45 protein-coding genes and 1 tRNA gene (1 of these 46 running past the window's edge) are annotated in these 57,671 nt (G+C 35.6%); 27 read left to right on the forward strand and 19 right to left on the reverse strand.

Annotated features, from left to right (window positions below; translation table 11 throughout):
- Nucleotides 1–463: ATP-binding protein (locus EGI24_RS04690; protein ID WP_255047190.1), on the forward strand; the 463-nt coding region annotated here is incomplete at its 5' end.
- Between the two features lie 196 nt (nt 464–659).
- Here EGI24_RS04690 and EGI24_RS04695 read toward each other — a convergent pair.
- The 3 genes from EGI24_RS04695 to EGI24_RS04705 are packed head-to-tail and all read right to left on the reverse strand — an operon-like array spanning nt 660 to nt 1,585.
- A complete protein-coding gene (locus tag EGI24_RS04695; RefSeq protein ID WP_255047191.1) occupies nt 660–950 on the reverse strand; it encodes a hypothetical protein in 291 nt (96 codons plus the stop codon).
- 4 nt (nt 951–954) lie between these two features.
- Nucleotides 955–1,296 (reverse strand): 2-hydroxyacyl-CoA dehydratase family protein, encoded by a 342-nt coding sequence (locus tag EGI24_RS04700; RefSeq protein ID WP_255047192.1) that lies wholly within the window; start codon nt 1,294–1,296, stop codon nt 955–957.
- A 1-nt stretch (nt 1,297) separates the two neighbouring features.
- Nucleotides 1,298–1,585, reverse strand: a complete 288-nt coding sequence (locus EGI24_RS04705; protein ID WP_255047193.1) for a helix-turn-helix domain-containing protein — start codon at nt 1,583–1,585, stop codon at nt 1,298–1,300.
- Nucleotides 1,586–2,075: 490 nt separating this feature from the next.
- On the opposite strand from EGI24_RS04705, the gene EGI24_RS04710 reads away from it, so the two are divergent.
- The 9 genes from EGI24_RS04710 (at nt 2,076) to EGI24_RS04750 (ending at nt 14,385) form a co-directional block, all read left to right on the forward strand.
- On the forward strand, nt 2,076–4,817 hold the full coding sequence (locus EGI24_RS04710; RefSeq protein ID WP_255047194.1) for a DNA methyltransferase: 2,742 nt from the start codon (nt 2,076–2,078) through the stop codon (nt 4,815–4,817).
- Between the two features lie 54 nt (nt 4,818–4,871).
- Entirely contained in the window at nt 4,872–6,722 is a 1,851-nt protein-coding gene (locus tag EGI24_RS04715) for an SIR2 family protein (protein ID WP_255047195.1), read from the forward strand.
- 142 nt (nt 6,723–6,864) lie between these two features.
- Entirely contained in the window at nt 6,865–8,058 is a 1,194-nt protein-coding gene (locus tag EGI24_RS04720; protein ID WP_255047196.1) for a hypothetical protein, read from the forward strand.
- Nucleotides 8,051–10,333 (forward strand): hypothetical protein, encoded by a 2,283-nt coding sequence (locus EGI24_RS04725; protein ID WP_255047197.1) that lies wholly within the window; start codon nt 8,051–8,053, stop codon nt 10,331–10,333. The genes EGI24_RS04720 and EGI24_RS04725 overlap by 8 nt, the downstream gene beginning before the upstream one ends.
- A gap of 97 nt (nt 10,334–10,430) precedes the next feature.
- Nucleotides 10,431–11,099, forward strand: a complete 669-nt coding sequence (locus tag EGI24_RS04730) for a DUF3800 domain-containing protein (RefSeq protein WP_255047198.1) — start codon at nt 10,431–10,433, stop codon at nt 11,097–11,099.
- Between the two features lies 1 nt (nt 11,100).
- Nucleotides 11,101–11,607, forward strand: a complete 507-nt coding sequence (locus EGI24_RS04735) for a hypothetical protein (protein WP_255047199.1) — start codon at nt 11,101–11,103, stop codon at nt 11,605–11,607.
- A 256-nt stretch (nt 11,608–11,863) separates the two neighbouring features.
- Nucleotides 11,864–12,736, forward strand: coding sequence for a hypothetical protein (locus EGI24_RS04740; RefSeq protein WP_255047200.1), 873 nt, complete (start codon nt 11,864–11,866; stop codon nt 12,734–12,736).
- Nucleotides 12,737–12,744: 8 nt separating this feature from the next.
- Entirely contained in the window at nt 12,745–13,659 is a 915-nt protein-coding gene (locus tag EGI24_RS04745; protein WP_255047201.1) for a DUF4268 domain-containing protein, read from the forward strand.
- A 3-nt stretch (nt 13,660–13,662) separates the two neighbouring features.
- Nucleotides 13,663–14,385, forward strand: a complete 723-nt coding sequence (locus tag EGI24_RS04750) for a hypothetical protein (protein ID WP_255047202.1) — start codon at nt 13,663–13,665, stop codon at nt 14,383–14,385.
- Between the two features lie 229 nt (nt 14,386–14,614).
- Here the strand turns inward: EGI24_RS04750 and EGI24_RS04755 are convergent.
- From EGI24_RS04755 to EGI24_RS04765, 3 genes are all read right to left on the reverse strand, one after another.
- Nucleotides 14,615–14,686 (reverse strand) — tRNA-Arg (locus tag EGI24_RS04755).
- Nucleotides 14,687–14,965: 279 nt separating this feature from the next.
- The gene (locus EGI24_RS04760; protein ID WP_255047203.1) at nt 14,966–16,294 is read right to left on the reverse strand and encodes a T9SS C-terminal target domain-containing protein; all 1,329 of its coding nucleotides are present in this window, start codon (nt 16,292–16,294) and stop codon (nt 14,966–14,968) included.
- 33 nt (nt 16,295–16,327) lie between these two features.
- On the reverse strand, nt 16,328–19,081 hold the full coding sequence (locus EGI24_RS04765; RefSeq protein ID WP_255047204.1) for a TonB-dependent receptor: 2,754 nt from the start codon (nt 19,079–19,081) through the stop codon (nt 16,328–16,330).
- A 407-nt stretch (nt 19,082–19,488) separates the two neighbouring features.
- Here EGI24_RS04765 and recQ point away from each other — a divergent pair, with 407 nt between their 5' ends.
- Nucleotides 19,489–21,627: a DNA helicase RecQ gene (gene recQ / locus EGI24_RS04770; protein ID WP_255047205.1), complete on the forward strand. Its 2,139-nt coding sequence runs from the start codon at nt 19,489–19,491 to the stop codon at nt 21,625–21,627.
- A 105-nt stretch (nt 21,628–21,732) separates the two neighbouring features.
- Here the strand turns inward: recQ and EGI24_RS04775 are convergent, their stop codons facing one another.
- The 8 genes from EGI24_RS04775 to EGI24_RS04810 form a co-directional block, all read right to left on the reverse strand.
- On the reverse strand, nt 21,733–22,377 hold the full coding sequence (locus EGI24_RS04775; protein WP_255047206.1) for a hypothetical protein: 645 nt from the start codon (nt 22,375–22,377) through the stop codon (nt 21,733–21,735).
- 5 nt (nt 22,378–22,382) lie between these two features.
- The gene (locus EGI24_RS04780) at nt 22,383–22,862 is read right to left on the reverse strand and encodes an RNA polymerase sigma factor (RefSeq protein WP_255047208.1); all 480 of its coding nucleotides are present in this window, start codon (nt 22,860–22,862) and stop codon (nt 22,383–22,385) included.
- Between the two features lie 188 nt (nt 22,863–23,050).
- Nucleotides 23,051–23,809, reverse strand: a complete 759-nt coding sequence (locus EGI24_RS04785) for an oxygenase MpaB family protein (protein WP_255047209.1) — start codon at nt 23,807–23,809, stop codon at nt 23,051–23,053.
- A 5-nt stretch (nt 23,810–23,814) separates the two neighbouring features.
- The gene (locus EGI24_RS04790; RefSeq protein WP_255047210.1) at nt 23,815–24,216 is read right to left on the reverse strand and encodes a DUF2809 domain-containing protein; all 402 of its coding nucleotides are present in this window, start codon (nt 24,214–24,216) and stop codon (nt 23,815–23,817) included.
- A 1-nt stretch (nt 24,217) separates the two neighbouring features.
- Nucleotides 24,218–25,615: a DUF4173 domain-containing protein gene (locus EGI24_RS04795; protein WP_255047211.1), complete on the reverse strand. Its 1,398-nt coding sequence runs from the start codon at nt 25,613–25,615 to the stop codon at nt 24,218–24,220.
- 142 nt (nt 25,616–25,757) lie between these two features.
- Nucleotides 25,758–26,990, reverse strand: coding sequence for an RNA polymerase sigma factor (locus tag EGI24_RS04800; RefSeq protein ID WP_255047212.1), 1,233 nt, complete (start codon nt 26,988–26,990; stop codon nt 25,758–25,760).
- A 29-nt stretch (nt 26,991–27,019) separates the two neighbouring features.
- On the reverse strand, nt 27,020–27,373 hold the full coding sequence (locus EGI24_RS04805) for a YciI family protein (RefSeq protein ID WP_255047213.1): 354 nt from the start codon (nt 27,371–27,373) through the stop codon (nt 27,020–27,022).
- Nucleotides 27,374–27,647: 274 nt separating this feature from the next.
- Complete coding sequence (locus EGI24_RS04810) at nt 27,648–28,208, reverse strand: PepSY domain-containing protein (protein WP_255047215.1); 561 nt, start codon at nt 28,206–28,208, stop codon at nt 27,648–27,650.
- 148 nt (nt 28,209–28,356) lie between these two features.
- On the opposite strand from EGI24_RS04810, the gene EGI24_RS04815 reads away from it, so the two are divergent.
- From EGI24_RS04815 to EGI24_RS04825, 3 genes are all read left to right on the forward strand, one after another.
- Nucleotides 28,357–30,279, forward strand: a complete 1,923-nt coding sequence (locus EGI24_RS04815) for an SGNH/GDSL hydrolase family protein (protein ID WP_255047216.1) — start codon at nt 28,357–28,359, stop codon at nt 30,277–30,279.
- 223 nt (nt 30,280–30,502) lie between these two features.
- The gene (locus tag EGI24_RS04820; protein ID WP_255047217.1) at nt 30,503–31,951 is read left to right on the forward strand and encodes an MBOAT family protein; all 1,449 of its coding nucleotides are present in this window, start codon (nt 30,503–30,505) and stop codon (nt 31,949–31,951) included.
- Between the two features lie 2 nt (nt 31,952–31,953).
- Nucleotides 31,954–32,961 carry a hypothetical protein gene (locus tag EGI24_RS04825; protein ID WP_255047218.1) on the forward strand — a complete coding sequence of 336 codons (1,008 nt, stop codon included), beginning with the start codon at nt 31,954–31,956 and terminating at the stop codon, nt 32,959–32,961.
- Nucleotides 32,962–33,035: 74 nt separating this feature from the next.
- Here the strand turns inward: EGI24_RS04825 and EGI24_RS04830 are convergent, their stop codons facing one another.
- The gene (locus EGI24_RS04830) at nt 33,036–36,305 is read right to left on the reverse strand and encodes a glycosyl hydrolase (protein WP_255047219.1); all 3,270 of its coding nucleotides are present in this window, start codon (nt 36,303–36,305) and stop codon (nt 33,036–33,038) included.
- Between the two features lie 189 nt (nt 36,306–36,494).
- On the opposite strand from EGI24_RS04830, the gene tnpA reads away from it, so the two are divergent.
- Nucleotides 36,495–36,932, forward strand: coding sequence for an IS200/IS605 family transposase (gene tnpA, locus EGI24_RS04835; RefSeq protein WP_255047220.1), 438 nt, complete (start codon nt 36,495–36,497; stop codon nt 36,930–36,932).
- 453 nt (nt 36,933–37,385) lie between these two features.
- On the opposite strand, the gene EGI24_RS04840 is transcribed toward tnpA, so the two are convergent.
- Nucleotides 37,386–40,622, reverse strand: coding sequence for a VPS10 domain-containing protein (locus EGI24_RS04840; protein ID WP_255047221.1), 3,237 nt, complete (start codon nt 40,620–40,622; stop codon nt 37,386–37,388).
- A gap of 130 nt (nt 40,623–40,752) precedes the next feature.
- Nucleotides 40,753–42,048: a M20/M25/M40 family metallo-hydrolase gene (locus EGI24_RS04845; protein ID WP_255047222.1), complete on the reverse strand. Its 1,296-nt coding sequence runs from the start codon at nt 42,046–42,048 to the stop codon at nt 40,753–40,755.
- A 245-nt stretch (nt 42,049–42,293) separates the two neighbouring features.
- On the opposite strand from EGI24_RS04845, the gene EGI24_RS04850 reads away from it, so the two are divergent.
- Nucleotides 42,294–44,459: a TonB-dependent siderophore receptor gene (locus tag EGI24_RS04850; RefSeq protein ID WP_255047224.1), complete on the forward strand. Its 2,166-nt coding sequence runs from the start codon at nt 42,294–42,296 to the stop codon at nt 44,457–44,459.
- A gap of 52 nt (nt 44,460–44,511) precedes the next feature.
- On the opposite strand, the gene EGI24_RS04855 is transcribed toward EGI24_RS04850, so the two are convergent.
- Nucleotides 44,512–45,669, reverse strand: a complete 1,158-nt coding sequence (locus EGI24_RS04855) for an LLM class flavin-dependent oxidoreductase (protein ID WP_255047225.1) — start codon at nt 45,667–45,669, stop codon at nt 44,512–44,514.
- A 188-nt stretch (nt 45,670–45,857) separates the two neighbouring features.
- Here EGI24_RS04855 and EGI24_RS04860 point away from each other — a divergent pair, with 188 nt between their 5' ends.
- The 3 genes from EGI24_RS04860 to EGI24_RS04870 all read left to right on the forward strand — a co-directional run bounded on the left by EGI24_RS04860 (nt 45,858) and on the right by EGI24_RS04870 (nt 48,728).
- On the forward strand, nt 45,858–46,106 hold the full coding sequence (locus EGI24_RS04860) for a hypothetical protein (RefSeq protein WP_255047226.1): 249 nt from the start codon (nt 45,858–45,860) through the stop codon (nt 46,104–46,106).
- Between the two features lie 66 nt (nt 46,107–46,172).
- Nucleotides 46,173–47,966, forward strand: coding sequence for an SLC5 family protein (locus EGI24_RS04865; protein ID WP_255047227.1), 1,794 nt, complete (start codon nt 46,173–46,175; stop codon nt 47,964–47,966).
- Between the two features lie 39 nt (nt 47,967–48,005).
- Nucleotides 48,006–48,728 carry an SDR family oxidoreductase gene (locus EGI24_RS04870; protein WP_255047228.1) on the forward strand — a complete coding sequence of 241 codons (723 nt, stop codon included), beginning with the start codon at nt 48,006–48,008 and terminating at the stop codon, nt 48,726–48,728.
- Nucleotides 48,729–48,772: 44 nt separating this feature from the next.
- On the opposite strand, the gene EGI24_RS04875 is transcribed toward EGI24_RS04870, so the two are convergent.
- Nucleotides 48,773–51,418 (reverse strand): c-type cytochrome, encoded by a 2,646-nt coding sequence (locus EGI24_RS04875; RefSeq protein ID WP_255047229.1) that lies wholly within the window; start codon nt 51,416–51,418, stop codon nt 48,773–48,775.
- 414 nt (nt 51,419–51,832) lie between these two features.
- Here EGI24_RS04875 and EGI24_RS04880 point away from each other — a divergent pair, with 414 nt between their 5' ends.
- The 8 genes from EGI24_RS04880 to EGI24_RS04915 form a co-directional block, all read left to right on the forward strand.
- Nucleotides 51,833–52,795 carry a S9 family peptidase gene (locus EGI24_RS04880; protein WP_255047230.1) on the forward strand — a complete coding sequence of 321 codons (963 nt, stop codon included), beginning with the start codon at nt 51,833–51,835 and terminating at the stop codon, nt 52,793–52,795.
- Nucleotides 52,796–53,391: 596 nt separating this feature from the next.
- Nucleotides 53,392–54,135 carry an ankyrin repeat domain-containing protein gene (locus tag EGI24_RS04885; RefSeq protein WP_255047232.1) on the forward strand — a complete coding sequence of 248 codons (744 nt, stop codon included), beginning with the start codon at nt 53,392–53,394 and terminating at the stop codon, nt 54,133–54,135.
- Nucleotides 54,136–54,408: 273 nt separating this feature from the next.
- The gene (locus EGI24_RS04890; protein ID WP_255047233.1) at nt 54,409–55,266 is read left to right on the forward strand and encodes an alpha/beta fold hydrolase; all 858 of its coding nucleotides are present in this window, start codon (nt 54,409–54,411) and stop codon (nt 55,264–55,266) included.
- A 104-nt stretch (nt 55,267–55,370) separates the two neighbouring features.
- Entirely contained in the window at nt 55,371–55,589 is a 219-nt protein-coding gene (locus tag EGI24_RS04895; protein WP_255047234.1) for a DUF4287 domain-containing protein, read from the forward strand.
- Nucleotides 55,590–55,606: 17 nt separating this feature from the next.
- Nucleotides 55,607–55,963, forward strand: coding sequence for a VOC family protein (locus tag EGI24_RS04900; RefSeq protein ID WP_255047235.1), 357 nt, complete (start codon nt 55,607–55,609; stop codon nt 55,961–55,963).
- Between the two features lie 174 nt (nt 55,964–56,137).
- A complete protein-coding gene (locus EGI24_RS04905) occupies nt 56,138–56,674 on the forward strand; it encodes a DUF2975 domain-containing protein (protein WP_255047236.1) in 537 nt (178 codons plus the stop codon).
- Between the two features lie 3 nt (nt 56,675–56,677).
- A complete protein-coding gene (locus EGI24_RS04910; RefSeq protein ID WP_255047237.1) occupies nt 56,678–56,881 on the forward strand; it encodes a helix-turn-helix transcriptional regulator in 204 nt (67 codons plus the stop codon).
- A 90-nt stretch (nt 56,882–56,971) separates the two neighbouring features.
- Nucleotides 56,972–57,671: the 5' portion of an ATP-binding protein gene (locus EGI24_RS04915; protein WP_255047238.1), read on the forward strand. It continues 380 nt past the right edge of the window; only the first 700 of its 1,080 coding nucleotides appear in the window; it begins with the start codon at nt 56,972–56,974; its stop codon lies beyond the right edge, outside the window.

The raw sequence follows: 57,671 nt of genomic DNA on the forward strand, positions 1-57,671 counted from the left end.
TGGATTCATAGACCGTGGCGAAAACATCATCATAACTGGAGCCACAGGATGTGGAAAAAGTTACATTGCTTCAGCAATCGGCCACCAAGCATGTTTATTAAATAAAAAAGTCGCTTACTTCTCTCTCCCAAAACTTCTTGGAAAAATAAAAACAGACAAAATAGATGGGGCTTTCAGAAAAGAAACAGAGCGGATAGAATCAAAACACCTCCTGATTTTGGACGATTGGGGATTAACACCATTAGACACTCAGTCTAGACTAGCCTTGCTACAAATAATTGAAGATAGACATAATAAATACGCCACAATTATCACATCTCAATTGCCTGTGTCAGCTTGGCATCAATACATCAATGACAACACCATTGCAGATGCCATTCTCGATAGAATAATACATCAAGCCCATAGAATAGACCTAAAGGGTGAATCACTGAGAAAAAACATCAAAAATCAAAACAATTAAATATCTTTGAATCAAAATCAAATCAAGACCAAACAACTCAACTCAACTGGCTCACTTTGAACCGGAATGGCTGGCTCACTTTCACTGGAATATGCAACTGGTTATTTTATCATTATTTATATAATCAAAATAGCCTTCATTTTGATTATCAAATTCTCAAAATGAAGGCTATTATTTAACTAATACACTATCTTATTTACTTCACAGGTGTATCGTCAATGACTAACGCTTCTTGTTCATCTTCGGGTGGCATAGGGAAGTCTATTTTCTTCATTATTTTAGAAAATAATGCCTTTATCCTTATCCAATTTTGAAAAACAATAAATCCGAGAAGTATAGATAAGATTATTTTTAACAATAACAGGCTGTTATCTTTTTTTACTATATGATTTTCTAAATCATTGTTGGGTAAACTATACAAGATCCTATTATTATTGGACGCATTGCTATTATACCAATCGCCGAAATTCTGATATTCTATTTTCATAGTTTTACTTTTTTAAAATTGAATAATATTTATTGTCATTGCTAGGTCTAAACTGATATTCACCAAACATATAATACCCTTCTTTGGATACAGAAGTGAAATATTTCATGTTGATATTTGTGGCTCTTAAAAGATCAATTGGTATTGGAGTAGATTGGAAAATTTCGAAGATTTTTTTTAAGACCAATCTGTTTTTTTTAACTTCTCCTATGATTTCCTTTAAAGCTTCATTCTTTTTTTGAAAAACCTCATTGTTATGTGATGTTTTACAAAAGGTAGAGCAATATTTTTTATTTTTCCTGCCTTCAAAACTATTTTGGCAGACAGGACATGTACTAACTTTCATACTATAAAAGTTTTTTGCTTTTAATGTACTTATCCAAATCTTCCCTAAGGAAAATTACTCGTTTTTTGGATAGCTGGTAACTTTGTATTACTCCATCCTTTCTTAGGCTAGAAAAGGTAGGCTTAGAAATTTTGAGATACTTTGCTGCTTGCTCAAAATTTAATCTTTCTGGTTGAGAACTTTCAGCTATAGGATTAGCTGTGATTGGCGGCTGCTGTGCTTTTAGGAGTTCTCTGACCAGTTCAGAAAACTCATTTACGCTCAGCGTAAATAAAGGGTTTTTGTTCATTTGTGTGGTGAATTTAATATGTAATAAGGCCTATTCCTTATCCGCAACAAATGTATATTTACTTTTTGTTGAAGTCAATACCGCTATATCTATAACGCACCATTATTGTAATTTTTTTTTGTAGGTGATAGTTTATTTGGCAGGATATCTATCTAAATCGGCAGATTTTTTTATTAAATAAGCTACTTCTTTAGTTTAGAAATCGAATGGGAATCGCTTCAAAAAGCTCATTTATTCGCTTAAAAAGACTTTTTATTCGAATAAAATGTCTTTAAAATGTTTTGAAATGTGTTTGTTCCGAATTAGTAAGTTGATGGTGCTAAAGAACAGTTGAAAAAGCGAACCGAGTTTCATGTTTCTTTTTAGATACTCGAGTATTGCCTCTTTATTAACATTTCCAATTCTCAACATCATTCCGTAAATTGCATTAAACTATTATCTAAAGCCACCCAACGACTTTCGATAATCTCAAACCCCTATTAAACACCCCATGGCACTAAGCTGGAACGAAATAAAAGACCGAGCGTTACACTTTTCAAAAGAGTGGGCAGACACCTCCAATGAAGACGCAGATGCAAAACCATTTCTTGATGCTTTCTTCGAGGTATTTGGGGTTCCTCGTAAAAAAATCGGAACATTTGAACATAAAGTAAAGAAAATCAACGATGCTGATGGGTATATAGATTTGCTTTGGAAAGGCACCATTCTCATAGAAATGAAAAGCAGGGGTAAAAACCTTGATAGAGCCTTTGAGCAAGCTAAAGATTACGCCCTCGGTCTCAAAGCCCATGAGTTACCCAAATACATTTTGGTAAGCGATTTTTACAACTTTAGACTATACGACACGGAGGAAAAAACCACCAGCACATTCCAACTTCCTGATTTTGTAAACCATGTTCAGCTATTTGGCTTTATAAGTGGGTACCAAAAGAAAACCTATAAGGAGCAAGACCCAGCCAACATCAAAGCGGCCGAGCTAATGGGAAAACTCCACGACAGGCTAGAAGAAATAGGCTATACCGGCCATTCCTTAGAGGTGTACTTGGTCAGGATTTTATTCTGTTTATTCGCTGAGGATACCACCATATTTGACAAACAGCAATTTCAGGATTTTATAGAACAACGTACCGCCGTGGATGGGAGCGACCTTGCCGCACGCATTCAAGAACTATTTCAGGTACTCAACACCCCAAAGGAAAGGCGATTCAAAAACCTCGATGAGCAGCTGGCCGATTTTCCTTATGTCAATGGAAAGCTATTCGAAGAAATATTGCCAACAGCCAGTTTTGACACCAAAATGCGACAAGCATTATTAGACTGTTGCTATATTGACTGGAGCCTGATATCCCCTGCAATATTCGGTTCAATGTTTCAAAGTGTCATGAATCCCAAAGAACGCCGTAATTTGGGTGCCCACTATACCAGCGAAACCAACATTCTCAAACTAATAAAACCTTTGTTTTTGGATGAACTCTGGTCAGAGTTTCACAATATAAAAGACAACAAAAACAAACTGCCAGAATTTCATAAAAAACTAAGCACACTAAAATTTCTAGATCCTGCTTGTGGTTGCGGTAACTTTCTGGTTATCACTTACCGAGAATTACGCCTACTCGAGCTCGAGATATTGAGGGCTCAATACAAAAACCAATTGGCGACCAGTATTGAACAGATCATCTGGCTTGATGTTGACCAAGTCTATGGCATTGAGTACGAAGAATTTCCAGCACGAATAGCAGAAGTGGCCATGTGGCTCATGGATCACCAGATGAACATGCAAATAAGCCAAGAGTTTGGCCAGTATTTTGTGCGTTTACCTTTGAAGAAATCGGCCAAAATCGTCCATGGAAACGCCTTGCAGACTGACTGGGAAGATGTGGTTGAAAAAAAAGATCTAAACTTTATTTTAGGTAATCCACCATTCATAGGGTACGCTTGGCAAAGCCAAAATCAAAAAAATGATATGGCTTCTGTTTTTTCCGATATTAAAGGAAGTGGCGTTTTGGATTATGTATCAGCATGGTATTTAAAGTCTGCAAAATATATTCAAGAAACTAAAATTAAAGTAGCATTTGTATCTACAAATTCTATTTCGCAAGGAGAGCAACCTGCAATATTATGGCAAACATTAATTTCCGTATATAATATTTTTATCCATTTTGCCCATCGCACGTTTTCATGGAGCAATGAGGCAAAAGGAAACGCAGCAGTTCATGTGGTAATAATTGGGTTTGCTAATTTTGATATAAATAAGAAATTACTCTTCGAATATGAAAATATTAAGGGAGAACCACATGAAATAATAGTTTCAAATATAAACCCTTATTTAGTCGCTGCAAAAAATGTTTTCATCCAAAAAAGAACAGTTCCAATTTGTAATGTTCCAGGAATAAACAGAGGCAGTGATGCAATTGATGATGGTAATTTATTATTAAGTAAGGAAGAGAAAGACTTATTGTGCAAGGAATCCCCAGAAGTGGAAAAATACGTTCATCCTTTTTTAATGGGGAGAGAGTTTTTGAACAACATTCCTAGGTATTGCCTTTGGTTTAAAAATGCAGAATTGAGCACATTGAGGAATTCTCCAAAACTATATGAAAGAATTAATAAAGTTAAAGAGTTTCGGCAAAAAAGCCAAAGAATTCAAACATTAAAAGCTGCCCAGTTTCCTTCTTTATTTGGAGAAGAAAGACAGCCAGATTCTGATTATTTAGCTATTCCAAAGGTTTCCTCGGAAAATAGGGTTTATATTCCAATTGGATTTTGTGATAAAAATATAATTTGCGGGGATAAACTTTTCTATTTGCCTAACGCAAATAGTTTCCATTTTGGTATAATTACATCTAAAATGCATATGGTATGGGTCAAAAACACTTGTGGGAGAATGAAAAGTGACTATAGCTATTCCAACACAATTGTTTACAACAACTTCCCATGGCCAGAGAATCCTGCAGAAAACCAAGTCAAAAACATTGAAGAAAAGGCTCAGAAAGTTTTGGATGTTCGGTTGGCATTCCCTAATAGTTCATTGGCTGACCTTTACGACCCATTAACCATGCCGCCAGCCTTGGTAAAAGCACATATCGACCTAGACAAAGCGGTAGACCAAGCCTACCGCTCACAGCCATTCACCAGCGAAGCCAAAAGAATGGAGTTCCTCTTCGAACTCTACGAAAAATACACCGCCGATTTGTTCACCAAAGAGAAGAAAAAGAAGAAATCACAAATTTAACTATTCCATCGTCCCAATAAATAGTGAATGATTATTATGATAAATAATTGATGTATGAACAAAATAAAACAAAAGTTATTTGATTTAATCTGTAAAGAGGAAGTTCTACTTTTTGTTGGAGCAGGAATGTCTATGTATGCTGGTTTTCCATCCGGTGCAGAATTGGCGAAGAAATTTTTTGATGAACTTCCAGAAGAATATAAAGCGAAAATTGATTTTACAAAGGATTTGCCAAAACTTACTGATGACATATCCAATTTAGAAAAATTAAAAAAAGATTTCTTACTTAACATTCTAGTACGAGAGTTTCTCCGAGAACCTATAAGTACAAGCATTCACAATTTACTGGCGGGAATGCCTCAATTCAAAACCTTAATCACGACCAATTATGACGACTTAATAGAGAGAACTAACAATAGTATTCAAGTAGTAAGAAAAAGTACAGATTATCCAAAGGTCAACCAAAAGAACCAAATACTCTTTAAAATACATGGCGATTTGGTAGAAAAAGAAAAAATTATTCTTACAAGGACGGATTATATAAATTTTTTTTCTGACTCTCTGGAGGACTCTATATTTTGGAATGCAGTTAAAGAGAGAATGTCAGCGAATCATATTTTATTCATTGGCTATTCTATTGAAGATCCCAACGTGGATACAATAATTAAGAAAATAATAAATCAGTTAGGTCACAGTAGAAAAGATATGTTTTTTATTGCTCCTTCAATTTCTGAACCTAGACGAGGATTCCTTAAAAAAAATGGAATTAAATACTTAAACGGGAAAAGTGAGTTGTTTTTTCCTGAATTGTTCCTTTACCTCAAAGACAATTTCTTCCCAAATGTACCAAGAGGGTTAGTTTCTACTGATACAGCAATCAAATTTGCAAAAAACAATGATTTAAGAATAAATATATGTGCTTCAAATGATAGAATTAATATTATTAGTCAACCAGGGACAAAATCAGAACTTAAACTTAAGTTAAATATTCCTAAAATTGAAAACTATAAACTTACAGACCTAATTAATGGAAAAAGTTACGCCGATTTGGTGATTGATAGTGCTTGGATTAAAGAATTAAGTGTCTATCAAAAAGATTTCAAAATTAAAGAATTTGATAATTTTTCGAACATAATTGTAAAAAAAACACCGTTTTTGGTAGGTCCAGTAGATATTCATTTTTCGGATGGCTTTATCGAACAAAATATTAATTTTGAAATTTATGGAGCCAAACCTTCTGAAAATTCAATATTGTTAAAATTGAATAATAAAGACTTTGAAATTGATATAAGACTTGAAATTGATATTGAAAAAGACAAATCAAATATAGAAGTAACATTCAAACCTAAGGAAGTTCTTTCTAATACCAATTCTGGGATTAAGTTTTATGAAATAACAAATAAATTATTTTCGAAAGATCGATACAAGATTTACAAGGAGAATAGTATTATATATGAAAATGTATTAAATTTTTATGACAAAAAAGAAGATAAAAATCAATTGTTTGAATACTTAAAAAAACTAAAAAAAATAGAGAACCATTTTGGTATCAGATTTTTTGATTTAAGGCTTCAAGAAATGAATGATGATTTAGTAGAAGGTATAATATCTTACATTGATAAAACAGAATTAAAAAGAATTAATCTCTCAATTGATCTACCAATTGATTCCATAATTGATAAAGAATTGCTCAGGCAAGTTGATGTAAAACCGTTAAGGGTAGTAGAATCTGAAAGAATGACTATAACTTTACACAATTTAGAGATAGAGATAGGTCAACCCAATTATTTTATTAACGACGTTTACATTAAAAATTTTACAGAGGTACAAAATGGAACTGCTCAAATTGTTGAGTTTCGTAGTAGAACAGAAAGTGCAATATTAATGTATTTAGACGAGGAATAATAATGAGATTGGTTATTACCGATGCTCATGAATGGGCCAGTAAAAGAAGCAGAAGAATACATACAAAAAGCAAACAAACTATCATCTATGGCCGCCGAGCCAGAGGTGGGATATGGGGAATGAAGAAATAAAAAAAGATTTGATGAAAAATGACATATTAAAAATACCAAATAAGGTTTCGTCGAATGGCTTAACTAAGTTATATAATATACTTGAAGTTAGAAAAGGTGATTCTCTTTTGGATTTAGAATTACCATTAAAAAATTTGGATTCTGACTTCAGTTTATTGTTTTCATTTATTCAACTCGTTTCGACGTGGCTTCGTAAGTCATATTCAGGCAATTTGATTTTGCCAGTTTCTAGTGTTGAAGAAGCAATTGCATATTTAAATGAAAATGAATTTGTATACCCCTCAATTACCCTATGTTGGAATAAAGAGATTAAAACATTAACAGGGGAAAATGTTAGGCTTCAATTAAAAAATCCAAGTAAGGAATATTTTACTAAGATGGATTTTTATAAATTGAAAGGATCCTCTGTACCTATTTATTGTTTTGATCACGATAAAGTTAGTAGAGGAAAGTCCCGAGTATTTTACAATAACGCCTTAGAACTTTATGATGAAGGTGCGATGGGTTTTAATCTCTTTAATGCATATGAGAAAGTAAGTATTCATAATTTATCTTTTTTGAGGGAGAATCTTAAAGGAATAATAGATGATTTTAACGCTATCATACATGAGGCGTTTATGAATACAGATGAGCATGCTGTAACTAATGAAAAAGGACACTATCTCTACCCAAATATTCGTGCAGTGTTGCTTAAGTTTCAAAAAAAGACGATAGCAGGATTTAAAGAAAACCACAAAGGCTTTAATGGTTTATTAGAATACTTCGATTCTAATTTTAATCTTAATACCCAGAATGAGTTATTTTTAATAGAGATATCAGTATTGGACAGTGGACCAGGCTTATATAAAAGATATACTAGGAATTCTGAATATCCAGATGATTTAAATGAAGAAATCAATATTATAAAAGATTGTCTCTATAGGAATAATACCTCCGAAATTGGTGGCAGACGCTCAGTCAAGGGAATGGGACTTGATCGTATTCTGAGAGTTATAGATAAGAAAGGATTTGTTCGCATAAGGACTGGAAGGGCTGACGTTTTCAGGAATATGAGAAAATTTGAATATGAACATCATGAAACAGCACAAGATATTCAATTATATGATTCTATAAAAAATTCTAATAAATCATTCAGTACCAATGCGTGTGCTGAAGGAACTCTAATCTCAATTTTTTATCCACTTGAACTGAAAAGATATGAATAATAATTATTTTACTTTTCAATATAAAGACGACAGCTCATGTGGCAATCTTGGAGTTATAACGGTTGTTTTTATTCATCAACAATCAATTACTAATTTCAATGCCTTTTCCCAAGAAATTGATGTTTTCTTCCAAGAACATGCTCTGTCTGATAAAATAGTTGTGATTTTTGGAAAATATTTAGAACAAAAATCAAAGGATTTTATTATTAAAACTCCAGAGGAAGCTTTCAAAAGAGTACCCGGAAGGTCAAAAGATTTCTTTGACAAAAACCTCTTAGTTTATTCTTTTGATGCAGAAGGGTCGATGGTGTGTGTTAAAGGTAAGACACCCAAAAACGAAAAGGAATTTCACAAATTTCTGTTGCGAAGTGGTTCCACTATCCTATTTAAAAACAACGGAGGACTAGTTGAGTCAACACCCGACCATCATTTTGTTTTTCCATCTGGCAAGCATTGCTCCAGATTTCTTAGAACAGGAAATGTTTTAATTAATCATCCAGAAATTTTCTATTTATCTTTTCAATTATTGCCTAAACTAAAGGAAACTAGTTACATTTATTGTGATACGGCTTCAATCAATGCATTACCGTATACCTTATTTGAGTTGAAAAGAAGATTTGGACAAGATTTTGTTTGTCCGTTAGTCTATAGTTTTAAATCATATGATTTATTTGAAGATAAAACATCAAGTTTCCCGCCTGATAGTTTAATTCTAATTTCATCTTCTACTTCAGGTGGAATTATTGTTAGGATGCTGGAGAAAGAACTTGTTTCGAAATCCCAAATTTGTCTTTTATATTTTTTAGGAAGTAATTCTGATTATAGAGCTCATGCAGAACAAATAATATGTAATCTAACCAAAGAACTAAATTTTGATATTGGTTTAGACGTATTAGATTCATTCAAAAAGAATGAACTTTGTAAATTTTGTGATGAAAACTCTAGGCCAATACCTATTAAAGGAGATGTCTTTTTAACGGTTCAACCACAGGTTAATTTACTGTCTCTCAAAACAATTCCTGAATATGCACCAAAAGCTTTTCCTTATTTTATTGAAAAATTCCGAGGCTTCGGGTCGTCAGAAAATACAATTTTAAAAGTGTATTATAAAGATGATACTAATGGAAAAGAGAATTATGAAATTTATATAGATTACGCAAAACTTATAGAGAATATAGAGAGATTTGGTACTTACAAGAAATCCCTAGATAAATGTATCGATAAATGTATACCTGCAAATTCGAAAGTTATCTTAACCCTTCCTGATGTAGGTTCAAGACACCTTGCAGATTATATACTTACACAGACGAGTGGGGGCATTAATCCCAAAGTTATTAAATTCGAAGACAATTGGGTAGATGAGCTCAATGGCATAAATGGAACAATAGTAATTGTAGCATCCTGCATTTCCTCAGGAAAAAAAATGCTCCAGATAAGTAGATTACTCAGAAAATTTCCTAATTTATGTATAGTTTATTTTATCGGAATTTTCAGACCGCCTAATGAAAATTATTCTAAAACATTATCAAGTAATCTTTCAAAAGGGAGTACTCCAAGTGATTCAAGTCCTGTAATTGCCGTTGAAACAATAAAATGTAGTAATAAGAAAAAGAATACTCCTTGGGCACGAGAAAAGGATTATATAGATAAAGTTATTACTGAAATTGATGAAGAATCAGATGCTGAACTTGATAATTATCTTAATCAAAGAAGGAATACATTACTTAATGCTAAAATAGCTGGAGGGCTGTCTAATGATATATTTCTGAAAACCCTTAATGGAAAAGACTTATTATTAAATAAAAATTTTGCCTTTTGGGAATTTGACTATGAAGAAAAAGAGGTTGCTCAATCCGAGTTATATTTTCAAATTTCTGCAATTTTAAATAAACTTTTCAACAAAGAAGTTACAGATCATCCTAGCCTGAATCAAACAAATTATGTTAGAAATCTTTTAAGCCCAGGTAACTTTAGTAGGTTTAATGATGGTATAATCCAAGCAGCACTTCTTAGAGCAGGAGACTCCTCAGTATTTTCTTATGATTTAGATAAATCCTCAAGCCAAGAAATGAAAGAGCAACTTCTAAGCATGTTAGAAAAATTACAAACCGACGACAGTGAAGCTTTACCTGAATTCATGTTAGCTATTGGTCTTAAAAAGTTGAAATTATTCGACGAAGATTTGATTGAATTTTTAAATAAAGCCATTGGGTGTGAGAATAAAATTATTTCTAGATTGGCGGAATATATCTTAGCAGAGAATTCTAAAAATTAATTTATATGGAATTAAACAGCAAACAAAAAGTTGATTTAGAAGGAATTTGGAGATACGAATCCTCTCAAATTATTAAAATGATTTAATAAGCATAATAATGAATAAAACATTTAACATATATTGTGACGAAAGCTGTCATTTAGAGAATGACCATAAAAACTATATGTTTTTGGGTAAGATTAGTAGTGCCTATAATCAGGTAAAGCACCACACGGAGCAAATTAGGGAACTAAAGAAAAAACACAATTTCTTTGGTGAAATAAAGTGGACCAATGTATCCAAGTCCAAAATTCATTTCTATATTGATTTGGTAGAATATTTTTTCTACACGGATTTGCATTTTAGAGCAATAGGAATAGATAAAACAAAAATCAAACATCAAGAGTTTGGCCAAACACACGATGATTTTTATTACAAAATGTATTACTATCTATTGAATCATAATGTTCAGTCATTGTACAATTATAATGTTTATCTTGACATCAAAGACACTTTGAGTGCATATAAAGTAAACAAATTGAAAGAAATTTTGAACTCTAAATATGGCGTATTCAGGAACATTCAAAATATAAGATCACATGAAAGCATATTAATGCAACTTACTGATTTTATGATGGGTGCAATTTCATATTTGCACAACAATATAGAAAAAAGCAACTCGGCAAAGGTAAAAATTATAGAAAAAATAAAATCTAACAGTAATGTAGATTTGTTGAATACAAATTATTCTGACAAACTTAATTTGTTTTTTATTGAACTAAAATAAAATGCCAACCAATTTACTAAAAACATACAATCAATTGCTAGAGTTCTTGGCTCTTGAAGAAGGCAAACGAAAAGACTCACTGCTTCGGGTTTTTAATCGAGACTTTAATGTTGAAAATCCAATTTTATTTAAATCCAAATGTGTTTATCCCACACCAAAAGAAGGACAAGATAAATTGGCTATACTTTTTACACATTTGACAACTGTTATACAAGATAAAAAAGAGAGAAATAGGATTTTTGATATTAAACGTTCTGAAAGACTTCATTGGGTCAGATATCATTTAAATGAAACAAAACAAGATGAAATGTTGGTATTCTCGGTAAAAGAGCCAGAAGGTAACAGAACCTACATTTATGATAAAAAGGAAAACTATGTGGTTATTCTTGAACCCTTACGTAGAGTCTCTGGATATTATCTGCTTACTGCCTATTATATCGAGGGGAAAGATGTAAAAAGAGACAAAATATTAAAAAAATATAAAAGAAAATTAGATGAGATACTATAAAATGCAAAAAACGCAGAGCATCTAGGCTTGCGTTTTTCGATTTCCTTTCTTCGGATGAAGAATGAACTTGATGCAAAATTCTAACTATTACTTCTGATAAACAAATGTTTTTCCAATTTTAACAAAAAAATAAATAAAATCTTGAGGGAGACAAATAACTTGAACTAAGTTATTTAGTAAATTCAGTTTTTAAAAACTACAAAATCTAACATTATCAAAATAACATGGAACTATCCCGCAAAGAAAAAGTAGAGATATGAAAAAAATGAATTTTTGGGCAATTAGATTATTAGCATTTGGTATTGTCGGAATGTTTCTACTGCCTTTCATAGTGACCCAAACCGCAATGTTAAACTTTTTTAATGTTGATTTTGGCACATCAAATCAAATAGGAGACATGATTGGTGGTATCACCGGCCCATTTGTTGCTCTAATATCTGCAGGGTTTGTCTACCTTACTTTAAGAGAGCAAATAGCCATGAATGATGAATTTAAAAAAAGATTTGAGAAAGAGGATCAAGAAAAAAAGGAAGATTTTGTATATAAGGAGATAGTTTCAAATTTGAAAACTGTAAATGATTTAATTTCAAATTTTACATATAGAGATTATCGGGGTCATACATCAAACGGCGTTAGTGCTATTAATTCTTTAACAAGGGATGTTGCATTTTTATACAAAGAAAATAATAAAGCATACATTGATAAGGAATTTAAAACAGAAATATGGTATAAAGAACTTTCTGGATATATTATTTCGTATTTGGAGATTCTAGATAGGATATTTCTTTTTTGGAAAAGAGGGTATGATGTTATAGAAGAAAAAATCAAATTAGAGATACTTATACTAGAGTTGGAAAAAATTCGACTTAATTCATTGGGCTTGGCTCCTATTTTAGTTTCAGAATTTATTAAGTTACCACAAGTAATTTCTGGTCACATGGAATTTAAAAATAGAGAAGATCTAACGATACACTATGTATATGCCAAAATACTAAAGTTAGAATATAATCTGAATTTGAAAGCATATCCAAATGGGAAGTCTAGAAACCAGTCAGATTTAAAAATAATTTTTGAACATTTACCTCAGATAGAAAAGTTTTTCTTTTCAAATTACCAGTTAAAACTATAAAAAAAGCAATGGAATTATCCCTCATACAAAAAGTTGAATTAAGAGAAATTTGGAAACACGAAGCCACAAATTTTACAAGGTGGTTGGCCAAGCAAGAAAACTTAGCTCTTCTAAGTGAAGAAATAAATATTGAATTAACCGTTATCGAAACTGAATACACTGTCGGTAGGTTTAATGTTTACATTTATGCCCAAGAAACCAACACCGGAAGAAAGGTAATCATCGAGAACCAATTAGAAAGAACCGACCACGACCATCTGGGCAAACTAATCACCTATGCTTCAGGAGTTGATGCTGAAATAATTATCTGGATTGTAAAAGACGGTTTAGAGGAACACCAACAAGCTTTGGAATGGTTAAACGAGAATACTGACGAAAGAATCAACTTCTTCTTGATACGTATGGAAATATGGAAAATTGGAGATTCCAATCCAGCACCAAACTTTCATATGTTAACCAAGCCTAACAATTGGTTCAAAACGATAAAACAATCATTAAGTGCCTCAAACTTCAGTGAGACTCAAACACAGCAATTAAAATTTTGGGATAGCTTCAAAGAATATTGTCAGGCAAAAAAGATTGATCTTAACCTAAGAAAAACATATCCCCAACACTGGTATGATATTTCCTTTGGCCGCTCAGACTGTCACATTGGCCTAACTATTAATTCACAAAAAAAGGAAATGGCATGTGAGATATATATTCCAAATGCCAAAGAAACATTCCAAGAATACAAAAAGCACGAATCAGAAATAGAAGCAGAACTAGGTAAGTTGCAATGGATGGAGCTGCCAGCCAAAAAAGCAAGCCGAATAAAGCTAAACACCAAAGCCGACTTCGCCCAAGAATCTAACTGGAGAGAATACTTTAAGTGGTTTGCTGAGCAAGCATTAAAGTTTCAGGAGACTTTTAATAAGTATTAAACAATGAAAGAGTTTCTATTTATCTTCACAGATTACCTAAAAGGAAATCCAACCTATCCCGCCATAAGACGTGGTTTGAATTTCATTTTGAATACGAGTATTGCTGCGTATTTCTATGAAAAGTTTATTGGAACTTATAATTGGATTGAAATTTCAGATTACAAATCATTAATGGATTTTCTAGTGAAGGGTCATTTTATAATTCCACTCAGTTTTTACGTTCTAATCTACACATTTTTAGGGGTTTCAATATTTTTACTTTTTAACTTCCGCTTAGATTATCAGAAATTCAAGGCTATTCAAAAAATAAATGCAAAAGAGCTGGATAATGAGCGATTCGATGAAATGCTAGAAGGCTTTTCAACACTAAGCTCAAAGTTTAACATTATTGTAATTTCAAAAGAAGAGATTATTTCGTTTTACAAAAACAAATTTGCCAATGTATCCTCAACTGATATAAACGAACTTAAAAATTTAATTCATACCCTTAAGGCTAATTTGAGTAACCATTTTGGGTTAATTTTCAGATTGTTAATAGCTATTTCTATTTATTATTTCAATACTTTGAATTTTCCTAACTGGTTATTTATTACAATTCTTTTCGTCTTGTTTATTTCAATATTCTTAGTTACTCAAGCATTTAGACTTTTAGATGTTTTACCGGCAGTTCACAGATTCTTAAATAAACAAGTGGATGAGTTTAGCAAGGGAAATCAATCAATCTAATTAAATGTCGCGTTAATGTTGTTGATAAAAATTTGACGATTTCAAGTTGAGTATAGTATGTTTATAAAACTAAGTGAGCCACTTGGTATAATTCTTATCTAAAGTATTTGGTTTTATATTGACTTAGCTTTACCATACTTTTAAATATTTTACTTTTACACTTACTTTTACACTTAAAGGAAAAAGACTTACAATCCATTGATTATAAGTCTTTTGATTTTTCTATTTGTGGTCCCAAAGGGAATCGAACCCATATCTAATGTTTAGGAAACATCTATTCTATCCGTTGAACTATGGGACCGTAATTGGAGTGCAAATTTCGTTAAATTTAAGAGAAATAAAAAGTATTCCCTTATAAAAACAAAGAACCCCAGCAGAACTGGGGTCTTTGCGGCATTTACCAATATGAATCAAGTTTGAAACTTGTATTCAAAGTCTTTATATTCTGAGGACACTGAGCGAAGCCGAAGTGTCATTTCTGCGGACACTGAGCGGAGCCGAAGTGTCACTTCGACTACGCTCAGTGACCAATTGTCAGTAACCAATAACTAGTAACCAATAACCAATATTCTAATCTAAATCAATAATCTGCGTTTTGAGGGTCGAAGTTTGTCCAACCTGCTGTCCAGTCAGTAGTGCTAAATGCACCTACATATGTGTTGGCTTCAAATCCTGCTGGAAGTGTTACACCAGCATTCAACAAAATTGAAGCTGAAATAGGCAACAAACTTGGTTTACCTGTCAATGAGTTATAGCCTGTTGGTAAACCCAAAGCTGAAGCTTCCAATGCAAATTGGTTCTTTCTCGAAGCATCATTCAATTTAGCTGCATCTCCCAAAACCAAGCCTTTTGTACCCATACCAGCAAATATCAAACCTTTGAAGTCGTTTTTGCCATCAACAAAGTTTTTCTGAGTAGCAGCATCGCCAAGCTCAAGTCCGCCTTTAGGAAACGCTCCTGTTACCAATGAGTTGTAGATTGAGATAGCCGAGTTTCTTCTGATTCTGTAGCCCGAACGGAATTTTGCGTCTGGTGTTCCATCGCCCATGATAACCGATACGTTTGCAAACATGGCAGAAGTTTGAGGAGTAGCAGCAGATCCAGAAGCGTCGTTGTCAGATTCAAAACCGTTAGAGTCAGAGCATGAACATTGGTCAGCAACTTTTGGGTCTCTGAAAATCAAACCATATTGAACTTTACCAGCGTATCCCCAATCAGTATCAAAATCGTCATCCAAGTTTTTATATGAGATCAAGTGTTTTGCATTTACATTTCCACCAAACCATTCAAAGCCGTCGTCTCCATTCATAGATACTTGAACGTAGTCAATCACAGTTCCACTACCTACACCACCTAGGGTAAGTCCATTGATTTCTTTGTCGGTTTCGAAGGCAATTCCACCAAATTCAAGTCTAACATACTTCAAGATTCCTGAGTTGTCTGCTTCTACATCACCACCGAAAGTTGAAATGTTTTCACCTTCAATCGTAGCTGGAGTTTTGTTTACTTTTCCTTTACCCAAAATGATTAATCCGCCCCAGTCACCGTAGTTTCTTGATCCTTTGGCTTGGTTTGAAGTAAATACAATCGGCTTAGCTGCAGTTCCTTCTGCTATGATTTTGCCACCTGGCTTGATAATCAAAGTAGCTTTTGTAGCTTTGTCTCCTTTGATGATTGTACCTGGCTCGATAGTCAAAGTAGCACCTGATTCTACATAAACAAAGCCTTCAAGGATGTATTTGTTCTTTGCATTCCAGATAGTGTTGGCAGTCAGGGAGCCTTTTACCGTAATGTTTTCTCCAACGGGAATCACGGTTGTGTCGTCGGTGTCGTCAGTTCTTTCGCATGAGCTTATGCCGAGCCCCAATACCATTGCTGAGAGTAATAAAGTTTTAAAATTCACCTTCATGATTTTCTTTGGTTTTGAAAAAATATAAAATAATTAAAGTTTATAATTTAGTGTCAAGAAGTAATTAGAACCTCTTTTGTACTGTTGGAAAATGCCGTCTGTCTCTGTTATTTTATTATCTCTATTGGTATCTTGAATAAGTTTGAACGATTGGTTCAAAAGGTCTTGCACGCCTGCTTTGATTTCTATGTTTTTGAAAGATTTAGAAAGGTTCAAGTCTATGACGTTTCTTGGCATTTCGAAAACATTAGAACTCAATACGTTGTCGCCGATTACGTAGATTCTCTGACCAATCACGTTGTACATCACGTTGGCTTGCACACCACTTTTAGGCTCGCTGTAGAATAATCCTGCATTGATCAAATATGGAGACTGACCTTGCAAGTATCTATTGAAGTCCGAAAGTCCACCCACTGTTACGTTGGAATAAATCAATGAGGTATTGAATACACCCATCAAGTTTTTGGTGACATTTTTACGTACTTCTAATTCAACACCTTGAGAGTAAGCTGATTCTGAGTTTGCTACTGTAAAAGCCACTGTACTACCATTATAGAATACGGCTGCTTCTATAGGGTTTTTGAATTTTTTGTAAAAAGCACCAATCGTAATCAGCTCACCTGAACTTGGGTAGAATTCATAACGTATATCGAAGTTTTGGATAGTAGCAATTTTGATATCTTTGTTTCCTCTACGGGCTACGTCAAATACGAAGTCATAATACGTAAATGGAGCCAATTCTCTAAATTCAGGACGATTTACTGTTGTTCCGTATCCAAATCTTAACACGTTTTTCGGATTGAAATTATAGGTTGCATTTACAGAAGGTAAAAAACTGAAAATCGGGTTGTTTACATCTACTTTAGCACCACCGCCACGCTCACGGCTTTGTAGCATTTGTTTGTTGTATTCTTCTCTGATGCCGAATGTGGCATTAAACTTCTCATTGAATGGTAAGTATATGCTTGCAAAACCAGCAGTTAACAAGTTTTGAGCAGTGTATCTGTCGTCAAAATTGGTTCCTTCTGAATAATATACTCTTGATGATCTTAGGTTTTCGTTGTCAAAGAAGCTATTAGGCTCAAGAGAAAGTAATTCATTGGTTACACGGTTAGGGTTTACTACGCCAAACCATCTAGCTTTGAAATATCTGTCTTTGTATTCTGTATAAATTCCTGTTTTTAAGACCTTGTTCATCGACTCATTGTCTGATTTCTTGCCTAAAATCACATCGTAATTTACTGAGCCAGTGATCACGTACTCATCCATGTTAGAGTAAAAACGAGCTGCTTGTTGTAAGGTAGGAGATTCAAATTGTTGAAGGTCCATTTTGTATCCACCTGTTGATCCAATTTCTCTTGACGATGTAAATCTTCTGAAGTCAGGCTCTTTTCTGATGGTATAGCCCAATGCACCAATCCACTTTAATTTTGCTTTTTCTGAAATTTCATGCGTTCCGTTCAATTGGCTAGAGAAAATACTTTTTTGCTCATATCTGAACGATTGGTTGAAGATTTCAAGATTATTCTCTAAAAGATTTCCATTTCGAGTAACAGTCTCTTTAGAAGCCATTTGATTAAATAGATTCCTAAATTCTATTTTGTTTTTTGGGTTCAAAATCAAGGCCCAGTTGGTCATAGCACCTAACCTTACGTTGTTGGCATAGGATTGGTCAAAGAACTCACTCGCTTTTGATTCGTCAAACAAGAATCTGTTCTGAATTACGCTTTGGTTGGTATTTGTATTTGAATAATTGATATATGAGATGTTGGTCAATTCTTTCGAACCAAAGAAAAATCTTCTGCTGAAGTTAATATTTGCTCTAAAATCAGGATTGATGGTTTTCGTAGCGGCACTGTAGTATGGATTTAGGTCTCTAAAATTTTGTATCATTTGCTCTGTAGATGCCAAGTTAATCACATTTTTTGTGCTTGGAAATCCAGCCGGTAAGTTTCTGTAGGCTGCTCCAAATGCAAGTGCGTCAAGGTTACTGCCTGTGTAGTCAGTGGTGGTTTGTCCTGTAGCATTTGAACGATAACCTATGGTAAATCCTGCTGAGATGTTGTTGCCGTCAGGAACGGTTTTAGTGTAGATTTTTATAGCTCCTCCAGCGATATCTCCTGGCAATTCAGCCGATGGCGATTTGTAAACCATCATTCTGTCGATAGCGGCACTTGGAATCAAGTCAAATGAGAAAGACTTTACGTCAACCTCAGTAGATGGTGTTATGATGTCGTTTAAGAGTACGGTATTGTATCTTTCATTTAACCCTCTGATAACTATAAATCTATCGTCGAAAATAGAAACACCCGGTACACGTCTTACTACTTGTGAAGCATCTCTGTCCTGAGTTTTTACGATTTGTTGAGAAGAAACACCCACCGCAATATTTTGAATCTGTTTGATTTCAGAAATCACTGAGATTTCAGTGCCTGTCATTCTTTGGGCTTTAATCACTACCCCTTCTAACATTTTGCTGTCGTCTTCTAAAACTGCATTAATCAATGTGGTTTTATCTGATTCTATTCTTACATTGTCAATTTCTTTTGGAGCAAAACCGATACTTGTAATAATGATTTTGTAGTTTCCAGCTGCCAATTTTGAAAAAACAAAATTGCCTTCAATGTCTGTCATGGCTGCGAAGGTGGTGTTTGCTATTTTTACAGTGGCACCGATTGCTCCTTCATTGGTAGTTTTCTCTTTTACATTTCCTTTCAGTATGCCTGACTGTGCAAAGATCGTGACAGAAATAAATAGTAATAATGTAGTAATTTTAAACTTGTTCATTGGTATTTTGAATTTCTAATTTCTTGGTATTTTAATTACGCCACAAAAGTAGAATCCCAATGTTAAGAGAATATTAAGCCAGTGTTAAGTTTGAATTTAGTAAATTTGTGTTTAGTTAATGTATTGATTAGTAGTGTATAAGGTTTCTTTTGTATCAAAACTCTTTTCGTGTTTTTTTTAATGTAGTGAAAAAAATATTTTTAAAATAGAAATGCGACGGGGCAGCTCACTATCATTTGTCTTTAAATTTTATAGGTTTTACACCAAAAGCTTCTAAATTCTTTAACGCTTGTTTTAAAAAATTCCACCACTAAATTTTTTAGCAAAATGTTCTCTTTTTAGCCAATCATTCATTTTTTAAGAATTTAAACTTAATTTGCTAGCTTAATTTTTCTCCTTTTTTTACAATGAATAAAACCACAGCACTTAAAAAATACTTCGGGTATGATAGCTTTAGGCCCCTTCAAGCAGAAATAATAGACCATATTTTAGATAAAAAAGATGCTTTGGTTTTAATGCCCACGGGTGGAGGTAAATCTATTTGCTTTCAAGTTCCTGCTTTGGTTTTAGATGGACTTACAGTGGTTATTTCGCCACTTATAGCTTTGATGAAAGACCAGGTAGAGGCACTAAGAGGTAATGGGATAAAGGCCTCTTTCTTAAATTCAAGCATTTCAAATGACGAGCAAGATGCTGTATTTTGGGCAGCCAAATTGGGAGAATTGAAGTTGCTTTACATTGCTCCTGAGAAATTGTTTGCAGGCAATATGGTAGAGAATTTTAAAAATCTCAATATCTCACTTTTCGCTATTGATGAATCACATTGTATTTCTTCTTGGGGACATGATTTTCGTCCAGAATATCGCCAATTATCTATATTAAAAGATCAATTTCTAGATATTCCAGTCGTTGCTCTTACCGCCACAGCCGATAAAGTTACGCGTAGAGACATTTGTAAACAGTTGCTTATTCCTGAAGAACATACCTTTATCAGTAGTTTTGATAGGCCAAATATCAGTTTGGAAGTATTGCCTGGAAGAAAACGCTTACAACAAATTCAGTCTTTTCTTAATAAAGTACCTAATCAATCCGGGATTATTTACTGTTTGAGTCGAAGATCCACCGAATCAGTTGCTGAAAGCTTGAATAATTTGGGATTTAAGGCAGAAGCATACCATGCAGGCATTACTGCAGACAAACGCTCAAAGATTCAAGAGAATTTTATCAATGATGAAACGCCCATTATAGTGGCTACCATAGCATTTGGTATGGGTATCGACAAGTCAAATGTCAGGTGGGTTATCCATTACAATATGCCCAGCAATGTAGAGAGTTTTTACCAAGAAATTGGCCGAGCAGGTCGTGACGGAATGCCAGCTCAAACCGCTCTTTTCTACAGTTTTGCAGATATCGTGACCCGAACCGACATGATAAAAAGTTCTGAACTGCCTGAGGAACAGAAAGAACTGATGCTGGCCAAGTTAGATAGAATGAAGCAATATGCCGAAGCCAATATTTGCCGTAGGCGTATTTTGATCAGTTATTTCAATGAAGATTTAGGTAAAGATTGTGGTAACTGTGACGTTTGTAAAAATCCAAGGAAGAAATTTGACGCAACAGTTTTGGCACAAAAAGCACTTTCCGCAATTTTCCGAACCAACCAGAAAGTGGCCCTGACCATGCTGGTTGATGTACTGAGAGGAAGTCGTAACCAAAGCGTGATAAATAAGGGCTACGATCAGCTTCCGACTTTTGGAGTAGGCAAAGACCTCAAAGCTGAAATTTGGGTCGATTATATTTTACAATTGCTCAATTATGGTGCTTTTGATATTGCCTATGATGAAGGCCATACATTCAAGCTTAATGAGGTGAGTCGGCAAATTTTGAAAGGTCTTAGAAAAGTGGAGATATCTGAATTTATTTCATACGCTGAAAGGCAAACGGCGGAGGTCGAGCAAATTAGTAGAACTGCAAGTAAGTCTGAACAAATCAAAGGAGAGTTGTTTGAAAAACTCAGAACACTCCGTAAGCAAATTTCCGACGCAATAGGTTCGCCAGCGTATATTGTTTTTTCAGACGCTACTTTGGTAGATATGGCCGCCAAAAAGCCAATTACCAAAAGTCAGTTTTTGGAGGTTTCAGGTGTTGGCCAGGAAAAATTTAAGCGTTTTGGTGAAGCTTTTATCAAGGAAATATTTGAGTTTGTTAACCAAAACAAAGAATCAGCCGCTCGAATGGGCAAAGGCCTGACGCAAGCCGTGTCTTATCAATTGTATCAGGACGGATATTCGGTAGAGGAAATTGCTCAGCAACGTTCCATTGCCCAATCTACTGTGATTTCTCACCTCATAAAAATGAAAGAAGAGGGTAACGATATCGATCTAAAGGCTTTGATAGACCCTTGGGATTTGAATGCTATCAAAGATGCCATTGAGGAAATTGGATTCAAAAAAGGCGATGGTATAAAAACTATTTTTGAACACTTTGAAGGGAATATGGGCTATGAAAAAATTAGGCTTTCTTTATGGTTTTTAAGTTTGGGCTGAAAGTGTATAATATGCTGATTATGTGTTTATTGTAATTCGCCAAATTGTCTGTTTTTTTAAGCAATTTGGCGAATTAATTAACTATTGTTTTTTTTGAAACTTGGCTCAAATAGCACTTTCACCTAACTCACTGCTCATGCCTTTAAGTTCGTTATATTCGTCTAAATCACTCTTGAAGTTTTCTTTGTGGCGTTTTTTGAAAGCTCCCATTTTAAATGCCAAAAAGTACAGTACTAAAGAAATAAGCATCGGTATTGCGGTGTCTAACAGAGCTTTTTGAATGCCATATTTTTCTATTTTTGGAGGCAAAAAAGAAAGTGGAACCAAAAAACCGATAGAGAAAAGTATAATGCCAAACCATTTTTCGTAGGTTTTATTTTTTTCATAAAATTCTAGAATACCATGTAGAAAGGTACCAATATTTTTGTCTATAAGTGAGGTATTTATTTTTTCATAATACTGCGTTAGGTTAATGAAAGCCACTATGATGCCCATCAAAAGTAATAAAAAGGGGAGAAACTGAATCTGATATTTAAAATCAAACGGATTGCCGAAAAGTATAGCAAGCATGAATCCCGCTTCGAAAATTAATAAAACGAAGAAACCGAAGTACTGTTTTTTCAATCGCTCAACTCTCGAAACCGATCTTTCTTTTATCATACTTTCTATTATTTTTTGGGTGATTGTTTGCGTAGACATTATTTTTTTGTCATACAATCCCCATGCCGTTTTTAATTCTTCTAATTCCATGATAATCAATTGTTTTTAATGATTTTGCTTAATTTTTGTTTGATTCTGTTGAGCTTTACACCTACATTGGTTTTACTTATACCGACAATCTCCGTTATTTCCTCATAGTTTTTCTCATCTAGATAAAGCATTATGATGGCTTTCTCTACTTCGGTTAATTGTTGAATAGCTTGATAGAGCGTTTTAAGATGTTCATTTTCAGTAATTTCCATTGCTGGTATTTCAAAGTCATCCTCAGAAATGGACTTGCTCAATTTGTTTTTGCCTTCTTTTTTTAAACTTGTTAGAGCGGTATTCAGTGCTATTCTATAAATCCAAGTGGAGAGTTTTGCCTCTTTTCTGAAATTCGCGTAGGCTTTCCAAAGCTGTATCACAATCTCTTGGAAAAGGTCATTTCTGTCTTCCCTTTCATGGCAATACAGGTGGCATACTTTATAGATAATGCCTTTATGTTGGTTGATTAGTCCCGTAAATTCTTTTTCCATTCCATTCATTTTTTACAATTAGTAGATTTTTTGAAGGAAAACTTACAGGTTTTTAGAAATTTATTTTTTCAAAATCATAGATTTAGAATATTTCAACATTTAAATCTTGAGAGAAAGAGGTTTTGATACTTCTGATGAGAAGTTATTTTAAGCTAGTTTTTGTAAATACATATAGGGTAAAATAGTAATTAATTTCTGTGCAAATTTCTCAGCATTTTTCTGTATTGTACTGGAAGGAGATAGTATTTCAATTGATTAATTGGACAAATATGTTTGGTGGATTTGTAAAGTTTGGTCATTCCTATAAGATTTGGAATTCTATATCCGCCAATTGCATTTTTCAACTCTTTAGGTAAAAGCATATCCTGTACAGACAGTAAAATTGAAAATCTGAAATTCCCTAAATGTGTTCGATAGGCGTCGAAAAGTTGATTTGTAAGTATTGAGTTTGCATAGTTAAGTTGCAGATTTTCTTGTCTATGAACTTCCCAATGAGCGAAATTTGTAGGTAAGTTTTCAATTCCCATTTTTAAACCAACTCTGCGAAAAACATCAAAAATTTCGTTTTTTTCGTCAGTCGAAAGTGTTTGATTTAGCAATTCATAGGCAGAAATCGTATAGGCTATCAACATGTAAAGCACATCTTGATAGGCCCAGTTTGGAATGGCATATCCTCGTTCATTTTCTACTTTTTTGTGGATATTTTTCATATTATCCAAAGTCCTTTCGGCTTTGGTTTTTTCTTCAAAAATGATTTGTTTTGCATAAACAACTGTTGAAAAAAGCCTTCCAATTGGATCTTTGGGAAGTTTTCCAGTAAAAAATAACCAATCTACAGACTTGCTTTGGGCAAATTCGCCTGCACAAGCTCCAAAAATAAAAAGTATATTATCGGAGTCACTCCATATTTTTCTAACTATGGAATCTGATTTTACGAAAGTTTCCAAGGGATTTATTTTTTAGAAGTTTCAAATTGTAGTTTTAAGAACAGTTTTAAGATTTCGAAGTTTTCTATAACCAAAATGAATAGAAAGCCCAATGTGTATGCGAGTATGTCGAACCACGAAAACGAGTTTCCAATCAATATTGCTAGCACTTTGTATTTTATTAAACCGGTAATTTCTATAAATTTGAAATACTGTAATATTTCAATGCAATAAGCTATTATTAAGCTAATTGTAGCGATTTTAGTTGAATTCTGGAAAAAGATGCACAAACCACCATATACAAATATGACTGCTAAGAAATCTCCAAAGAATGGACGAATAAATTGGTCATGAACGAAAACCGCAATGAAGATTTCGATGGTCAGTAGTACAAGGGTGAAAATTAAATATTTTATGTTAATATTCATTTTACTTGGTGTTTTTGAGTTTATAATCCATCAGACTCCATGAAAGCCAGGTGTGACTTTTGCTCTCTTTTACATGCCATTTATAAGAATTAATATCCTCTTTTTTCAATTCTGGATGATATTTTAGAATAGAAGGAATTGCATGGATCGATAGACTTTTCACGTATTCTAGATCACAATTTGGTCTTTTTAGGTTGTTTTCTGCAATGATTTTATCAAAATTTATAAAACCTAGAACCAAGAGTACCAATAGGAATGCCCATGAGTTTGAAATGAACAGAAAATTGATATTTAATTTTTTTATGATTTTCCAAGTAATTGTAAGTAAGCCTATTAATGCCAAAATTATGAAGACACACACACCGATTCTTTTGTGTGTCAGACCATACATTTCAACATATTTATAGTTTCTAATAAATACCGATCCTATTAAAATCATGTTTTGTGCTATCCATGCAAATGCCAAAGATGTCAAAAGTTTGATTTTTTTATGGAAATTAAGGTCGCCCTTAAAGAAGAAAACGAGAATACCTATAGAGATTAGGACACTTATAATCAGCAAGTAAGTGCCTGAGTGAACCAATTTTGACATTTCTGCTGCACTGGTATCCGCAAAATTAAACCACAAGTATTGTATGTCTATAAAATTAACACTTAACAATAAGGCATTTAAACCAAATAGGCTTATGGTGACAGTTTGAAACATTTCGTTTCCGATTTCGTCTGTTGGTGGCTTTATGGATGTGTTTTTATTGGTGAAATATTTTATGCCAAATTGCAAATTTCGATTAAAGAAAATTCCCGATAAAATTATGTATCCGAATATCATAAACGCTGTTCTTGGAATTGAGAATGTTGGAAATTCTTTAATAAATAATTCAAATGCTTGTTGAAGAAATAGTGTTTTTTCTAAAAAAATGGGATTCGCAGTCTGGAAAATCAAAATAAATAGTAATAAAAGAGCAATTGGAAGCACACTTATTTTTACGATTTTTAGAATTCTGTTCAGAATTTCAGATTTTGGAGCCATTCCTTCTAATATACTAGATATAGGTGTTGCTAAGTGCCTTATATTGAGAACGGTATTGAGGAATAGTACAAACCCTGCACTAATGGCCGAGTTAATTTGGGGCAACAAATTATAACCCAAAACGACCATCATTATTAGCAGGTTAATTAAAATTCCGATTTCTGTATTTATCAAAAGAACGGAAATGGATGAAATAAATGCAATTGCTAACAATAGAAATGTTATTTTGTTTTTCGGCATGTCAGGATAGTTGAGACCAAGTAATAGGAAGTTGAAAATGAACAAATTCAAGCCAAGTTTTTCTTCCCAAAAGAAAAAATAGTAAGCAACAAGGCAAATAAATAAAGAGATAGCTTTTTGATTATTCATTTTTATAAATTTTTATGAAAAGTACTTTTTATTACAAAGTAATTTCATCCAAAAAAAGCCCAATTAGGGTTTCGTTATTTAAAAGTACTTTGTGTTGCAAAGTGAAATAAAATATTCTTTTTAAGCAAATATTTTTCAATATTTATTTTTGAAAACTCAATGCCGCAATCTTTTTGTGCAAGATTTCCTTCTCATGATTAGAGTTGGAAAGAGAGAGAGCTTTCTCTAAATTCTGCTTAGCTTTTAACAAGTCTATTGTTAGGTAAAGCTCTGCTAAAAGACTGAAATAGAATGGATTACTTTCGAGTTTTAGTTTTTCTGCTTCAGCTATTGCGATTTCATTTCCATAAACTTTTGACAAAGCAAAAGTACGATTTAATGCTGCAATTGGAGAATACTGTTGAAACAATAACAAATTATAAAGCTTGAGTACCTGTTCCCATTTTTCTTTAGAATCTTGTTTTATGGTCATCCAGTAAGCAATACTTGCTTCGATGTGATATTTAGAGGCAGTCTCGCCTTTTGAGGCAAGATGCAAGTGAAATATTCCCTTTTCTATCAAGGCTTTATCCCAAAGGTTTTCGTCTTGGTTTTGGTATAAAACTGTTTGATTATTTTGATCTTTCCTGGCATCAAATCTAGAACTATGAAAACACATCAAGGCATAAAGAGCGTGTATTTTTGGTATTTTATGTGCATAATTTTCAATTAATAATTCTAGAAGTCGGATGGATTCAAAACACAAATCTTTTCTTATAACGGTGTCTTGATTTTCAGAATAATACCCTTCGTTAAAAAGTAAATAAAGTGTCAACAAAACTGTGTCAATTCTCTCCTCAACTTTGTTTTCACTAGGAAATTCGATCTTTATTTTTTCAGATTTCAACTTTTCTTTGGCTCTGAAAAGTCGTTTGTTGATGGTTTCTTTATTAGTTAAGAATGCGGATGCTATCTCGTCTATTCCAAATCCGCAGAGTATTTTTAGGGCCAAAGCAATTTGCGATTCTTGCGAAATACTGGGATGACAAATGGCAAAAAGCATCTGCAATTGACTGTCGGTAATATTCCTCTCTGACAAATCTATTTCGGTCGAAATTTCTGAAATTTGAAAGATTTGATGTGCGATATTGTTCTCAAAGTTGCTTGTTTTAAGGATGTAATTCTTGATTTTGTTTTTGGCTACAGCATAGAGCCAAGCTTTAGGGTTTTCGGGAATTCCTTTATATGGCCATGTTTCTAAAGCACTTAAAAATGTGTCTGAAACAATATCCTCAGCAATTTCCATGTGATTAATACCGAAATGCTTGTTCAAAACAGACGAAATTTTCCTCGATTCTGTTCTGAACAAGTGCGGTATGAGCTTTTCGGTATTCATGCAATATCGTCTCTATTTTGTTCAGAGACTTATTTAAAATCGTGTTTGGCCACTTTTCTAACTTCTAAAGTATTGCCAGGACCTTGTAATACTGGACTTCCTTTGGCAAATTCGACTGCTTCTTCAACAGAGTCGGCCTTTACAATCACGTATCCGCCGATGGTTTCTTTTATTTCGCCAAAAGGGCCGTTGGTTACTACTCCTCCATGGCCCACCACGCGGGCATCATCAAACGAAAGTCCGTTGCCAGTTTCTAACAATTTACCTTGGGCGGCTATTCCGCCTAACCAATCCATGGTTTGTTGCATCCAAGCTTGCATTTGCTCTGGTGAAACTTGTCCGGTGGCATTTTCATGCCTCATAATCAATACATATTCGTCCATAATTATTTTGTTTTATGCCTAGAAGACAATCCGAAAGTATGAAATTGGACAAGAAATCTAAAAAAATATTCTTTGCTTTTGTGAAATTAAATTTTTCTTAGTTAAAAATTCTGAATCACTAGTTCTACAATTTTTAACCAAAGAGATACAAAGAAATGCATTTTTTTAAACAAAAACCTTTGTGAAACTCAGTGCATTCTTCGTGAAACTTTGTGGATTAATTTATTTGGTTTAAGGATCATGATGAAATGGTGAATTTTGGAAAAATAGAAATTTAAATTTCAAATTTCTGTTTCCTCTTCTTAATCCTAATCGGATTGTACCAAAGCCAGAAACCGCTGAAAGAAAGTAGAATAAGGCTCAACGAAGCAGCAGTCGTATAGAATAGTTTAAATTGGTCACTCGAGGTTTTTACGAAATAATCCACAATGGATCCGTCATGTATTTTTTCTATAAAATCTGACTTTCTGGTACTTACAGATAAAATTTCACCGGTTTTGCAGTCGAGTTGAAGTTCGGTAAAATGTTGTGCAAAAACTATCTTAGCAATTCCCTTTTGTGGCCTAATATCAATTCTATCTATTTCGTCTTCCTTTTTTAAGGTGTTTTTTGAATATGACTGAGCTATCAAAACCAAACTGTCAATTTTTATCCAATCTGCACTATTTTCTGTGGCTCCTTTCTGAGTCTTAGGCAAAAGAGCGGTTTGTTTTTTCCAACCCAGCAGTAATCCACTAAATCCAATAACAAACATCACCAAAAACATAGGCACAGCAAGCCATTTGTGCATTTTTCTGTAAAAACGTGTTTGTTTTGAAATGTCTTTTTTTTCCATATTTGATGATCAACGTTTACAAAAATAAAGCATTTCTTCCAATTTTTATGTTCTTGTAAACAATCCGTGTTTCTTTTGAAAAAATTGAGGGGTTTTCGTCCAAATACCTATTTTTTATATAATTTTATCTTTATTCAACCTTCCTTAAATGTTAAAGATTAGATATTCAGTTCTCTTTTTATTTACTTTTTTGAATTTGGCTTTTGGTCAAAAAACTGAAATTGTTAGAGGTTTTACAAGAGAATCTTTCAACTTTCAGGGAAAAGCAGCTTGGCTGATGAAGCCAAAAGTGCCAGCTTTGGGTAATCCATGGGTTTGGCGGGCTCATTTTCCAGATTGGCATACAGAAGCAGACTCGATTTTGCTCCAAAGAGGTTTTCATGTGGCTTATGTTAATACCAATGACATGTTTGGAAGTCCAGCTGCCATGCAAATCTGGGACGATTTTTATAATTATTTGGTTTCAGAAAGGCGATTGGCCACAAAAGTTGCACTTGAAGGAGTGAGTAGAGGAGGATTGTACATATATGCATGGGCGAAGCGAAATCCATTGCAGGTCTCTTGCATTTATGCAGAAGCACCAGTGTGTGATATAAAATCTTGGCCACTGAAACATGGCTCCAAAGCGGACTGGAATTTACTTTTAAAATCTTTTGGTTTTAAAGATGCCGAGGCCTTAGATTTTTCTGATAACCCGATGGATAACTTGAAAGGCTTAGTCGCTTGTAAAGTGCCCATTTTGCATGTTATCAGTTTGGAAGACAAGATTGTTCCCAATGAAGAAAATACGTTTCGATTGGTAGAAAACTACATAAAACTAGGCGGCAAGGCTACTGTTTGGCCCATGACCAAAGGTGAAAAAAGTTTACAAGGGCACCATTTTTTAATAGAGAATCCTGAACAAATTGCTGATTTTATAGAACAGAATTCTTCACCAACCAAGATTCTTTTGGATGCCAGATATTACCATCAGGAAAGAACAGGCTTATCAAACAGTTTTAGGAAATTTAAGAAGGAAAAAGTAGGTAGAGTTGCATTTATGGGTGGTTCCATAACCGAAAGTCCAGGTTGGCGAGATAAGTTTATGCAATTATTGGAAGAGAAATTCCCTGATACAAAATTTGAATTTATCAATGCAGGGATAGCCTCTACAGGAAGTACGCCAGGAGCATTTAGACTACAAAGTGAAGTATTTGCTAAGGGTAAAATTGATTTACTGTTAGAGGAAGCTGCTGTAAATGACAGAACCAATGGCTTTAGTTCTGCCGCACAAATTCGTGGAATGGAAGGAATCGTCAGGCACGCTTTAGAACATAATCCATTGATGAATGTATTGGTTATGCATTTCATAGATCCTGAAAAAATGGCCGATTATAATGCTAATAAAGAACCTGAAGAGATTCAAAATCATAATAGCGTGGCGAGGTATTATAATGTTGGCGTAATAAATTTGGCTAAAGAAGTAACCGATAGAATTAATGCGGGAGAATTTAATTGGAAAGATGACTTCAAGGATTTGCACCCATCGGCTTTTGGACAAGAGGTTTATTTTCGTTCCATGAAAACTTTTTTAAATGATTGTTATAAAAGTACAGATTTCTCTGCTACTTCTGTACCAAGAATTTTACCACAACCAATAGATGACTTCAGCTATTTTCGAGGTGATTATTTTAGTGTAAGAAATGCAAAATTACTTAAAAATTGGAAGATAGCGGATGCTTGGAAGCCAAGCGATGGGGTTTCTACTAGAAAACAATATGTAGACATTCCGGCTCTTATTTCCACTGAGGTAGGAGCAGAATTTACGCTAGATTTTACCGGAACTGCAATAGGAATCTGTATAGCCTCTGGGCCAGATGCTGGCGTATTGGAATACAGTATTGATGGAAAAATATACCCAAAGTTAGATTTATATACCCAATGGAGCAGTTTTTTGCATTTGCCATGGTATCTGATGCTCGATGACCAATTGAAAGATAAAAGGCATAAGCTGACCGTAAAAATTGACAGGGAGAAGAATCCCAAAAGCTTGGGTAATGCATGTCGGATATTTTATTTTTTGGTGAATTGATTGTCATCCTTGAAATAAATATTTTCTCAAACTATTTCTTCTTCAATTCCGATCGGTTTCTCATCGGGATTTTTATCTGCTGTGTTTTTCTTCTCGTTGTGTAAGTATCTATCATTCAATGTTATATAATAATTAGAGATTAATTAGAATATTATTAGATTTTGGGATTGGAGTTTTTTTGATAAATTACAGATGATATTTTTACCTCAAAAATAGGCAAAAGATGTCCTTTGTTTCATTTGCGTTTATTCCATTTTTCCTGTCGGTTTTCACGCTTTATTGGTTTGTATTTAAGAAAAATCTGCCAAAACAAAACCTATTGTTATTTGTCGCTAGCTACATTTTTTATGGTTTCTGGGACTGGCGATTTACATTTTTGTTGCTTTTTTCTACCCTTTTGGATTATTTTCTTTCCCATTTCATTCATAATAGCCGATCTGATTTTCAACGAAAAAATTTCTTTATCCTCAGCTTAGTCATTAATTTAGGCCTATTGGGAGTTTTCAAATATTTTGATTTCTTCTCCGCCTCTTTTGCACAATTAATGGGTCATTTTGGATGGAAAGTAGACCCGATATTATTGAATCTTATACTTCCTGTAGGTATTTCTTTCTATACGTTTCATGGTATTTCTTATATTTTTGATGTTTATACGCGTAAAATTTCTCCAGAAGAGAATTTTGTAGTTTATGCTGTTTTTGTGAGTTTTTTCCCCTTGTTGGTGGCCGGGCCGATTGAGAGAGCCACACACCTCTTACCTCAGATTCAAAAACCTCGAAAATTTGATTATCTCTTAGCTAAGGAGGGAATTCGCCAATTTCTCTGGGGACTTTTCAAAAAGTTAGTTATTGCCGATAACTGCGGTTTTTTTGCAAATATGATTTTTGATGATGCAGATAAGCTTTCTGGAAGTACTTATTTGTTAGGAGCAATGTTTTTCTCCATGCAAATCTACGCCGATTTCTCGGGTTATTCAGAAATGGCGAGTGGAACAGCCAAGTTGCTGGGCTTTAATTTGATTCGAAATTTTGCTTATCCGTATTTTGCAAAAAGTTTGGTGGAATTTTGGCGGAGATGGCACATATCTTTGAGTTCTTGGTTCAGAGATTACCTCTATATTCCGATAGGTGGAAGTGATCACGGAAGACTTAGAAGGATTTTTAATGTCTTTTTTGTGTTTTGTATCAGCGGTCTATGGCATGGAGCCAGTTGGCATTTTGTTCTCTGGAGTTTGGCGAATTGGCTTCTTCTTATGCCCAAACTTTTTACGGGTCATTTCGATATTGCTATAAGTAAGTGGGTTAAAAATGATTTTCAGCAAAGTCTTGTGGATGGATTTCGAATGGCTAAAACCTTTTTATTGGTATCTCTGATTTGGATTTTCTTTAGAATAGAGTCTATTACAGAAATTAAATTAATATTTTCCCAAATTTTCTCCTTGTCATTTTTCACCTTTCCAGCGTTTCAATATATCGAAAACTCATACATTGTAGCCGTTTTTGTACTATTCTTCTTGATAGTTGAATGGTGTGGTAGAGACGGCGACTTCGCGTTGCAAAATTTATTAAAAGGACGTTCTAAAGTATTGCGATGGTCATTTTATTATTTTTTGATATTGGTAATGATTTACAAGAGCGGTAATGAACAAACTTTCATCTATTTCCAATTTTGACAATGAAAAATTTCCTGAAGGATATTTATAATTTTGGTACTGTTGGTGGTGGAATTTTGGCCATTTTATTAGCTGCTTACCTGATTTTCGATCCTTTTTATGTACTCAAAGACTATAAGGATTATTCAAACAAGCTAACAAGCGGAAACAAAGACTTCATTTCCACGACTAATTTTTTGAGAAATTATACCAACGAAAAATATGATTCCTATATTTTCGGTAGCTCGAGGACTGTTGCTTTCCAACATTCGGCATGGCGAAAGCATCTTCCAGATTCTTCAATAGTTTTCACTTATGATGCTTACAGTGAGACTATATACGGTATTTATAAAAAGATAAAGTTGATAGATTCTTTGGGATTAAAACTGAAAAATGTATTGATGGTTATTGAAAAAGATGAAACTTTCATGACCGAAACCAATTCAAAAGGATACCTTTTTATTAAACATCCCGCTTTATCAGGAGAGAGTTTTTACAAATTTCATTGGGAGTTTTTGAAGAGTTACCTGACTCCAAAATTTTTATTTTGCTATTATTCACATTTGATTTCGGGGAAATACTCGCCTTTTATGTTGGGTGTTATAGAGCCATACAAATCTAGAATTTTGCCCTTAAGTAACGAAACCCAATGGCTAGAATTAGACGGTTTGTTGGCAAAGTCTGAAACCGAATATTATAATAAAATGGCTCACTTATTGCCTGTGCGTGATGGCGTGTTACGTATTGAATCTCAGCCGAAAATTTCAGCCAAACAAAAGAAAATGTTACAAGAAATAAAGGCCATTTTTGACAAGCACAATACAAATTATAGGCTGGTTGTCAGTCCTTTATATAATCAGGTAAAGTTTAATCTAACAGATCTGAATGTTCTGAACAGCATATTTGGAAATGAATTCGTTTTTGATTTTTCAGGTATAAACGAGTTTACAAAACCTAAAACCAATTATTATGAATTTTCACATTATCGACCTAAAGTGGGCGAGCAGATTATGCAGCGTATCTATAAGTAATCGAAAGGTGATTTCTTCATAAAAAAAACGAAGCCCAAATCTGAGCTTCGTTTTTTTAGTATCTAAAGTAAACATCAATCCCACTTTGGCAAAGAGCCTTGAATGTAGGGTATTTTGTTGGTTTCTAGTAATCTCTGAAAATCGGTCATGGTTTTATCTAATTGAGCTACACTTTTGTACGTATCTCCGAAAAGTTTTTTCGCATAATCCAAGCCTTGCTTTTGGGTGATCGTTGGCTCAGTAGAATGACCATACATACCGAAGACAATCGTTCTTATTCTGTCAGAAATTCCTGGCAACACCTCAAACTGATGCTTTTCTAATGCCTCATTGCCGTTCAAGTCCAAGTTGATTTTTTGAAATTCTCTTTCCATTTGGGTCAAAGCGGCCATACTTTCTAGTTTTGAATTTGGATTGGCCAGCAATGCAGCTTTCAGTGCTTTGTGTTTTTCTTTCAAAAAAGCCACATGATCACTCGTTCCATTCACTATGCGTGAGAAATCCTTTACCTCGTTAGCAAAACTTTGTAAAGCCTGATAGTCTTGAACTGGCAAGGTCGCCCAGCCCAAACTTTTCACTTCAAAAGGCTCTGCATCCGTCAAATTTTTTACGGTATTTCCATCAAAATAGCTCAATTGAGCAGCATATTTTCCGGGAATGACAGGCAAGCCATCGTTGGCTCCAGCGTTATTTTCGGTGTTAATAGAGAAGCCATTAGAAGTACTGAAATTCCATAAAAATTCGTTCATTCCCTTTTTTGGTTTCACTTGATATCTACGCACAGTGTTTTGTTTATCGTCTGTGATAGTGAGATAATAAGCACCCAAAATTTCGTTTTCTTCAGCCGCTATCGAATCTAAACTTGGGTAGCCTTTTAACTCACCTTTCGCAAATAGGGCCTTTTCATTTTCTTTCCTTTTATCTTTCAAAGATTTGGGCGTTTCTTTTACAAAATATCTAATAGTGGCTCCAATTGGTGGGTTTTCAGCCGTGTAATAGCTATCCCCCTGGGTACCAGTTCCTCTCCCGCCAAGCGGATCTTTTTGGTTAAATGCCCATTCAGATTTTATGGGAAATATCATGGCTTCTTTTCCTTCAGTTTTAGAAATACTTCGCATGGCAGCATAGTTGTCTAAAATATAGAATCCTCTACCAAAGGTGGCCAAAACCAAGTCATTTTCCCTTCTTTGTATTTCCAAATCTTTGATGGCGATTACAGGCAAATTGTTTTTCATCTGGGTCCAAGTTTTTCCACCATTCAAACTAGCAAAAAGTCCAAATTCAGTTCCAGCAAATAGCAAGTTGCCGTCCACATGGTCTTCTGCAATGGTATAAACCGAGCCACGCTCAGGCAAATTACCGCTTATGCTGGTCCAAGTTTTTCCACCATCGGTAGTTTTTACCAAATATGGTTTGAAATCGCCATATCGGTGGTGGTTAAATACCACATAGGCCGTATTTTTATCATGCTGAGAGCAAATGACTTGTGGTACGTAACTCATAGCGGGTACACCAGGAATGTTGTCTATTTTGGTCCAAGTTTTGCCTCCATCGGTGGTTACTTGTACCAAGCCGTCGTCTGTACCTACATATAAAATATTTTCATCCAAAGGGCTTTCAGATATAAAGGTAGATTGGCCGTAGATAGATGTACTGGTATTTTTTTGTACGGCATCCATGCTCCAAACCTTATCCATATATGGTAATTTATTGCGGTCTATTTGTCGGCTTAAATCTCCCGAAATCAACTTCCATGAATTTCCTCTGTCGTCTGACCTGTAAATTTTGTTCGCACCAAAATAAAGTCTTTTTGCATCATATTTGGATACCAACAATGGAGAGTCCCAGTTCCAGCGAAGTGCTGGCTCTCCTTCCATAGGCACGGGTTTGATGTCTATTTGTTCGCCTGTTTTTTTGTCGTAACGTATCAGTCCGCCGTGCTGCCATTGAGCATATACGATGTCGGGATTGCTCCAGTCCACTGCAGATTCAAATCCATCGCCGCCTACTGTAAGGTACCAGTCATTGTTGGTGATGCCTGCTTGGTTGGTTGTACGACTCGGACCTCCGAAACTGCTGTTGTCTTGTGTGCCTCCATAAATATTATAAAACGGAAATGCATTGTCAAGAACCACTCTGTAAAACTGTGTGATGGATAAATTTTGCTTAAAGTGCCAGTTTTGTCCCAAATTGAAGGATTCATACAAACCGCCATCGCCGCCCATAAAAATATGTTGGTTGTCTTTTGGGTCTATGGTAATGATGTGGTTGTCCACATGGATATTTTGGTGATTGAGGTTCACCCAAGTTTTGCCGCCGTCGTTTGAATATTTGGAATACACATCTCCTACAAAGATTCTATCAAACTGCACCGGGTCAGGGTAGATTTTACCATAATATAAGCCAGATGAAGCATAAGAGCTCATTTTTATCCAACTTGCACCACGGTCAGTGCTTTTGTAAGAGCCATTGTTGCCCGTTGTAGCCTCTAAATGTGCATAAAGTACATCGGTATTTATCGGAGAAATGGCTATAGCAATACGTCCGATGTCGCCTCCTGGGAAGCCATTGTTGATTTTCTTCCAAGTGGCACCTGCATCTGTGCTTTTATACAGGGCACTTTCAGGACCACCAGACACATAGCCATAGCCTTTGCGTTGACGCTGGTGAGCAGAGGCATACAAAACATTTGTGTTTTTTGGGTCCATCACGATATCGGCTACACCCGTGTGCTCACTGATTTTCAATACGTTCGTCCAAGTCTTGCCTCCGTCGGTAGATTTGTAAACGCCCCTTTCACCACCGCTATTCCACAATGGGCCATAAGCAGCTACATAAATAATGTCAGAGTTTTTTGGGTCTATGATGATTTCGCCGATATGTTGAGCGTCTTTCAAACCCATGTTGACAAAGCTTTTACCACCATCCTCAGACTTGTAGATGCCGTCGCCATAGCCCACGCTACGTTGGTTATTGGCTTCACCGGTGCCAACCCAAACTACATTTTGATTTTGTGGGTCGAGTGTAACACAACCCACCGAAAATGCACCATAGTTTTCGAAAATGGGCTGAAATGTTGTACCGCCATTGGTAGTTTTAAAAACCCCTCCAGAGGCCACTGCTACATAATATTCCGAGCTTTTGTTTGGATTATGGGCCAGATCTATGATACGGCCGCTCATGAAGGATGGGCCCACTGAACGAAACTTAAAGCCGGAAAGATCAGGTCCTTTTTCAGTGACTGCAACCTCTTTTGGTTTTTCAGTTACAGCAGCCGTCTTTTTCTTTTGGCCAAAAGTGCAAAGGGATACAAAGATTAATAATAGGGCAAAGTGTTTTTTCATAAGAGAGGTTTAGAATGGTTTGTAAATGAATATTAAAGGTAAAGAATTTTCTGTTTGGGGCAAAGGGGTGGGTGGGGAAATGGATTTTTAATGTATTTTTCTTTTCGGTTGACTTGAAATATTGACACAATTAGAAATCATTTTTTATCTTCGAAATATTTTAATCAATAATATCCATCACTCTGCCATATGCCATTTGTTAAGGTTTACATCCATTTTGTTTGGAGTACTAAAAATAGGATCCCATTTTTGAATTCAAAAGAACTTAGAATTTTAGTTTGGAATCATATTCGTGAAAATGCTAAAGAGAAAGGTATTTTCGTCGATTTTGTGAATGGATACGCTGATCATTGTCATTGTTTGGTGTCCTTTGGAGTAGATCAAAGTATTCAAAAAGTGATGCAATTGATTAAAGGTGAATCATCATTTTGGATAAATAAGCACGGTTTAACAAAGGAAAAGTTTGAATGGCAAGATGAATATTTTGCAGTTTCTGTTTCAGAATCAGTAATTGAAAAGGTAAGAGATTATATCAAAAATCAAGAGGAACATCATTCTAAGAAGACATTTCAACAAGAATACGATGAGTTTATAAGCAAATTCGGATTTCAAAAATTTGATGGCTAAGGTTTTGGCTAAAGCCAAATAAGGATGATGATATTTAATCCTCCAGATAAATCTGGAGGCAATTCAAAAATTGTGTTGATTTAAAATTATTATATTTTATATAATTAATGATTGAATAGGAATGTGACTTTAACCTTTTCTAATATTTTGGCTAAAGCCTAATTGGATTTCATAAATTTGTCATCTCCAGATAAAACTGGAGACAATTCAACAATTTCCATGATTTGAAAATCAAAATTTATTTAAAGATTCAATGAATAGGAATGTGGCTTTAGCCCATTCCTTCGGATTGATTATAATGAATAGGAATGTGGCTTTAGCCCATTCCCAGATATGAATTATCAATCAAAATTTCGGCTTTAGCCAAATTATTCAAATCTCAAAAATAAAAATGACCCTGAATCCAAGTTTCAGGGTCATTTATTTCAACTAAAATAATTCAAAATCAAATATTTACAATGCCGTTCCCACCTTTTTCTGCTTCAAATTGATGGCTGGTAATTGGTTTTGTTTTACCAAATTGTTGAAGGCCGGTACGTCTTCGTCCACTATCTTTTTGAGTTTTTCGGAGGTCTTGTCTATTTTGTTGCTGATGTCGTTGAACACCTCATGAGAGGCTTTTGTTGGTTTGGTGTCGGCACTGCTTACTACGCCAGCTATTCCTGCCATTTTGTCGTTCAGGCGGATAGGGTAGGCCAACAAATCCTGCATCGCTTTGGCTTTATTTTGCAAGAGATTCTGCTCTAAATCGTCCAAGTTCTTCAGCATCGGTTTGGTTATTTTCTGGAAATTAGAGATGATTACCGTATCTTTTACAGCCTTCATGTATTCTGTAACTGCCTTGCGTATCTCTCTGATATCGTTGATGTTGCGGTGCGACTCGTCCAGCTTTTTGTGTATTTTCATCAACAAATCAAACTGTGCTTTGAAGTCGGCATCGGTGGCATCTACCCTTGGGTCTTTTTTGATTTCGGCTATTTCTTCTTTCAACAATTTATCGCCCAAAATCATCCTTACCTTATATTGGCCAGGTACCACTTTAGGTCCTGTCGTATTTCCTGCCCACATCGGAGCTTTTTCGCCTTGAATTTCGGTGGCGTCGGCGTATCGCATGTTCCACACAAATCTATTAAGTCCAGCAGTGGTACTTACACTGTTAGGTTTTGGTGCATCTGGGTTTTCATAAAAATCTTTTGAAACCTTAAATGGCTCACCTTTGAGGTCCTTTTTGCTAGAAAACGTGATGATGGTGTCATTGGTCATGGTCAAAAACTGCAGCTTAAGCTCCTCTTTAGGAGTTTCTTTCAAATAATAATTTACCAAAACTCCATTGGCGGCATTTTTACCCTCGTCCAAAGGAGTGCCTCTGCGGCCTCCATCCCCACCTTCCATTCGGTATGCATGACGTGGTTTGAAAAGGTGTTGATCTGCCAAGGCCATTCCATCTTTGATTTGGTGCAAAGGCGTGACGTCGTCCAAAATCCAGAACGATAAACCATGGGTGGCCACTACCAAATCCTTCTCTCTATCGTGAATTTGCAAATCTCTAATCGGTGAAATCGGCATATTGAGGTTCAAAGGATTCCAAGATGCACCATCATCAAAAGATACATAAATGCCTCTTTCGGTGCCCGCATAGAGTAATCCTGGTTTATTTGGGTCTTCACGAACAACTCTTGTATATTCATCAGAAGGAATTCCTTTGCTGATGCTCGTCCAAGTTTTTCCATAATCTGAAGTTTTGAATAAATAGGGCGTTCTGTCGCCAAACATATATCTGGTGGCTGCCAAATAGGCTTTACCTTTCTCAAAATCTGAGGTATGGATCATCGACATCAAAGCGAAATCTCCCAATTGAGAAGTCGGTAAAGTGATGTTTGTCCAGTTTTTGCCATTATCGCGGGTTACGTGTAAATAACCGTCATCAGAACCTGCCCAAATGTTTCCTTTTTCGAGTTTTGATTCTGCCAAAGTAAATATGGTTGCGTAAATCTCAGCACCAGTTTGGTCGAGTGTAATAGGACCACCCGTGGCTCCAGTTGTTTTTGGGTCGTTTCTTGTCAAATCTGGACTGATGATTTCCCAAGAATGCCCTTCGTCATGGGTAACGTGTACATATTGTGAAGTACAATACAGTCGGGTATTGTCATGCGGTGAGAAAATAATAGGGTAAGTCCACTGAAAACGGAATTTCTTTTCAGCTGAAGTGTGCCCCATGTTGTTTTCAGGATACACCATGATGTTTTGCTCTTGGCCGTTTTCGGCATTTTGTTTGGTCAAATAACCATCATACGAACCACCGTAAGTTATTTTAGAGTTTTTAGGATCAATAGCAATATAGCCCGACTCCCCACCAGCTACTGAATACCAGTCTCTTACACCAATAGAATAACCGTTGGTACGGCTTGCGATTCTGACCGTAGAGTTGTCTTGTTGTGAACCATAGATATTGTATGGAAAGTCATTGTCTAAATGTACATGGTAAAACTGTGATGTTGGAATGTCCACATCCGAAAACGTAACGCCATCGTTATAAGTTACTTCAGCTCCTCCGTCGTCGGCTATGATGAAGTTCTCTGGATTGTTGGGATTTATCCAAACATCGTGCGTATCCCCGTGATGCACTCTGATATTTCTTATGGTTTTTCCTCCATCCGTTGATTTGAAAGCGTTTACGTTAAGTATAATAACGCCATCCACATTTTTAGGGTCGGCTTGCAAGTTCATATAATACCAAGGTCGCTGCCAAAGATTTTTGTCATCATTCACCAGTCTCCAGGTCTCACCGGCATCATTTGACGAGAAAAGTCCGCCTTTGGCATTTTCGATTAGTGCATACAATCGGTTGGAATTAGCTGGAGAAATCGCCACTCCAATTTTTCCTAAAAGTCCTTTTGGCATCCCAGGTTTTTCATTTAAAGAAACCCAAGTGTCGCCACCATCTACAGATTTGTACAATCCACAGCCTTTGCCACCGCTGCTCATGCTGTGGCCATTGCGGTAGGCTTGCCAAAGTGTGGCGTATATTACTCGAGGATTATTCGGGTCAATACGTACATGGTAGGCTCCAGTGCTGTCGTCTTTGGCCAAAATATGCTCCCAAGATTTTCCGCCGTCTTTGCTGCGGAAAACGCCTCTTTCTTTGTTAGGAGCAAATGGATTACCCACTGCAGCTACATAAACCAGATTGTGGTCTGTAGGGTGAACTTCTATGGTAGCTATGGCATCGGCTTTTGGCAAACCAATGTGTTTCCAGCTTTTGCCAGCATTGGTAGACTTGTACATGCCATCTCCGTAACTAATGTTGCTACGCATATCGGCTTCTCCCATACCCACATATAATACGTTAGGGTCTGAAGGAGCCACTGCAATAGCCCCCACCGAGCTAGATTTAAAGGTGCTGTCGCCCGTGTATGCCCAGTTTTGACCACCATCAGATGTTTTCCAAACGCCACCACCTACTGCTCCATAGTAGTAGGTCATTGGATGGTCTTTGTGGCCAGCCACTGCTAATGATCGCCCGCCACGGAATGGCCCAACGTTACGCCATTGTAGACCATCGTATAGTTTTTTATAATCTTGTTTGGGAGATTCAACTGCAACGGGCTCCGTTGTTTTGGCTTTTTTCTTTTGAGCCAAAATACCACCACTTACCGATAAGAGTAGAATCAAAAAGGATATTTTTTTCATAGTTTTTGATTGAAGGTTATTAAGAGAATAAAAATAGTATTTTTTTGTTGAAATTCATTCTTGATTCGACAAATTGAAGTTTAGGGTAGATTGAACTGGGTTAAAGTATCTTCAAAAAATCAAATGGAGGTCAATTCGCCAAACCTGCCTCCGCAACCAGAATTAACAGAGCCAATTTGATGGCTAAAGGACCCGTTTCATCATTTAAGTACCATTCGTCTAGAGCGTGGGCGTTGTCTGATTTGCCACCTCTTCCTATTGTTACGGCTGGTATGCCCAAAGAAATAGGAATATTAGAATCTGTTGAGCCTCTGGTAAGCGTTGGTTGAGCATTGAAATAGGAAGTGGCAGCGATGGCTTTTAGAATTAAAGGAAGATTTTCTCCTAATTCTCCAGAAGGCCTTTCACCAATTTTGTCTAAAATCAAGGTCAACTTATCTCCTTTTTTAACGGTTTTGTTGTAGTCTTGAAGTGCTTTTTGCATCTGCTCTTTCAGGATCCTTTCTATACCCAAAAGCTTCTCAGGACTTACAGAACGCATATCTATTTCCATCCAAGATTCGAAAGGAATAGAGTTTACGGAAGTACCACCACCTATTCGACCCACATTGTAGGTTGTTTTAGGCCCATTGGCCACATAAGCACCTGCCACCGTATCGAAATAGTCAATCGATTTCCCAATGGCATGATGTGGATTGGCAACGCCAAAAGCACCCCAAGAGTGTCCTCCTGGGCCTTTGAAAGTGACTTTGTAACGCAATGAACCCAAAGCCATGTTGTTTATTCTGCCTAAATCACCTCCATCAATGGCAATATAAGCGTCAATTTTACGGTTTCCGTTTTTGAAAAGGTGCTTTACACCACGTAAATCGCCCAAGCCTTCCTCGCCCACAACGCCTGCAAATAGCACATCCGAAGAAGTATTGATTTGAGCTGTATTCATGGCCTTCATTACTGCCAATACCATGGCTAGTCCTCGAGTATCATCCCCAATGCCGGGTGCATAGAGTGTATCTCCATGTTTTTTTACTTTAACATCAGTTTCAAGTGGAAAAACAGTATCTAAATGGGCTTCTAAAACTACGGTTCTACCTCTTGTTTTACCTTTTCTTAGTGCCAAAACATTACCTACTTCATCTTTCCATATAGAATCTGCACCGGCGGCTTTTACCATTTGCATAAATCTTTCTCCTCTTTTTTGTTCCATAAACGGGGGAGCTGGGATTTCGGTCAATTCTACAAGGTCCTTCATGGTTTGAGGTTCCAGACTTTGGATTATATCAAAGGCTTTTTGTAGTTTTTTATCTTTTCCAATGGCGGCAATTTGGTTTTTGTAGGCTTCTTGAACTGAAACACTTTTTTCGTCTTGTGCTTTTGTTTCTAATATATAGCCAAGAAGTATTATTAAAAGGGGAATTTTCTTCATGTATGACTGCTAATTTTTTGGTTGATAAAATGTTAATTCAAAAGTATAAAAATATATTTCGTGTTGGTATAAAACTTTATGAAAACTAAAATGAATCTATAAGAATTTGAATTTCTAGTTTTTGCGTTTTGATATATTTTTTTAAAAAAAAGTATAGACAAAAAAGATTTGAGATAAAATCAGTGCTACAGAGGCCTAAGCGTTTATTTTATTTTATTTTTGTATTCATTCATCAATTGTTCTACATGCGGTTTCTTACCTTAATATCTTTTCTTTTTGTTTCCTATCCCATTTTTGGGCAATTGGACACCCTTCGGGATTTGGAGGAAGTGGTCATCTCTGCCAATAAATTTGAGTTGAAAAAGAAAGAAACTCCTAACCAGATTGAGCTCATTTCTGCAAAACAAATTGCTTTTCAAAACTCTCCTAATACCGCCAATCTTTTGGAACAAACAGGCAATGTTTTTGTGCAAAAAAGCCAAGCTGGTGGAGGTAGCCCAGTTTTGAGAGGTTTTGAAGCCAGTAGGGTGTTGATGGTTATGGATGGTGTCAGGATGAATAATGCCATTTACAGAGCGGGACATTTGCAAAATGTATTAAGAATTGACCAAAGCATGCTCGAAAGAGCGGAGGTGGTTTTTGGGCCAAGTTCAGTTATTTACGGCTCAGACGCACTAGGGGGTGTGGTACATTTTAGGACGAAGAACCCTGAGTTTGATGTTAAAAACGTTCGGTCTTATTTAAGATACTCAACGGCAATTGGCGAAAAAACAGGACATGTAGATTTTAATATTGGCAAAAAGCGTTTGGCATTTTTGACGAGTTTTACCTTCTCTGATTTTGGAGATGTTGTGCAGGGAGCACACCGATTGGCAGCTTATCCAGACTTTGGGAAAAGATTGTTTTATACTGAAAGACAGGGTAATGCAGATGTTTCGCTAACAAATAGTAATGTAAATAAACAAGTTGGGAGTGCTTACAGTCAATATGATTTTTTACAGAAAATAAGTTTTCAACAAACCGATAATATTAAGCATACCTTGAATTTTCAATTTTCAAATTCCTCTGATGTGCCTCGTTATGACAGACTTACGGAGCTTAGGAATGGTTTGCCAAGGTTTGCAGAATGGTATTATGGCCCAGAAAAACGACTGATGGTTGCTTATCATTTAGAATTGAAAAATACATTGATATACGACAGAGCTAGTATTTCTCTTGCATTTCAGGATATTGAAGAAAGTAGGGTTTCAAGAAATTTTAATAATGTAAATAGAAAAAGCCAGTTAGAGAAAGTTAATCTATTTTCGTTGAATGCTGATTTTCAGAAAGTAATAAAAGAACAAAACCTTACCTATGGTCTGGAAGTCGTTGGGAATGATGTGAGGTCAAAGGCTCATTTTACAAACATCAGCACCAATGAAGAGAGAAAGGCTGACACAAGGTACCCTGACGGGAAAAATACCATGAACACCTGGGCAATTTATGTGGCGGACCAGCTGAAAGTAGCCAATACTTTAATTTTACATGGCGGACTTAGGTATGCATTTACAGATTTGTCAGCTGAGTTTATTGAGAAGTCATTTTTCCCATTCCCTTTCAGCCAAATACAGCAAAAAAACAGTTCGCTTACAGGAAACTTGGGACTGGTTTACATACCCTTTGCTAAAACTAAATTAGGCTTGATGGGTTCGTCTGGTTTTAGATCACCCAATATTGACGACTTAGCCAAAGTTTTTGATTCGGTAGCTGGGAGCTTGATTGTACCCAATCCAAATATAAAACCCGAATATAGTTATAATGGAGAAGTGTCTATAAATCAGCAAATTGGTAAAAAAATGAAAATTGAAGGCGTCTATTATGTTACCAATATGAGCAATGCAATTGTTATAGATGCCTTTACTTTAAACGGTGAAAGAACGGTGATGTATAATGGCCAAAATAGTAAGGTCTTAGCTGCTCAAAACAAAGCAAAGGCATTTATTCACGGTTGGAATTTGAACCTCAAAGCCGATTTATCAAAAGAATTTTTACTTTCTAGTGCCTTGAATTATACAAAGGGTAGTATTAATGATGCTGCAAATACGCCTTTGGATCATATTCCTCCCATGTTTGGTCGCTCAGCCATTAAGTTCCAGAAAAAAGCTTTTCAGGTGGAGGTTTTTAGTATTTATAATGGTTGGAAAAAGCTAGCAGACTATAGCCCAAGTGGTGAGGACAATTTGATATACGCCACTCAAGATGGTATGCCTTCGTGGTGGACTTTGAACCTAAGGTCTGAATATCAGATGAATAAAAACTTCTCTCTGCAATTTGCCTGTGAGAATATTTTAGATAAAAATTATAGAAATTTTGCCTCTGGCATTTCGTCACCTGGTCGGAATTTTATGATTACCGTTCGAGGAGGCATTTAAGGTATTTCGTTAAAAATCTCAGTAAGAATGGAAATGCCTTACTGAGATTATTTTATATTAACTCACCAAAAGTTAAAGGAGTTTTTGGTGTTTCAATTGGAGTTCTGCCTTGAATAACCGAAAGTTTTCCAGTTTTTAAATGTGGTAAAACCAACTTTGCGAAATATTCACACTCTTCTATCAGCGGGTAGCCAGAAAGTATAAAGGCTCTTACGCCCATGTCCATATAGCGGTTCATTTTTTCAATAATTTGGGAAGGATTACCAACCATTGCTGCCCCACAGCCAGACCTGGCTCTTCCGATACCGGTCCAGAGCATGGGTTCAATAAAGTCATCTTTGTCTGCATTTTTTCTGAATTCGTCTTGACGTAATACCCCTGCAGATTTAGAATCTTGCGTACGGTGTTTTAACATTTCAGCCGTTTCTAAATCGAATTTCGACATCAATTCTTTGGAATAAGCCAAAGCTTCTGCTTCGGTTTCACGTACAATAACATGTATCCGCATGCCAAAATCTATTGTTCTGCCATAAGATGCCGCCTTGCTGCTCATTTCCTTCATCGTAGCATAAATACTTTCTTCGGGTTCAGGCCACATTAAGAATACATCACAATATTTAGCACATACTTCTTTAGAGCCAGGCGAAATTCCTCCAAAATACAATAAAGGGCCTCCGTTTTGTTGGTATGGTTTAACAGGTTTGGCATCCATACTGAAATTATAGATTTCGCCTTTGTGTTCTATTCTATCTTGTGTCCAAGCCTGTTTTAAAATATCTATTACCTCAGCACATCGTTGGTATCGCATTTCATGGTCTTCCTTCAAACCCGGTAAATCTGAATTTATGATGTTAACTGTTAACCTTCCTTTCAGTATATGATCTAACGTAGAAATATGCCTAGCCAGCATTGGTGGGTGAATTTCCCCTGTTCTTATGGCTGCCAGCATATTGATTTGTTGGGTTTGAGGAGCCATGGCGGCTGCAAAAGGCAGTACTTCTTGGCCAATTACGTAGGAGGTAGGTAGTAGGATATTTTCGTATCCAAGCTTATCGGCAGTTTTTATGATGTCTCCACAATGCTCATAATTGCTTCGGCGTGAAGGATCCAGTGTACCCAAAAAGCCTGTATCACCTCCACATAAATCATCAAACCAAGCGACTTCAGCAATTCTTTGCTCGGTTCTAATCCCTACCTGTTCAATTATCATATATTACAATTTAGAATTTCTTAATTTTAATGAAATTATTCAGAATCAATATTTAAAAGTATTTTTGATTTTCAAAATTACAATAAAATATAAAACCGAAATTTTTTGTAATAGAAATGTCTTTAAAAAACTAAAGGACAATTCAATGCTTTGACTCAAAGAGAATAACAATAGCTTAAGTTTTGTCTTTGGCTATACTATCCGCCAAGATTGGATTTGGGGATAGCAGTAAAAATGAACCTAAAGATTTAAAAAACTGGATAAACGTGCCTGTTTTTGTTGTCAATTTGTCTGATGAATCACTTTTAAAGGCCTCTGTAAAAGAACTATGTTCTTTATTTGGTTTTGTTGACTTCAATATAAACAAGGTTATTGTGGTTTATTTGGATCCGTATAAAACAGTTCGGCAGAAGTATGGACAGATAGGTATAATATAAATCAAGCGAAAAATATGGTCATTGATAAGTTGATGATTCATGCATTTAGTCAAAATTGTAAAAACTATGCTAAAATCTCTGGAATGGTTTGATGTAATAGTGGTGGTAACGGTTTTGTTGTTTCTCATTGTTGCCAGCATGTATTCTAGTTTTAAGAAAAAAGATGCCGAAGAATATTTTATGGCCGGCAGATCACTCAGGTGGTGGTCTGTGGCTGGTTCTATTTTCGGTACCAACATACACGCCCAACAGATTATAGGCATGATGGGCGTGGGTTATTCCATAGGTTTTGCACAAAGTCATTACGAAATTTGGGCTATTCCTGCCATTTTGGTTTTATGTTATATTTTTATTCCTATTTATAGAAAAAGAAATTTCTTTACACTTTCACAATTTTTAGAAAGTCGTTTCAATGCTAATGCACGCTTGGTTTATACGGTTCTGATGGTAGCATTTATCCTAATTCAGTTGATCGGTGGATTTTATATTGGTAGCCGAACCTTGGGTTTGTTGTTTGAAGGAACAGGGTGGGAGGTAAGCTATGTGGCAGGAATATGCATAATTGCTACTGTAACCGTCGTTTTTACTGTTTTTGGAGGTATGGAATCCGTAGTAACAGCAGACAATATCCTAACAATCATCATGATAGCGTCCATTTTGCTAATGGGTTCATTTACCTACATGCAGCCAGAAATTGGTGGATTGTCAGGATTGCTAAAATTAGATCATGCTGAAGCCAATAAAATGCATCTGTATTTGCCCACCAATCATCCAAAACTCCCATGGAGCGGCATTTTTACGGGACTGACCATTCTCAACATGTTTTATTGGACAACGAATCAATATCAAGTACAAAGGGTATTGGCCGCAAAAACTGATAGAGATGCCAAACTTGGTTCGATAGCCGCAGGTTTTTTGAAATTGATCATACCGTTTTTCTCTATTGCAGTGGGTTCTGCGGCTTATTATATTTTTAAAAGTAGGTATGGGGTAGATTCCATAAAGCCAGATGATACCTTTTTAACGCTTCTAAAAACTGTAGTTCCAACAGGTTACGGTTTGGTAGGATTGATATTGGCTGGGTTGATGTGTGCGATATTTTCTGCAATTTACTCCATGATGAACTCAGTTTCTACAGTGATGGCTTATGATATCTTTAAAAAATATATTAATCCAAAAGCTTCGGATAAAAAAACGGTTAGATTCGGACAATTGGCTGTGTTTTTAATCTGTATTGTGGCTGGTGTTTTGGCATTTTCCACTTATGATCCCAATTCATCGGACAATTTCTTTTTAAAATTGGCAAACCAAACCTCTTATATCAAACCCGGTTTAGTAGTTGTGTTTTTCTGGGGAGTACTTTGGAAACAAACCAATCCTATAGCTGCCGTAATGGTTTTGGCGGGTTCTCCCTTTATTGGTTTAGGATGTGATTGGATATTTGAAAACCTACTGATTCAATACCCATTTATCATACAAACCTTCGGCGAAACCTTCAACTTTTTGTATCGTGTATTTTCAATTTTTGTAATAGGATCCATCCTATTAGTCATATTGAGTAAGTATCTAAATGCCAATGGAAAAGCCAAGATTGCAGAATTCGATTTAGGCATATCCTTATCAGGCATCGGAAGTACCTTGTTTTGGTTTTTACTTACTCAAATTCCATTTATAGTAGTAGCGTTGTTAGGCCTGATTTCACCTCAAACAGCAGCCACTCCAGCCGCAATTGTTTGTTTGCTTTTGTTTGTTTGGTTTCATAAACGGGCAAAAGATGAAATGATGCTGTATAAATCAGATATATTTTATGCGGGCTTGCTTACTTCTTCCATGATTTGGATTATGTTTTATTTTGCATAATATTACTGCATATTATAAAAAGGATAATATTTCAAACTAATGTCACAAAAAGTAATTATCATAGGTGCAAGTTCGGGAATAGGGAAGGCTCTTGCTTTAAAATATGCCCAAGAGGGGTTTGAGGTCGGAATAACGGCAAGAAGAACAAATTTGCTTCAAAAAATTGTAGAAGAATTGCCAAGGTCCAAATTCTACATATCAGAAATGGATGTAGAAAAAGTAGAAAGTGCTCGGAACATTTTGGCTGATTTGGTTGAGAAAATGGGTGGCTTGGATATCCTCATCATCAATGCGGGCATTGGTATTCCGAAGGCGAGTTTTGAAGACGAACTCAAAACCATTGATATTAATGCCCGTGGTTTTATGGGTTTGGCTCAGTGGGCCTATTATTTTTTTAAATCTAAGGGAAGCGGAAAAATTGTTGGAATTTCTTCAGTAGCAGGTGAAAGAGGAGGGCCAACTTCGCCCGAATACCATGCATCCAAGGCATTTGCGTCCACTTATTTGGAAGGACTAAGGATTCGTTCTAAAAAGAAAAAGCATGGGGTAAATGTAATAGATGTGCGGCCAGGTTATGTGGAAACTGAAATGACAGACGGTCAAAGAGGGATGTTTTGGGTCGCTAAAGCCGAAAAGGTGGCGAACCAGATTTTTGAGGCAGTCTTAGCGGATAAACCTGTGGTATATGTGACTAAGAGATTTAGAATAATAGGTTTCCTAATGCGTAATTTGCCGGAGTGGCTTTTGGTAAGAATGATGTAAATTTGAATACAGCCAGACGAAATACCTTCGTCTGGCTGTAAAAATTACTTTTTCTGATTGGCTAAGAATGTGATCAAGGAAGCCAGTTCTTCATACGACAAAGCGTTGGCCAAGCCTGTTGGCATCATAGAAGTTTCTAGCTCTTTACGAGAAATTATATCTGATTTTTTGATTTTACTCACATTTCCGCCAATATCTCTCAGTGTCAATTGTGTCGAAGTTTCCTCCGTCACGAAACCCATATAACTCTTGTCACCTTTGGCTTCAATAAGCACAGATGCAAAACCTTGAGAAATGGAGGCGTTCGGTTTAAGAATCGATTCTGCTATTTGTTCGCGGTTCATTATAGATCCTATTTGCCCCATAAATGGCCCTTTGATAGTTTCTGAAGTACTTAAACTGTGGCACGCTATACAACCTTGTTTGGTAAACAAGGTCTTGCCCAATTCCGCTTTTCCAGGTATTTTAGCCATGGCCAGCATCACATCTTCTATAGATGCTTCGCCTACTTGCCCTTTTTTATTGCGTATTTTTTGTAGGTCCACTTTTACTTCTTCTTTTGCTGCCAAAGTTTCACCAGTTCCGAATTCCGGAATTCCCATGCGGTTTTTGTCATTTAGCTCAACGAAAAAAGTCTTATCAGTTGCTTTTTTCCATTCTTGAAGCAAAATCGCTTTAATAGCAGGAGAAGATTCCCAAACGATGTCTTTATAGTAGGGTCCATGTGTGTCCGGACGGGTACTCCACCACCACGAACTGTCATAAGGAGCTTCTTTTTTATATAAACGCGAAAGTGTAGTTAATATCTCTTTTTTGGTTTTGGCATCTTTAACTACTTTATATTTGGCAATCAAGCCATTCACGGCTTTTGGGTGGTGCATATATCGCAATGCCCAAAGTGCTATGGTAGAGTTTTTTGTACCTATCGCCGCTATACAAGCGTCTACTGCATGGAGGCTTACCAAGGCTCTCACAGCTAAGTGAGGTGGAACAATGGCAGAATTTGGTGTTGCATGAGGGCCTTCCTTGCCTTTTTCAGGTGAAATGAATGTAGCTGGTAATTTCACATCAAGAAGAGCTTTGGCTGCTTCTATCTTTCCTAATCGACCTAAACCTATGGTGGCCGCTATTTGTACGCGAGGAGAGGGGTCTTTTAAACTTTTCAAAAACAAGTCTAAAGGAACTTGATTGGCAAATGCTTTGCGGTCTGCCAAAGTTTTTAGGACGATTTCTCTGATGGAATCTTCATTTGCGAGTTTAACCAAATTTGGAATGCCACTGGCTCCTGCAGCTTGAGCATAGGTAAATATTCCTGCAACCCGAATATCCAATGCTAGGCTTTTGTCTGAGGCAATGGCCCAACTGATTTCGGCGGCATCCATATTTGAGCGTGATAAAAGTTCTTGCTGAGCGGCTAATCTGGCCATTCCACTCTCTGATTTCAAAAACTTAGCTATTAGGGCTAAATCTGCTTTTTTTAGATTGGGAAAAGCTTCATATTTCCAGTCTTTTGGCACTACCCTTACCACAAATCCTTTGTTTGGATTGCCAGAATATCCAGCTCCATCCCATGCCGAAAGGTACATTTGTCCTGTAGCGTCCACATCCACATCGGTAATCTGACTGAGTTTTATAAACTCTTCTTCTGTTTGAGTGAAAGTGGGGCCATCTGGCTTAATTCGGTGAACAAAAAGTTGATTTCTGCCCCAGTCGGCCATCATGGGTACTTTGTTGTATTTTTCAGGCCAATTTGCATCGTCTATGAAGATTGAACCAGTACCCGAGCCACCACCTAAATCAACCAAAGCTGGAATAATCTCTTCTGTAAAGTTTTTGAATAGTGTTGGATAACCGTATTCTCCAGACTGAATATGATGGCTAAAGCGGATGTTCCATCCACCGCCATCGTTCGTATTGTCGCGGGTAAAAATATTCATGAATGGGTCTATTGCCGTGTCGTAAATGTTACGCGTTCCGTGGGTGAAAATTTCGAGTTCTGTGCCATCAGGGCGAACTCTCACTATTCCACCACCTAACATGGTAAGTTTTTTTCCAGACCTGTCTACAGCATCGGTAAAGCCAAAGTCACCTACAGATATGTAAATCCAACCGTCAATACCCATGCGAATTCCATTGGTCGAGTGATCGGTGCCTCTACTTTGCAAAAATTTCGGGGAGCATATATTTTGTACCAAAGGCTGCGGTAAACCGTCGGCTATGCCGTCATTGTTTGTGTCCTCAAAAACCACTAAATCCATCCCAGAGGCTTTGCCTGTTTCTTTGCTGAAAGTGGTATGTAATACGTACAATTTATCGCCAAAGCTGATTATACCTCTTGGATTGTCCACCATAGCAAACACCGTGTGGCTATCCATTTTTCCATTATGGTCGCTGTCAATCAGTTTTACTATACGGCCTTTACCTGGTGACTTACCCAAAGAACCAATCATATCAACGCCTACAAATACCTCTCCTGATGGAGCCACCGCCAGACATGACGGACTCGGTACAATACTGGGTCCAGCATAATAGTTGGCCAATAGTTCGGGCGGACAACTGAATCCTTTTGGCAAAGAATCATTGTCTATTTTTAACACATCTCTTTTGATTGTTTTTGAAGGCTGAAAGAATATGCCATTACTAAGGAAGATAATAAAGGCCGTGAGTAAGCCTAAGTTTACTTTTAACATGTCAGGGTTGATTATAAATGATGAGCAAATCTAGAGATTTTGATTAATATTAGGAAGTGTTGTTGGTCAATTAATCAAGGTCTATTGGATTTTAAAGTTGTAATAAAAATTATTATTTGGTATTGGAAGTCAGGAATTTCACCTTTATAAACTTATCTTTCACTCCATTTTTTAGTAAATATCTAGATATAACTATTCCAATAAAAGACTAGGTTTAAAGTTCAATCATCCATTTTTCTTTCAATGAAAAAAGGTATTGATTTCAAAGTAACCTTATGTACCTAAGAGATTTAAAGCCTTTTGGATTAAATAAATCGAATTTGTTTAGTAAATTTAATTATCAAAAGACGGCTTTAGGCGGATTTAAGGATTTGCTGGACTTTTGAAGTTTATTCAACCTTAAAAATAACAGCTATGAAACTACTTTTGACTTGCCTCATGGGCGTTTTGAGCTATCTTTCCATGGCCCAATCGAGCAATAGGGAAGAAGCTTTCTTGAAAAAAGACAGTATCGTTTCCAGCCTTGACGCTTACACTCAAGTTTTTTATTATCACAAAGCCGAAGCTGTCCAAGATAGACCTTTGGTTATTCAGCTGCATTCGTGGAGTTATCCTGCAGATTCTCTAAAAACTATTGGTTTGAGTACATTAGCCAAAAATAAAGACTATAATTACGTATTTCCCAACTTCAGAGGAGTCAATAACCACCCGAAAGCATGCTGTAGCGATTATGTGATATCTGATATCGACGAGGCTATAGACTGGGCTTTGAAAAACATGAACGTTGACAAATCCAAGATTTATATGGTGGGCTACAGTGGTGGAGGTTATGCCACTTTGGCCATGTATATGAAGTCGCGACACAAAATTAAAGCTTTTTCGGCTTGGGCTTCGATTGCTGATTTGTCTGCATGGTATGCAGAATCCTTAGAACGAAAAAACAAATATATACAGGAAATAACTGCTTGCATAGATGCCATGGGCGGTTTTGAAGACCTAAAAGCTAAAGAACGCTCTCCATTATATTGGAAGACACCTACCCAAAGACGGAAGAATAGTAGTTTGCATATTTTTGCTGGCATAAAAGATGGCCACCTTGGCAACGTGGTTCCGATTACACAGTCTATAAGTTTTTATAATAAAATACTACATGATTATAAAGAAAAAGAAGAGGCTAAATATGTCAGCAAGGCGGAAGAAAAGACCATGCTTGAAACGCAGACCTACCCAAATAATAAAATAGAAAAATTGTTAGACAGGACTATTTATTATCAAAAAACTTCAAAAAATACGATGCTGACTATTTTTGAAGGTGGCCATGAAATGTTAAGTTCAGCTGCCATGGAATACATAGAACGAGCTGTAGGGAACAAATAAGAGCAAAAACCTTATGGTGTTTTGTGATTTTTAATTCAAATGACCCAAATTTTGAAACATTTTGGCATAAAATCGGATTTGATTTGACTGATAAAAATACTATTTGATATTGAAATTGCTAAGACGTAAAATTTATATTAAAGTCACATTTAAATAAAAATTTATTTTAGTAAGTCAGGAAACTATGGTGGATCGGAGTATTTAGAATTCTTTTATTGCTCTTTTGCAATTGGCTTATTGTCAAAAAGGGAATAAGGTTTCAAATAAAGTATAAGCTTAAATGATCTAAATCTGTTTCTTTTTTCCTTATGAATAAATTGCTATTTTGGGTTAATTTTTTTTCACAATGTGCTATTAAATAAGTTTTTAAGTCTTTTTTAAATATTGAAAGAATCTAAACCATGAGGTCTGATGAAATTAACAGAACTGGTTCTAAATATTTTCTATATTTACATCAAATCAAGGATTAAAGTATTTGTAGATTGTATTGTGTTTAAGATTGGGCATGATAAGTTAAATACGAAATCTTTATAAATTATAAACCAAAGACAAAAGGGGAATAATTCAGCAAATTAATACTCAAATCTTATAGAAAGATGGACTATTTAGGCAAAATTATCACTGACTTTGAATTGCATTCGGTGGAAGGAATAAGGGAATGCTTTGAAAATGGCGTAGATCCTAACCTAATTGTAAAAGGTAAACCTTTGGTTTATGAACTCATCAATATGTACAATCGAGGGTCAAAGTTTAAAGAATGTTTGAAAATATTTGTAGACTTTGGTTTGGAGTTTGAAGACAAAATTTTACTATCTGTTTTATTGGACGATTTCGAAATGCTGGATATACTTTTGGTTGAGAATAAAAGTGCTTTAACCCAAAATTATAGTTTAGATTGCACATTTACGCCTCTTTTTGAAGTTTCCTTGCTGCACATCTGTGCTGAATATAACCACCTCGCATGTGCTAAAATACTTATAAAGCATGGAGCAGATATTAATAGTAAAGCAGGATTGGATGATAACGGCTTTGGTGGTCACACGCCAATTTTTCATACAGTAAATCAAAATGCCAATATATGTATCGATGTTTTGAAATATCTGGTTTCACTTAATGTCGACTTAAATCATACTGTTCAGGGTTTAATTTGGGGAAAAGGTTACGAATGGGAAACATTCGTACCAGCCGTAAATCCTATTAGTTATGCCATGATGGGTCTGCTCAGACAATTTCAAAGAACAGAAAAACAGATTTACGAAGTGGTGACTATTTTGCTAAAAGCCAATTATAAGCTAGATTATTTCCCTACAAACGTTCCTAATAAATATTTGAATAGTTAAATGTTGTCAAAAAGGCTTTAGTTTTTGGTAACTTTTAAATACTGGTATCTAAAAATTACATTGAAAAACCACAAATATATTTATTGCTCTGTTCTAGGGTTAATAAGTAAACTCAAAGGTACACAACACTGATTCAGAGAGTTTACTTTTACTTTTTAAATAGGGTTTTGAGTTGAATTATTAAGCGATATTGCAGAAAATTATTTAAGGATATACATTTAAAATGGACAATATATCTCTTAATTTTACCGGTGATGAATCTAGCAAACATGCATGAATAAAACCTACATAAGCATTATCTGCGAAGACGGCTTTCCATTGGCAGCCACCTTATACCAACCCAAAACTGTAAAGGCTGCCGTAATGATCGCTCCAGCAACTGGCATAAAGCAGACATTTTACAATTCTTTCGCTTCATTCTTGGCCGATTCTGGGTTTGGAGTGATTTGCTATGACAACAGAGGAATAGGAAAGTCACGAAAAGGGTCAATCAACGATGGGGATCCCTCACTTATTACATGGGGAAGGGAGGATATGTCGGCAGTTTTAGAAAAATTAAAGGACCTCTTTCCAGAAACAACTTACCATTTGGTTGGGCATAGTGCTGGTGGGCAGTTGGTTGGCTTGATGAAAAATACCAATGACCTTGGCTCTATGTTTAATTTTGCTTGCTCATCAGGCAGTATTCGTAATATGGGATTTGCATTTAAATTCCAGGCTTATTTCTTTATGAATGTTTTCATTCCTATAAATAATTTGCTATTTGGGCAGACGAATTCTCAATGGGTAGGAATGGGTGAGCCTCTACCCAAAACAGTAGCTACTCAGTGGAGTCAATGGTGTAATGGAAGCGGTTATGTAGCAATGGCGTTCGAAAAAGAAATAGATAAACATGCTTATGATGAAATCGATATTCCTTCACTATGGTTACATGCCACTGATGACTCCATCGCAAACCTTGCCAATGTGAAAGACATGATTAGCGTTTTTCCAAACCTGAAATCAGAAATAGTAACTCTTGAGCCACGAATTCTTGGTTTTAAAGAAATTGGACATATGAAGTTTTTCAGTTCGAAAAACAAGAAACTATGGAATTATGCAGTTAATTTTTTGAATGAAAATCTAAAATAAAGGTGGTTTTGACCTGATTAATCTCGTTTTTGTTGGTTAAAATAGGAAATAACCAATTGTCAGTTCATATATTTGTTTTGAAAATAATTTAATCTTAAAACTCTATGTCGTTCCAAGCATACATAGACAACATCAAAACCAAAACAGGAAAATCTCCGGAGGATTTTAAAAAACTGGGGGAAGAAAAAGGTTTTTTGGTTGATGGAGTCATATCAAAAAATATAAAAGCAACCGAAATTACGAATTGGCTCAAAGAGGAGTTTGAGCTTGGACACGGTCATGCTATGGCCATATTTGCCACTTTGAAAGGTAAAACGGAATAAACTTAACCAAAAAAAACATGTTAACCTCCATCAACCCTAAATTGCCTATGAGAAACAAAGCCGCCTCAAGGGAATTTTATATTGAAAAACTAGGCTTCAGTTTTTTTGGAAATGCCGATTATGATGGCTACTTGATGGTTGAAAAGGATAATATTCAACTTCATCTCTTTGAATTTAAGGAGCTTAATCCGCTCGAAAACTACGGTCAAGTTTATATCCGTACCAACAACATTGAAGATTGGTACAAATTGGCTATCGACATGAATTTAATGTTGCCCCAAGCTGGACATTTAGAGATTAAACCTTGGGGAATGAAAGAATTTTCACTACTCGACCCTGACCACAATTTGCTCACTTTTGGGCAGGATATTTAATACACAGGCTAACTTATCTTTTCGATTTTAAATCTTTTATGCTTTTACACAATAAGAAGCTCAAGTAAAACTTTTTTTACTAGAAAAGAAAATATTTATTTATTTTGAATAATTATTTATTGTTTTTTAATAAATAATTTTTACTTTTGTGCATCATTTTAAAATAAAACAAAAATGTCAAACACTAATAAGTATGTATTTTACGGCCTAAGGGTTATAGCTTGGATTATCTTCATTGGTCTCTGCATTGAGGCTGGAGCATTGTTGGTCAACTTTGTAATAAGTATTTACAAACCAGAGATTGTTTCCAGACTTTATGAAAAACTAGACTTAAGTGAATTGTTTGCTTATTCAGTAGATGCCTATTATGGCATGTACAGCTTCATTTTGGCCCTAGCCATGCTGAAAGCCTACCTATTTTATGTGGTCATCGAGCTTGTAAGCAAGCTTAGTTTATCCAAACCTTTCAGCGAATACGTAGCCGACAAAATCAATAAAATCAGCTATTATACATTTTCTATTGGCCTAATTAGTTACATAGGAAAAGAAACAGCCAAACATTTTGAACATCGTGGTATTGAATTAAACGCGTTGAACAAATTTTGGGCAGATAGTGAAGCTTTTATATTGATGGCGGCAATAATTTATGTAATCGCCAATATCTTTAAGAGAGGTATAGAAATACAAAATGAAAACGACTTAACGATATAGATCATGCCTATAATAGTAAACGTAGACGTGATGATGGCCAAGCGAAAAATGTCGTTAAACGAGCTTTCTGAAAAAGTAGACTTGACGCTTTCGAACCTCTCGATCCTGAAAACAGGCAAAGCAAAAGCCATAAGATTCAGTACTTTAGAAGCCATTTGTAAAGCTCTCGACTGCCAGCCGGGTGATATTTTGGAGTTTGTTGATTAAGATTTAAGATAGATTAAAGGACAAATTCCTAAATCTTTATAAAATCTTTATGCTTGAATAGATAAATTTGTCTATCAAATAAATCAAATCTTGGGCTTCTTTCCAACGCGAAAATCCAACATCGTTCTCCAAATATTCTGGAGTGTATTCTCTGTATTATTTATCGCTTTGCTTTGTTTTGTATCCAAAGAGATAATTGGTTACAGAATTGTGGCTCTGATTCTTCTAATGACAGTTTCAGTATTGGCGATGTTATTTGATATTTTGGCGGTTTTATTGGCTTCCATCCTGAGTGCCATCATCTGGAATTTCTTCTTCATTCCGCCTATTTTCACATTTCATATTGGCAGTACTGAGGACCTCCTGATGTTTTTTCTATACTTTGTTATTGCACTGATAAATGCCGTTTTGACTTATCAAATAAGAAAAGAAGAGCAAAAATCAAGAGATAAAGAAGAAAAAGAGAAAACCATAAAACTTTATGATACCCTACTCAATTCGCTTTCTCACGAACTCAGAACCCCTATTTCTACCATACTAAGTTCCGTAGATATGCTCAAAGAAAATCAAAATATTTCGAAGGAAAATCAAAAAGAGCTATTGACTCAAATAGATATTGCCACCATTCGGCTCAACGGACAAGTAGAAAACTTGTTGAATATGAGTCGATTAGAAAGTGGGATGTTGAAACTCAATCTGGATTGGGAAGATATCGGCGATCTCATTAATTCAGTCATTCAGAAAATTCAGACCAATTTTCCAACGAGAAAGATTGAATTTGAGTCCAAAG

Source organism: Lacihabitans sp. CS3-21 (assembly GCF_024343675.1).
Lineage (GTDB): Bacteria > Bacteroidota > Bacteroidia > Cytophagales > Spirosomataceae > Leadbetterella.

Coding starts and splice junctions, on each gene's coding strand:
- EGI24_RS04695 (WP_255047191.1), bottom strand. CDS start 950: ATGAAAATAGAATATCAGAATTTCGGCGATTGGTATAATAGCAATGCG.
- EGI24_RS04700 (WP_255047192.1), bottom strand. CDS start 1,296: ATGAAAGTTAGTACATGTCCTGTCTGCCAAAATAGTTTTGAAGGCAGG.
- EGI24_RS04705 (WP_255047193.1), bottom strand. CDS start 1,585: ATGAACAAAAACCCTTTATTTACGCTGAGCGTAAATGAGTTTTCTGAA.
- EGI24_RS04710 (WP_255047194.1), top strand. CDS start 2,076: ATGGCACTAAGCTGGAACGAAATAAAAGACCGAGCGTTACACTTTTCA.
- EGI24_RS04715 (WP_255047195.1), top strand. CDS start 4,872: ATGAACAAAATAAAACAAAAGTTATTTGATTTAATCTGTAAAGAGGAA.
- EGI24_RS04720 (WP_255047196.1), top strand. CDS start 6,865: ATGAAAAATGACATATTAAAAATACCAAATAAGGTTTCGTCGAATGGC.
- EGI24_RS04725 (WP_255047197.1), top strand. CDS start 8,051: ATGAATAATAATTATTTTACTTTTCAATATAAAGACGACAGCTCATGT.
- EGI24_RS04730 (WP_255047198.1), top strand. CDS start 10,431: ATGAATAAAACATTTAACATATATTGTGACGAAAGCTGTCATTTAGAG.
- EGI24_RS04735 (WP_255047199.1), top strand. CDS start 11,101: ATGCCAACCAATTTACTAAAAACATACAATCAATTGCTAGAGTTCTTG.
- EGI24_RS04740 (WP_255047200.1), top strand. CDS start 11,864: ATGAAAAAAATGAATTTTTGGGCAATTAGATTATTAGCATTTGGTATT.
- EGI24_RS04745 (WP_255047201.1), top strand. CDS start 12,745: ATGGAATTATCCCTCATACAAAAAGTTGAATTAAGAGAAATTTGGAAA.
- EGI24_RS04750 (WP_255047202.1), top strand. CDS start 13,663: ATGAAAGAGTTTCTATTTATCTTCACAGATTACCTAAAAGGAAATCCA.
- EGI24_RS04760 (WP_255047203.1), bottom strand. CDS start 16,294: ATGAAGGTGAATTTTAAAACTTTATTACTCTCAGCAATGGTATTGGGG.
- EGI24_RS04765 (WP_255047204.1), bottom strand. CDS start 19,081: ATGAACAAGTTTAAAATTACTACATTATTACTATTTATTTCTGTCACG.
- recQ (WP_255047205.1), top strand. CDS start 19,489: ATGAATAAAACCACAGCACTTAAAAAATACTTCGGGTATGATAGCTTT.
- EGI24_RS04775 (WP_255047206.1), bottom strand. CDS start 22,377: ATGGAATTAGAAGAATTAAAAACGGCATGGGGATTGTATGACAAAAAA.
- EGI24_RS04780 (WP_255047208.1), bottom strand. CDS start 22,862: ATGGAAAAAGAATTTACGGGACTAATCAACCAACATAAAGGCATTATC.
- EGI24_RS04790 (WP_255047210.1), bottom strand. CDS start 24,216: ATGAATATTAACATAAAATATTTAATTTTCACCCTTGTACTACTGACC.
- EGI24_RS04795 (WP_255047211.1), bottom strand. CDS start 25,615: ATGAATAATCAAAAAGCTATCTCTTTATTTATTTGCCTTGTTGCTTAC.
- EGI24_RS04800 (WP_255047212.1), bottom strand. CDS start 26,990: ATGAATACCGAAAAGCTCATACCGCACTTGTTCAGAACAGAATCGAGG.
- EGI24_RS04805 (WP_255047213.1), bottom strand. CDS start 27,373: ATGGACGAATATGTATTGATTATGAGGCATGAAAATGCCACCGGACAA.
- EGI24_RS04810 (WP_255047215.1), bottom strand. CDS start 28,208: ATGGAAAAAAAAGACATTTCAAAACAAACACGTTTTTACAGAAAAATG.
- EGI24_RS04815 (WP_255047216.1), top strand. CDS start 28,357: ATGTTAAAGATTAGATATTCAGTTCTCTTTTTATTTACTTTTTTGAAT.
- EGI24_RS04820 (WP_255047217.1), top strand. CDS start 30,503: ATGTCCTTTGTTTCATTTGCGTTTATTCCATTTTTCCTGTCGGTTTTC.
- EGI24_RS04825 (WP_255047218.1), top strand. CDS start 31,954: ATGAAAAATTTCCTGAAGGATATTTATAATTTTGGTACTGTTGGTGGT.
- EGI24_RS04830 (WP_255047219.1), bottom strand. CDS start 36,305: ATGAAAAAACACTTTGCCCTATTATTAATCTTTGTATCCCTTTGCACT.
- tnpA (WP_255047220.1), top strand. CDS start 36,495: ATGCCATTTGTTAAGGTTTACATCCATTTTGTTTGGAGTACTAAAAAT.
- EGI24_RS04840 (WP_255047221.1), bottom strand. CDS start 40,622: ATGAAAAAAATATCCTTTTTGATTCTACTCTTATCGGTAAGTGGTGGT.
- EGI24_RS04845 (WP_255047222.1), bottom strand. CDS start 42,048: ATGAAGAAAATTCCCCTTTTAATAATACTTCTTGGCTATATATTAGAA.
- EGI24_RS04850 (WP_255047224.1), top strand. CDS start 42,294: ATGCGGTTTCTTACCTTAATATCTTTTCTTTTTGTTTCCTATCCCATT.
- EGI24_RS04855 (WP_255047225.1), bottom strand. CDS start 45,669: ATGATAATTGAACAGGTAGGGATTAGAACCGAGCAAAGAATTGCTGAA.
- EGI24_RS04865 (WP_255047227.1), top strand. CDS start 46,173: ATGCTAAAATCTCTGGAATGGTTTGATGTAATAGTGGTGGTAACGGTT.
- EGI24_RS04870 (WP_255047228.1), top strand. CDS start 48,006: ATGTCACAAAAAGTAATTATCATAGGTGCAAGTTCGGGAATAGGGAAG.
- EGI24_RS04875 (WP_255047229.1), bottom strand. CDS start 51,418: ATGTTAAAAGTAAACTTAGGCTTACTCACGGCCTTTATTATCTTCCTT.
- EGI24_RS04880 (WP_255047230.1), top strand. CDS start 51,833: ATGAAACTACTTTTGACTTGCCTCATGGGCGTTTTGAGCTATCTTTCC.
- EGI24_RS04885 (WP_255047232.1), top strand. CDS start 53,392: ATGGACTATTTAGGCAAAATTATCACTGACTTTGAATTGCATTCGGTG.
- EGI24_RS04890 (WP_255047233.1), top strand. CDS start 54,409: ATGAATAAAACCTACATAAGCATTATCTGCGAAGACGGCTTTCCATTG.
- EGI24_RS04895 (WP_255047234.1), top strand. CDS start 55,371: ATGTCGTTCCAAGCATACATAGACAACATCAAAACCAAAACAGGAAAA.
- EGI24_RS04900 (WP_255047235.1), top strand. CDS start 55,607: ATGTTAACCTCCATCAACCCTAAATTGCCTATGAGAAACAAAGCCGCC.
- EGI24_RS04905 (WP_255047236.1), top strand. CDS start 56,138: ATGTCAAACACTAATAAGTATGTATTTTACGGCCTAAGGGTTATAGCT.
- EGI24_RS04910 (WP_255047237.1), top strand. CDS start 56,678: ATGCCTATAATAGTAAACGTAGACGTGATGATGGCCAAGCGAAAAATG.